At 62.5% G+C, this 57459-nt stretch carries 47 protein-coding genes and 12 pseudogenes (2 of these 59 cut by a window edge); 21 read left to right on the top strand and 38 right to left on the bottom strand.

The features are described 5' to 3' along the window. A protein-coding gene (locus tag N7E02_RS29110; protein ID WP_286581320.1) for a hypothetical protein crosses the window boundary here: on the top strand, nt 1–579 show its 3' portion. It extends 183 nt beyond the left edge of the window; the window shows 579 of its 762 coding nt (coding positions 184–762); its start codon lies beyond the left edge, outside the window; its stop codon occupies nt 577–579. 6 nt (nt 580–585) lie between these two features. Here the strand turns inward: N7E02_RS29110 and N7E02_RS29105 are convergent, their stop codons facing one another. The 4 genes and pseudogenes from N7E02_RS29105 to N7E02_RS29090 all read right to left on the bottom strand — a co-directional run bounded on the left by N7E02_RS29105 (nt 586) and on the right by N7E02_RS29090 (nt 4827). Next, on the bottom strand, nt 586–1479 hold the full coding sequence (locus tag N7E02_RS29105) for a TIGR03571 family LLM class oxidoreductase (RefSeq protein WP_286581319.1): 894 nt from the start codon (nt 1477–1479) through the stop codon (nt 586–588). A 22-nt stretch (nt 1480–1501) separates the two neighbouring features. After that, nucleotides 1502–2646: pseudogene (locus tag N7E02_RS29100) on the bottom strand (alpha-hydroxy acid oxidase). Between the two features lie 131 nt (nt 2647–2777). Next, nucleotides 2778–3744 (bottom strand): annotated as a pseudogene (locus N7E02_RS29095) (quinone oxidoreductase family protein). A gap of 138 nt (nt 3745–3882) precedes the next feature. After that, nucleotides 3883–4827 carry an MYG1 family protein gene (locus tag N7E02_RS29090; protein WP_286581318.1) on the bottom strand — a complete coding sequence of 315 codons (945 nt, stop codon included), beginning with the start codon at nt 4825–4827 and terminating at the stop codon, nt 3883–3885. 347 nt (nt 4828–5174) lie between these two features. On the opposite strand from N7E02_RS29090, the gene N7E02_RS29085 reads away from it, so the two are divergent. After that, complete coding sequence (locus tag N7E02_RS29085) at nt 5175–5354, top strand: type II toxin-antitoxin system Phd/YefM family antitoxin (RefSeq protein WP_353622935.1); 180 nt, start codon at nt 5175–5177, stop codon at nt 5352–5354. Then, the gene (locus N7E02_RS29080; protein WP_286581316.1) at nt 5344–5625 is read left to right on the top strand and encodes a type II toxin-antitoxin system RelE family toxin; all 282 of its coding nucleotides are present in this window, start codon (nt 5344–5346) and stop codon (nt 5623–5625) included. Before N7E02_RS29085 ends, N7E02_RS29080 begins: the two co-directional genes overlap by 11 nt. Here N7E02_RS29080 and guaD read toward each other — a convergent pair. The 5 genes and pseudogenes from guaD to N7E02_RS29055 all read right to left on the bottom strand — a co-directional run bounded on the left by guaD (nt 5622) and on the right by N7E02_RS29055 (nt 11286). After that, a pseudogene (gene guaD, locus N7E02_RS29075) lies at nt 5622–6943 on the bottom strand (guanine deaminase). The gene N7E02_RS29080 and the pseudogene guaD sit on opposite strands and share 4 nt — an antisense overlap. Before the next feature lie 37 nt (nt 6944–6980). Next, nucleotides 6981–8209 (bottom strand): annotated as a pseudogene (gene puuD, locus N7E02_RS29070) (urate hydroxylase PuuD). Nucleotides 8210–8390: 181 nt separating this feature from the next. Beyond that, nucleotides 8391–9149 carry an SDR family NAD(P)-dependent oxidoreductase gene (locus N7E02_RS29065; protein WP_286581315.1) on the bottom strand — a complete coding sequence of 253 codons (759 nt, stop codon included), beginning with the start codon at nt 9147–9149 and terminating at the stop codon, nt 8391–8393. A 160-nt stretch (nt 9150–9309) separates the two neighbouring features. Further along, nucleotides 9310–10209, bottom strand: coding sequence for a helix-turn-helix domain-containing protein (locus tag N7E02_RS29060; RefSeq protein ID WP_286581314.1), 900 nt, complete (start codon nt 10207–10209; stop codon nt 9310–9312). An 84-nt stretch (nt 10210–10293) separates the two neighbouring features. After that, the gene (locus tag N7E02_RS29055) at nt 10294–11286 is read right to left on the bottom strand and encodes a glycine betaine ABC transporter substrate-binding protein (RefSeq protein ID WP_286581313.1); all 993 of its coding nucleotides are present in this window, start codon (nt 11284–11286) and stop codon (nt 10294–10296) included. A gap of 463 nt (nt 11287–11749) precedes the next feature. On the opposite strand from N7E02_RS29055, the gene N7E02_RS29050 reads away from it, so the two are divergent. Then, a complete protein-coding gene (locus N7E02_RS29050; RefSeq protein WP_286584090.1) occupies nt 11750–12082 on the top strand; it encodes a hypothetical protein in 333 nt (110 codons plus the stop codon). 19 nt (nt 12083–12101) lie between these two features. On the opposite strand, the gene N7E02_RS29045 is transcribed toward N7E02_RS29050, so the two are convergent. Next, entirely contained in the window at nt 12102–12998 is an 897-nt protein-coding gene (locus tag N7E02_RS29045) for a LysR substrate-binding domain-containing protein (RefSeq protein ID WP_286581312.1), read from the bottom strand. 142 nt (nt 12999–13140) lie between these two features. On the opposite strand from N7E02_RS29045, the gene N7E02_RS29040 reads away from it, so the two are divergent. Further along, nucleotides 13141–13374 (top strand): hypothetical protein, encoded by a 234-nt coding sequence (locus N7E02_RS29040; RefSeq protein WP_286581311.1) that lies wholly within the window; start codon nt 13141–13143, stop codon nt 13372–13374. A gap of 7 nt (nt 13375–13381) precedes the next feature. Here N7E02_RS29040 and N7E02_RS29035 read toward each other — a convergent pair. Then, nucleotides 13382–14324 (bottom strand): annotated as a pseudogene (locus tag N7E02_RS29035) (LysR substrate-binding domain-containing protein). A 178-nt stretch (nt 14325–14502) separates the two neighbouring features. Here N7E02_RS29035 and N7E02_RS29030 point away from each other — a divergent pair. After that, entirely contained in the window at nt 14503–14754 is a 252-nt protein-coding gene (locus N7E02_RS29030; protein WP_286581310.1) for a hypothetical protein, read from the top strand. Here the strand turns inward: N7E02_RS29030 and xdhC are convergent. The 8 genes and pseudogenes from xdhC to N7E02_RS28990 all read right to left on the bottom strand — a co-directional run bounded on the left by xdhC (nt 14728) and on the right by N7E02_RS28990 (nt 23854). After that, entirely contained in the window at nt 14728–15576 is an 849-nt protein-coding gene (gene xdhC / locus N7E02_RS29025; RefSeq protein ID WP_286581309.1) for a xanthine dehydrogenase accessory protein XdhC, read from the bottom strand. The two genes, N7E02_RS29030 and xdhC, sit on opposite strands and share 27 nt — an antisense overlap. Before the next feature lie 167 nt (nt 15577–15743). Beyond that, entirely contained in the window at nt 15744–16448 is a 705-nt protein-coding gene (locus N7E02_RS29020) for a DUF899 family protein (protein ID WP_286581308.1), read from the bottom strand. Nucleotides 16449–16511: 63 nt separating this feature from the next. Next, nucleotides 16512–17012 (bottom strand): GNAT family N-acetyltransferase, encoded by a 501-nt coding sequence (locus N7E02_RS29015; RefSeq protein WP_374730752.1) that lies wholly within the window; start codon nt 17010–17012, stop codon nt 16512–16514. A 126-nt stretch (nt 17013–17138) separates the two neighbouring features. Further along, the gene (locus tag N7E02_RS29010) at nt 17139–17573 is read right to left on the bottom strand and encodes a DUF2721 domain-containing protein (protein WP_286581306.1); all 435 of its coding nucleotides are present in this window, start codon (nt 17571–17573) and stop codon (nt 17139–17141) included. Nucleotides 17574–17828: 255 nt separating this feature from the next. Continuing rightward, nucleotides 17829–20165, bottom strand: a complete 2337-nt coding sequence (gene xdhB, locus N7E02_RS29005) for a xanthine dehydrogenase molybdopterin binding subunit (protein ID WP_286581305.1) — start codon at nt 20163–20165, stop codon at nt 17829–17831. 227 nt (nt 20166–20392) lie between these two features. Beyond that, entirely contained in the window at nt 20393–21880 is a 1488-nt protein-coding gene (gene xdhA, locus N7E02_RS29000; protein ID WP_286581304.1) for a xanthine dehydrogenase small subunit, read from the bottom strand. A gap of 74 nt (nt 21881–21954) precedes the next feature. After that, a pseudogene (locus tag N7E02_RS28995) lies at nt 21955–22730 on the bottom strand (3-hydroxybutyrate dehydrogenase). Nucleotides 22731–22879: 149 nt separating this feature from the next. Further along, a complete protein-coding gene (locus tag N7E02_RS28990) occupies nt 22880–23854 on the bottom strand; it encodes a diguanylate cyclase (protein ID WP_286581303.1) in 975 nt (324 codons plus the stop codon). A 541-nt stretch (nt 23855–24395) separates the two neighbouring features. On the opposite strand from N7E02_RS28990, the gene glpK reads away from it, so the two are divergent. Together glpK and N7E02_RS28980 are read left to right on the top strand one after the other, a co-directional pair. Next, nucleotides 24396–25883, top strand: a complete 1488-nt coding sequence (gene glpK / locus N7E02_RS28985; RefSeq protein WP_286581302.1) for a glycerol kinase GlpK — start codon at nt 24396–24398, stop codon at nt 25881–25883. Between the two features lie 137 nt (nt 25884–26020). Continuing rightward, nucleotides 26021–27277, top strand: coding sequence for a D-alanyl-D-alanine carboxypeptidase family protein (locus N7E02_RS28980; RefSeq protein WP_286581301.1), 1257 nt, complete (start codon nt 26021–26023; stop codon nt 27275–27277). Nucleotides 27278–27286: 9 nt separating this feature from the next. Here N7E02_RS28980 and N7E02_RS28975 read toward each other — a convergent pair whose 3' ends face one another. The 4 genes and pseudogenes from N7E02_RS28975 to N7E02_RS28960 form a co-directional block, all read right to left on the bottom strand. Beyond that, nucleotides 27287–27943 (bottom strand): SH3 domain-containing protein, encoded by a 657-nt coding sequence (locus N7E02_RS28975; protein ID WP_286581300.1) that lies wholly within the window; start codon nt 27941–27943, stop codon nt 27287–27289. Beyond that, nucleotides 27934–28428: an invasion associated locus B family protein gene (locus tag N7E02_RS28970; RefSeq protein WP_286581299.1), complete on the bottom strand. Its 495-nt coding sequence runs from the start codon at nt 28426–28428 to the stop codon at nt 27934–27936. The genes N7E02_RS28975 and N7E02_RS28970 overlap by 10 nt, the downstream gene beginning before the upstream one ends. A gap of 241 nt (nt 28429–28669) precedes the next feature. Then, a complete protein-coding gene (locus tag N7E02_RS28965) occupies nt 28670–29122 on the bottom strand; it encodes a GFA family protein (protein ID WP_286581298.1) in 453 nt (150 codons plus the stop codon). Between the two features lie 51 nt (nt 29123–29173). Then, nucleotides 29174–29882, bottom strand: a pseudogene (locus tag N7E02_RS28960) (glutathione S-transferase N-terminal domain-containing protein). 134 nt (nt 29883–30016) lie between these two features. Between N7E02_RS28960 and N7E02_RS28955 the strand changes: the two are divergent. Continuing rightward, nucleotides 30017–30442, top strand: a complete 426-nt coding sequence (locus N7E02_RS28955) for a YciI family protein (RefSeq protein ID WP_286581297.1) — start codon at nt 30017–30019, stop codon at nt 30440–30442. Continuing rightward, a complete protein-coding gene (locus tag N7E02_RS28950; protein WP_286581296.1) occupies nt 30439–31698 on the top strand; it encodes an RNA polymerase sigma factor in 1260 nt (419 codons plus the stop codon). Before N7E02_RS28955 ends, N7E02_RS28950 begins: the two co-directional genes overlap by 4 nt. Before the next feature lie 20 nt (nt 31699–31718). On the opposite strand, the gene N7E02_RS28945 is transcribed toward N7E02_RS28950, so the two are convergent. From N7E02_RS28945 to mqo, 8 genes and pseudogenes are all read right to left on the bottom strand, one after another. Next, a complete protein-coding gene (locus tag N7E02_RS28945) occupies nt 31719–32660 on the bottom strand; it encodes a TadE/TadG family type IV pilus assembly protein (protein WP_286581295.1) in 942 nt (313 codons plus the stop codon). 651 nt (nt 32661–33311) lie between these two features. After that, the gene (locus tag N7E02_RS28940) at nt 33312–33695 is read right to left on the bottom strand and encodes a response regulator (protein WP_286581294.1); all 384 of its coding nucleotides are present in this window, start codon (nt 33693–33695) and stop codon (nt 33312–33314) included. Nucleotides 33696–33698: 3 nt separating this feature from the next. Further along, nucleotides 33699–34232, bottom strand: a complete 534-nt coding sequence (locus N7E02_RS28935) for a sensor histidine kinase (RefSeq protein WP_286581293.1) — start codon at nt 34230–34232, stop codon at nt 33699–33701. A 14-nt stretch (nt 34233–34246) separates the two neighbouring features. Further along, on the bottom strand, nt 34247–34609 hold the full coding sequence (locus N7E02_RS29980; RefSeq protein ID WP_353622934.1) for a GAF domain-containing protein: 363 nt from the start codon (nt 34607–34609) through the stop codon (nt 34247–34249). Nucleotides 34610–34818: 209 nt separating this feature from the next. Beyond that, nucleotides 34819–35550: pseudogene (locus N7E02_RS29975) on the bottom strand (GAF domain-containing protein); the annotation flags it as partial. Beyond that, nucleotides 35547–35699: a hypothetical protein gene (locus tag N7E02_RS28925; RefSeq protein ID WP_286581291.1), complete on the bottom strand. Its 153-nt coding sequence runs from the start codon at nt 35697–35699 to the stop codon at nt 35547–35549. The gene N7E02_RS28925 and the pseudogene N7E02_RS29975, both read right to left, overlap by 4 nt. Nucleotides 35700–35921: 222 nt before the next feature. Beyond that, nucleotides 35922–36623 (bottom strand): cytochrome P450, encoded by a 702-nt coding sequence (locus N7E02_RS28920; protein WP_286581290.1) that lies wholly within the window; start codon nt 36621–36623, stop codon nt 35922–35924. Nucleotides 36624–37304: 681 nt separating this feature from the next. Next, nucleotides 37305–38972, bottom strand: a complete 1668-nt coding sequence (gene mqo / locus N7E02_RS28915; protein WP_286584088.1) for a malate dehydrogenase (quinone) — start codon at nt 38970–38972, stop codon at nt 37305–37307. A gap of 266 nt (nt 38973–39238) precedes the next feature. Between mqo and N7E02_RS28910 the strand changes: the two genes are divergently transcribed. From N7E02_RS28910 to N7E02_RS28895, 4 genes are all read left to right on the top strand, one after another. After that, on the top strand, nt 39239–40264 hold the full coding sequence (locus N7E02_RS28910) for an ABC transporter substrate-binding protein (RefSeq protein WP_286581289.1): 1026 nt from the start codon (nt 39239–39241) through the stop codon (nt 40262–40264). Continuing rightward, the gene (locus N7E02_RS28905) at nt 40261–41313 is read left to right on the top strand and encodes a FecCD family ABC transporter permease (protein WP_286581288.1); all 1053 of its coding nucleotides are present in this window, start codon (nt 40261–40263) and stop codon (nt 41311–41313) included. The genes N7E02_RS28910 and N7E02_RS28905 overlap by 4 nt, the downstream gene beginning before the upstream one ends. Continuing rightward, a complete protein-coding gene (locus tag N7E02_RS28900) occupies nt 41310–42071 on the top strand; it encodes an ABC transporter ATP-binding protein (RefSeq protein ID WP_286581287.1) in 762 nt (253 codons plus the stop codon). Before N7E02_RS28905 ends, N7E02_RS28900 begins: the two co-directional genes overlap by 4 nt. Nucleotides 42072–42180: 109 nt before the next feature. After that, a complete protein-coding gene (locus N7E02_RS28895) occupies nt 42181–42645 on the top strand; it encodes an SRPBCC family protein (RefSeq protein WP_286581286.1) in 465 nt (154 codons plus the stop codon). Nucleotides 42646–42722: 77 nt separating this feature from the next. Here N7E02_RS28895 and N7E02_RS28890 read toward each other — a convergent pair whose 3' ends face one another. After that, nucleotides 42723–44174, bottom strand: coding sequence for a cation:proton antiporter (locus N7E02_RS28890; protein ID WP_286581285.1), 1452 nt, complete (start codon nt 44172–44174; stop codon nt 42723–42725). 194 nt (nt 44175–44368) lie between these two features. Further along, nucleotides 44369–45577: a GGDEF domain-containing protein gene (locus tag N7E02_RS28885; RefSeq protein WP_286581283.1), complete on the bottom strand. Its 1209-nt coding sequence runs from the start codon at nt 45575–45577 to the stop codon at nt 44369–44371. Between the two features lie 212 nt (nt 45578–45789). On the opposite strand from N7E02_RS28885, the pseudogene N7E02_RS28880 reads away from it, so the two are divergent. Together N7E02_RS28880 and map are read left to right on the top strand one after the other, a co-directional pair. Next, nucleotides 45790–46852, top strand: a pseudogene (locus N7E02_RS28880) (LLM class flavin-dependent oxidoreductase). 80 nt (nt 46853–46932) lie between these two features. Then, a complete protein-coding gene (gene map / locus N7E02_RS28875) occupies nt 46933–47688 on the top strand; it encodes a type I methionyl aminopeptidase (protein ID WP_286581282.1) in 756 nt (251 codons plus the stop codon). 36 nt (nt 47689–47724) lie between these two features. Here the strand turns inward: map and N7E02_RS28870 are convergent, their stop codons facing one another. Beyond that, on the bottom strand, nt 47725–47943 hold the full coding sequence (locus N7E02_RS28870) for a hypothetical protein (RefSeq protein WP_286581268.1): 219 nt from the start codon (nt 47941–47943) through the stop codon (nt 47725–47727). A 218-nt stretch (nt 47944–48161) separates the two neighbouring features. On the opposite strand from N7E02_RS28870, the pseudogene N7E02_RS28865 reads away from it, so the two are divergent. Both N7E02_RS28865 and sbmA read left to right on the top strand, forming a co-directional pair. Beyond that, nucleotides 48162–49339 (top strand): annotated as a pseudogene (locus N7E02_RS28865) (YbfB/YjiJ family MFS transporter). A gap of 146 nt (nt 49340–49485) precedes the next feature. Further along, nucleotides 49486–50763, top strand: coding sequence for a peptide antibiotic transporter SbmA (sbmA, locus tag N7E02_RS28860; RefSeq protein ID WP_286581267.1), 1278 nt, complete (start codon nt 49486–49488; stop codon nt 50761–50763). Nucleotides 50764–51199: 436 nt separating this feature from the next. On the opposite strand, the gene N7E02_RS28855 is transcribed toward sbmA, so the two are convergent. Both N7E02_RS28855 and N7E02_RS28850 read right to left on the bottom strand, forming a co-directional pair. Next, nucleotides 51200–51424 carry a VanZ family protein gene (locus tag N7E02_RS28855; protein WP_353622862.1) on the bottom strand — a complete coding sequence of 75 codons (225 nt, stop codon included), beginning with the start codon at nt 51422–51424 and terminating at the stop codon, nt 51200–51202. Nucleotides 51425–51643: 219 nt separating this feature from the next. Further along, nucleotides 51644–52683 (bottom strand): annotated as a pseudogene (locus N7E02_RS28850) (polysaccharide deacetylase family protein). Between the two features lie 255 nt (nt 52684–52938). Between N7E02_RS28850 and N7E02_RS28845 the strand changes: the two are divergent. Together N7E02_RS28845 and der are read left to right on the top strand one after the other, a co-directional pair. After that, on the top strand, nt 52939–53625 hold the full coding sequence (locus tag N7E02_RS28845) for a tetratricopeptide repeat protein (protein ID WP_286581265.1): 687 nt from the start codon (nt 52939–52941) through the stop codon (nt 53623–53625). Nucleotides 53626–53669: 44 nt separating this feature from the next. Further along, nucleotides 53670–55094 (top strand): ribosome biogenesis GTPase Der, encoded by a 1425-nt coding sequence (gene der, locus N7E02_RS28840; protein WP_286581264.1) that lies wholly within the window; start codon nt 53670–53672, stop codon nt 55092–55094. A gap of 118 nt (nt 55095–55212) precedes the next feature. Here the strand turns inward: der and N7E02_RS28835 are convergent, their stop codons facing one another. Further along, nucleotides 55213–55926 (bottom strand): class I SAM-dependent methyltransferase, encoded by a 714-nt coding sequence (locus tag N7E02_RS28835; RefSeq protein WP_286581263.1) that lies wholly within the window; start codon nt 55924–55926, stop codon nt 55213–55215. Between the two features lie 492 nt (nt 55927–56418). Beyond that, nucleotides 56419–56861: pseudogene (locus tag N7E02_RS28830) on the bottom strand (MarR family winged helix-turn-helix transcriptional regulator). 218 nt (nt 56862–57079) lie between these two features. Between N7E02_RS28830 and N7E02_RS28825 the strand changes: the two are divergent. Then, on the top strand, nt 57080–57459 hold the beginning of the coding sequence (locus N7E02_RS28825; RefSeq protein ID WP_286581261.1) for an alpha/beta hydrolase. 637 nt of this gene lie beyond the right edge of the window; the window shows 380 of its 1017 coding nt (coding positions 1–380); the start codon lies at nt 57080–57082; its stop codon lies off the right edge, out of view.

The raw sequence follows: 57459 nt of genomic DNA, 5'->3' as shown, positions 1-57459 counted from the left end.
GTGCGCACGGCGACGCGGGAAGAGGCGCGCGAGAAGCCAGCGCCGTCCCACCCGCATTCGTCGACGGCATCACGCAATACCGGCCCTATACCACCGCGTCCCGTCGGTGCGCCCGACCGTACGCAGACGGCGGCGATCATTCCGCCGGCACCGGTCGGCAAGCCCGGGCTGGACGTCGCCCGTTCGGAGCCTGCCGCAGGCAGCGGCGACAGGCTCGCCGGTTCCTACGAGGCGAAATTCTTTCTCTGCGGCACTGCCAAGCAGGACGACTGCGTCGTCTCGGCAGATCGCTTCGTCTTCCATGGCGAGAAGATCCGGCTCGTGGGCGTCGAGGTGCCGGATATCAAGAAGCCCCGTTGCGAGGCAGAACGCATCAAGGCCAGCGACGCGAAACTTCGCGTGCGCGCCTTCCTCGATTCCGGCCCGTTCGATCTGGTGTCATGGCAGGGCGATGACGCGGAAGTCGAGGGCCACAAGCTGCGCGACGTCACTCGCAACGGTCGCTCACTGGCCGACGTTCTGGTCAATGAGGGACTGGCCAAGCGCCCCGGCCAGGGCAGGGGCGGGTGGTGTGGCTGAGGCGTCTTAGCCTGAAGCCAGCCGAGGCAGTACATCGCGAGCAATGATGTCGAGATCGGACAGTGCCTTGTGGCGATCGACCGCAAGATCGAGCGCCACGTGATGCACACCGAGATCTCGCATGTCCGTCAACGCCCGGTATAGCCCGTCCGGGCCGGTGCGATATCCGAGATTGATCTCCTCGATGCTATCGCTGGTCGTGTCTACAAGTTCGAGTGCCATGGCCTGACCGAGTCCACGAAACTCGGTGGTCGAGCGAGCGACGGCATTGTGCCACAAGGCAATGCGATCCTTCTGCGCGGCAAGCGGACGGTGATAGGTCATCCAGGCCGCGGCGTTGCGGGCGATCCATTCCAGAGACTGCGAGGACGATCCAACCGCCACGAGAGGCAGTTGCCGTCCGCTGCGCGGCCTGATTTCGAAATCGGTCCCGCCATTCACCTGTCCGCCCAGGGCAGATGCCAGCTCCACCCAATGGCCGCGAAACAGTTCACGCCGCTCTTCGACATTGCGACCGAAGGCGGCAAATTCCGAGGGGCGGTCTCCCGAGCCGAGACCAAGCAGGAAACGCCCGGACGACAGCGCGTCCATCGAGAGCGCCGCCTTGGCGATATGCAGCGGATGGCGCAGAGGCAACACGATGGCACCCGTCGCCAGGGTGATCGAGCGGGTGGAGGCCGAAAGCGCGCCGAGCAGCACCCAGGGATCGGAATGACCGACGGGATCGGGATAGGAGGCGCTGTTCAGTGGTACGTCGCGAACCCAGAGCGCCGAGAAGCCGAGCGCGTCGGCGCGCGCCGCCAGTTCCAGCTGCAGGCCGAAATCGATGTCCCGTCCACCGTCCCGCGACTGGATGGGCAGGACGATCCCGACCGTCAGCTTTCCGGCTTGAAACAGCATCCGACCCGTAATCCGTATGCCGTCAGAACTGCGCGCTGGCGATGATGTTGCGGCCGCAATCCTGAATGTCCCGCTTGCCGCAAAGTGCCATGGTGATGTCCATCTCCTTGCGGATGATCTCGAGCGCCAATGTCACGCCCGGTTTGCCCAGCGCGCCGAGGCCGTAGAGGAAGGGGCGGCCGATATAGGTGCCCTTGGCGCCGAGCGCCACGGCTTTCAGCACGTCCTGGCCTGAGCGGATCCCGCCGTCGAAATGGACCTCGATCCGGTCGCCCACCGCATCGACAATCTTCGGCAGCATCGAGATCGAGGAGGGGCGCCGTCCAGCTGTCGGCCGCCATGATTGGAGACGATGATCGCGTCGGCGCCGGTATCGGCCGCGGCGCGGGCGTCTTCCTCGTCCAGTATGCCCTTGATGATCAGCTTGCCGCCCCACAGATCCTTGATCCAGCGGATGTCGTCCCATGAAAGCCGTGGGTCGAACTGTTCGGCCGTCCACGCCGACAGCGACGAGAGGTCGGACACATTAGTGGCGTGGCCGACGATATTGCCGAAGCCACGACGCTTGGTCTGCAGCATTTCCAGGCACCATTGCGGCTTGGTGGCAAGCTGCATGGCGGTGTTCAGCGTCCATTTCGGTGGAGCGGAAAGGCCGTTGCGCAGATCCTTGTGGCGCTGACCGAGAATCTGCAGGTCGGCGGTCACGACCAGCGCCGAGCAATTGGCCGCCTTGGCGCGGTCGATCAGCCGCTCGATGAAGCCGCGGTCCTTGAGCACGTAGAGCTGGAACCAGAAAGGTTTCGTGGTCACCGAGCGCACGTCCTCGATCGAGCAGATACTCATGGTCGATAGGGTGAAGGGGACGCCGAATTCCTCTGCCGCCTTGGCGGCCAGCATCTCGCCATCGGCATGCTGCATACCGGTCATGCCGGTCGGCGCAAGGGCCACCGGCATCGCGGCTGTCTCACCCACCATCGTCGTTGCGAGCGAACGGTTCGTCATGTCGACCAGCACACGCTGGCGCAGCTTCACCTTGGCGAAATCCTCTTCGTTGGCCCTGTAGGTGCCTTCGGTCCAGGCGCCGCTGTCTGCATAGTCGAAGAACATTCTTGGCACGCGACGACGGGCAAGCGTCTTCAGATCTGCAATGGTATATGGCTTCGACATGCGGTCATCTTCCTCCAAAAATGAAGTTAGACGACTAGCACATCAGAGCGCATCTGCCAGCGGAATGTTTGCCGTTCAATTTAACCGGCCGAAGACCGATCGGTTCATTGCCATCGGCTGCTTGGGGCAGGTCAAGGGACGAGAATGAGGCTGCCGGCTGCGTTGCCGCTTTCAAGCAGGGTATGCGCGGCGGCCGCATCGGTCAGGGAGAACTCCCCCGCGATCGTTGAGGAAATGCCGCGTTGCATTGCCTTGATCGCCTGTTCGGCGGCCTCGCGATAATTCGCCTCGTCTGCAGAATAGGCCATGATGGTCGGCAGTGTCAGCGACTTGCCGGGGCGCAGTATTTCGATCGGAACGGGCGGTATCGGTCCGGCCGCCTGACCGATCGAGGCGATGGTTCCAAACGGGCGGACGCAGGCGATCGTGCGGGCCAGCATATCTCCTCCGATGCCATCATAGGCCACGTCCACACCTTTGCCGGAGGTCAGAGCCTTCACTTCCGCAACAACGTCCGCGTCCCGCCCGACGATGAGATGGTCTGCGCCATAGCTTTTGGCGAGATCCGCCTTGGCAGGCGAGCCAACGGTCCCGATGACGTCGGCACCGATCTGTTTTGCCCATTTCACGAGGATGGCACCCAATCCTCCCGCTGCCGCATGTACCAGTATCAGGCTTTTGGCCTTCACAGCGTAGGTCTTGTGCAGCAGCATATATGTGGTCATGCCCTTCAGAAGCGATGATGCCGCGACTTCGAAGGAGACATCGTCAGGAAGAAGGACGGCCTTCTGCGCCGGTAGGATACGAACTGAGGCATAGGCGCCGAGGGACGCGGCATAGGCGACGCGATCTCCCACCTTAAGCCCATGTACCCCGTCGCCCACCGCCTCGACGAAGCCCGCCGCCTCGACACCGATTACGGCCGGATAGGAGGAGGGCATATGTTCCGGTCCGGTGGTAGAGATCGACGTAGTTTACACCGATGGCCGATTGGCGCAGAAGAATTTCACCGGAGCCGGGCTGCAGTTTCGGCAGGTCGCGACATATCAGCTTTTCCGTGCCGCCGGACGATGAGAGACTTATTTCGATATCCGCCATCATTTGCCTCCGGTAAAACCAGCTTTGTCCCGCATAGCTGCGGCTAGCCTGAATTCCTAGGCTAGCATCACGTTGCTGGCAGTGTTTGGTTGAACGCTTGTAATAGATTCGGCAACGGCCTCTTGCGAGGTCGATGGGTCATTCCGTTTCCAGCACCTGTATTTGCGCACCCGTCGCTTCGGCAACAGCGATATCGGCCATGGCAAGGGCCGCCTCGCGGCTCTTAGCGGCGGCGATGAAGCGGGCGTTGTGGCAGAAGCTCGCGCCCTTGACGCCGCTTGCCGCTTCCAGATCGCCGTTGGTCAGGCCTGCCCAGGCGGCCGGCAGGTCGGCGCGCGCCTCGAAGCCCTCGTCGCTGCGGCGGATGGTGGTCAGGCACCAGTCCTTGTCGCCGCGCGGGTGGACGACGAACAACAGATGATCGGCGCCGGCTTTCACGATCGCCGGGCGGAAGGGCATGCCCATCGGCAGTTCCAGAACGTGGCCGCTGCCGGCCTTTTCGATGGCCTTGAGCACCAGAGCTTCGGCGCGAAGCTTTGCCGCCTGGCCGGCGATCCGCGCCTCAACGAAGCTGCGGGCAATGCCGAGCGCGGTGTGGAAGCAGCGCGTTTCAGCCTCGGGATCGGTTTCGTCGAAGACCGGCTTCAGGGTTTCCAGCAGCGCCGGAAGGGTGAGACCTGCGAGCGGGCCGGAGGGGCTGAGTGCGCCATTGTCGGTAAGGTCGATCGGCAGCACGAAGCTTGCGTCGAAGGAAGCGTGCAGCTGTTCAATGTGCTCTGCCGGGACGTTCGATGCCGCAAGATAGTCGCGGCCGAAATGCTTCCAGATCAGCCCGAACGAGCTGTAGGGCTGGCCGTCGTCGCGCAGCGGTGCGCCGCGTTGGTGATGGTCGAAAATGCCCGCTTCGGCATCATAGGCGCCACCCACATCATAGATGACGCGATCGGGGCCGGGCGTGATCCACTCGGGCGCGCGGCTGCGCACCAGTTTGGCGTTCGGGAAAAGCCGCGTCAGGATGACGCTCGACAGAAGCTCGTCGGCATGAAAGCCACCGGAATGGGTGACGAGGTAATCTGGGGTCATGCCGAGGCGCGCCTTCGTTCGTGTTCGGGTCGGTTGTGGGATCACGTGATAGCCATTCGCGCGCGCCTTCTCAATATGGCAACGCCGGAAAGCCTTGGCTTGCTTAATATCGGCGTGGTGCCCAGGAATGTATGTATGAGTAAGTTCTTAGGCTCGGCGTTCACGTCGTCCGGCAGCTGGCATCAGGATGTGAAGCAGGTCGGCGAGGCCGTGCTATGCACCATCAGAAAATCCGTGATATAAATAGTGCTGAATTCAGACCTGTTTTAGGATCTATCTATGATGCAAAGAGTTGAGGCAGCGATCGCGGTGAGCGTGTCTGACCTGAAAAAAATCCGAGCGCAGTCATCGAAGGAGCAAGCGGCTCTCCTATCGCGATTTTAAACCACAACAAGGTCATGGCCTACATGGTACCGGCCGACACTTACGAGGCCATGATCGACGCTCTCGACGACCATGCACTGGTTGAAATCATCAAGGCTCGTGCCGACGAGAAGGGCGTGCCGGTCGATATCGATGAGCTATAGGCTCGAATTCCTGCCATCGGCCCGCAAGGAATGGGACAAGCTCGGCGCCACATTGCGCGAGCAGTTCAGGAAGAAGCTGGCGGAACGGCTCCTAAACCCCCGCGTCCCGCCGGATGCACTGCGCGGCATGGCCGATCACTACAAGATTAAGTTGCGTACCGCAGGTTACCGACTCGTTTATCGCGTCGAGGATGAGAGGGTAACGGTCGTGGTCATCGCCGTTGGAAAGCGGGAGCGTTCCGAGGTCTACGAGATTGCCAGGAATCGCTAGATAAGAGAGGCCTGAAGGTCGCTTTTCATCGCCACGCCCGCGACATAGGTCTCCACCACCGCGCGATCATCGCCCATGGTCTGCATCAGGAACAGCTCTTCGGGCAGCGTCTTTACCGTCTCCATCCTGAGCTTCATCGCCGGTGTCGGCGCGGCGCCGAGCACCACGAGATCGGCCATCGAGCCCTCGTCGAGCGTGCCGATCTCTTCCTCCATCGACAGCGCCTCGGCATTGCCTCTGGTCATCAGGTAGAAGCTTTCGAGCGGGTTCAGGCGCTCGCCCAGCAATTGCTGGATCTTGTAGGCCTCGTCCATCGTCTTCAGCATCGAATAGCTCGATCCGCCGCCGATATCGGTGGCGACGGAGACGCGCACCGGCTTCTCCTTCGCATCAGCGCCTTCAACGGAAACAGGCCGGAGCCGAGGAAGAGGTTGGAGGTCGGGCAGTGGACGGCGATCGAGCCGGCTTCCGCCAGCGCATCCGTTTCGCGTTCGGAAAGATGGATCGCGTGACCGAGCAGGGTCTTCTTTCCGAGCAGCCCGTAGCGGGCATAGATGTCGGTATAGTCGGTCGCTTCGGGATAGAGCTCGCAGGTGTAGCGGATCTCGTCGTGGTTTTCCGACAGATGGGTCTGGATGAACAGATCCGGAAATTCCTGCGCCAGCGCCTGGGCCGCCTTCATCTGCTGCGGCGTCGAGGTGATGGCGAAGCGCGGCGTGATGGCGACGTGGTTGCGTCCCTTGCCGTGCCATTGTTCGATCACCGCGCGGGTCTCGTCATAGCCCATTTCCGGCGTGTCGAGCAGGCCCTGAGGGGCATTGCGGTCCATCATCACCTTGCCGCCTACCATGCACATGTTGCGCTTCATGGCTTCTGCAAAGAAGGCGTCGGCGGAGGTCTTGTGGACGGAGCAATAGGCGACGGCGGTCGTCGTGCCGTGACGCAGGAACTCGTCGTAGAAATGGGTGGCGATGCGTGCCGCGTGATCGCTTTCGACAAAGCGGCATTCCTCGGGGAACGTATAGGTGTTCAGCCATTCCAGCAGGTTCGCGGCATAGGAGGCGATCACCTGCATCTGCGGGAAATGCACATGGGTGTCGATAAAGCCGGGCAGGATGAGGTGCGGGCGATGGTCGATCTCCGCAACGTCTTCAGGCGCATCTGCCTTCACGGCAGCGTAGTCACCAACCGCGGCGATGCGGCCGTCGTCACCGACCAGCAGGCCGCCGTCATGTTCGTAAAGATAGCTGTCGCTGTCGGTCAGCGACTGCGGCGCCCGTTTGAAGGAGAGAAGGCGTCCGCGGATGAGTGTGGTCATTGCAAATCCTGTTTCGGCAGATCGTGTTTCTGCATGCCTATTTCGAAGCGACCGCGCTTTCATACCACGCGGTCAGCAACTTCCGTTCCTCTGGCGAGATGTCGGTGACATTGCCCGGCGGCATGGCATGGCTTCGTCCGGCCTGGATGTAGATCTCCCGGGCGTGAGAGGCAATCTCCGCGTCGGTCTCCAGCTTCACCGATTTCGGCGTGAAGGTGATGCCTTCCCAGACCGGCTCGGCGGCATGGCACATCGAACAGCGAGCCTGCACGACGTCGCGGGCGGCGATGAAATGGGTGTCGGAAGCAAACTTCTGCTGGACCGGCGTCATCGCGGTCTCCGTCTCCCCGGTCAGCACTTTCGGCACAGTGGACAGCCACATGATCAGGATGAAGAGGATCACCGCCACCAGCCATGTCCAGGTCGGCTTTCCTTCCTGGCATGGGTCGTGTTGAACCAGTGCCGGATCGTCACGCCCATCAGAAAGACGAGTGCTGCGATCACCCAGTTGAACTGAGTGGCAAATGCCAGCGGGTAGTGGTTCGACAGCATGAAGAAGATGACGGGCAGCGTCAGGTAGTTGTTGTGCAGCGAACGCTGCTTGGCGATCTTTCCGTATTTGGCGTCCGGCGTGCGCCCGGCGATCAGATCGGCGACGACGACCTTCTGGTTGGGGATGATGATCATGAAGACGTTGGCCGACATGATCGTTGCCGTGAAAGCGCCGAGATGCAGGAAGGCGGCGCGGCCGGTAAAGACCTGCGTATAGCCCCAGGCCATCGCGACGAGCACGATATAGAGGAGGATCATCAGGCCCCAGGTATTGTCGCCGAGCGGCGACTTGCAGAGCTGGTCATAGACGATCCAGCCGACGCCGAGCGACGCCAGCGACAGACAGATCGCTTGCCAAGGCTGAAGGTCCATCACGCTGCGGTCGATGAGGAAGAGGTCGGCACCGCCGTAATAGACGATACAGAGCATCAGGAAGCCGGAGAGCCAGGTGAAATAGCTCTCGTATTTGAACCAGGTCAGGTGCTCGGGCATCTGCGCCGGCGCGACCAGATATTTTTGGATGTGATAGAAGCCGCCGCCATGGACCTGCCACTCCTCGCCATGGGCGCCCACCGGCAGATGCGGCCGCTTCACCAGTCCGAGATCGAGCGCGATGAAATAAAAGGACGAGCCGATCCAGGCGATCGCGGTAATGACGTGGAACCAGCGGGCCGCAAAACTCAGCCATTCCCAGGCGATGGCATATTCATACATTCGTCTTCCCCGCTTCCTCTGCCGACTCGACACTGTGGGCAAAAAAAGCGGTGGAGGGAAGGGAGGGATCGGCGACGGAGGCGGAAAATCCGGATCTGCCAGGAGAGCGCCGGCGCCTTGCGCTTCGTGCGCAGCAACAGCGGGAGTGCCCGGCCGTCTGCCGGCCGGGCCTTCCGGTGGTTCAGGCGATCTGGACGCTGAACCCGCCATCGACCATGAAGATCGAGCCGATCACGAAGCTTGCCCGGTCCGACGCCAGGAACGCGACAGCCTCGGCAATTTCGCGCGGTTCTGCGGAGCGGCCGATCGGCGCCGACTTGCCGTGTTCTGTCAGGAATTCGCGGCCGTCGTCGCGGAACGTGTCGAGCAGGTTGGTCACGACATCGCCGGCGCCGACGGCATTGACGCGGATGCCGTGCGGCGCGACTTCGAGCGCCAGAGCGCGGGTCAACTGCGCCACCGCGCCCTTTGATGCGGCATAGGGCGCAATGCCCGGAAAGGCGAAGAACGAGGCATAGGAGGCGATGTTGACGATCGCGCCCTTGCCGTTCGGGATCATCGCCTTGGCTGCCTCGCGGGAGAAGAGGAAATAGCCGGTGGCGTTGATCGCCATCACCTTTTCCCATTCCTCGCGCGTCGTATCGACGACATTGCGGTAGTTGATGTAGCCGGCATTGTTGACGAGGATGTCGAGCGTGCCGAAACGGTCGAGTGCCGTGGTGACGGCCTGCTCTGCGCTGCCGTCGGCAGTCACGTCCGCCGTCAGCGGCACCAAACTGTCGGACGCCATGCCATAGACCGCGTCATTCTTGTCGACGGCGATGACCTTGGCGCCGCGCTCAACGAAGAGCTCGGCGATGCCACGGCCGATGCCGCTGGCCGCACCGGTTACGATTGCGACCTTGCCCTTGATTTCGTTCACCATTTCATTGTCAGCCATGATGGCCTCCTTGGAAAAGCAATCAGGATTGTGCTCCTGCTTCCAGGCCGCTGACTGCCGCCTGAAAGATGAGTGGTGATTACGAAATTGGGGCGTAGGCTTCGCGCGGCGGCTTGCGGATAGTAGCGCGATCTTGCGGCGAACCGCGTTCGGGCAGGTGTCAGCTGCGGTATTCGCGCGGCGTGACGCCGATCTGGCGCTTGAAGACGCGGGCAAAATGGCTCGGGCTCGCATAGCCGAGGTCGAGTGCGATCGAGACGATGTTCAGCTCGGTTTCCCTGAGCAGGCGGCGGGCCTTGGCGATCTTCATCTGGATGAAATATTCCGAGGGTGACGAGCCGGTCGACTGCTTGAACATGCGCGAGAAATGGTAGGGGCTGAGACCAGCCTCGCCTGCGAGGCTTTCCAGACTGAAGGGTTTGTCGAGCCCGGCCTCCATTACCTGCGTCACCCGCTGCAGCTTGAACGCCGGCAGTGCGCCGCGGCGCAGGGCCAGTGATTGTTCGATATCGCCGTAGTGCCTGACGATGTGAATGGCGAGGGATTGCGCCAGGCCATCGAGATACATCTCGCTCTTGTAGGCACTCCCTGCGACCTCGGTGCGGATCATCTCCATCAGGCGCGATATCGTTTCGTCCCGCACGCCGGAGACATCCCGCAGGTGATATTCCCCTTCGGCCTGCCTGCCCCAGACTTCCGCCACGGCGCGCTGGTAGATGCCGAGCCCGAGATAGAGATGCATGACGACGAAGGGCTCGCCGGACACTGTCTGCCAGCGCATTTCATAGGGTGTCGGGCTATGGGTGAGATAGAAGCTGCCGGCCGATACGTCGCTGGCGATCCAGTCGCCGCCAAATTCCCGCTCCTCGATGTGCACCGCACCGGAGACGATCCAGACGAGAAGCGGCTCGGCGACCGCCGGAACCAGAAGCGAGCTTTCCGATGCCTCATGCGAAAGGATCTGGACCGATATGCTGCCCCATGCGGAGGCCGCATTGCGGGTCAACAGCGTGCCGTTGATGTGGCGCCGCAATCCTTCGGGCGATGAGAGCAGGTACATCAGGCGTTGCCGTAGTTGATTGGATACGCGCAGGAGATGTTGCGCGTATCGCCAAGTTCAAGGGTCTTTGCCCATGCGCTCGTCTCAGAGCGCCGCCTCGACCTTTTCTGCGACCTCGGGGCTCACCCACTGGGTCCAGACGTCCGGCATGGTTTCGAGGAAATGCCGTGCCGCATCCTCATAGGTGCCCTGGTTGTCGATCTGCCAGGCCAGCACGCTGTTGACCGTGGTATTGGCCCATTTGCGCTTCTTCATGTAGTCCAACGCCACGCCTGCCTCGTCAGCAAAACGCTTGGTCACGACGCTGTAGACTTCCGAGACCGGATAGGAATTGACCTTCGGTTCGGCGCAATCGATGACCGAGGTGCAGGCATCCCATTCGGCCTTGTCATGGGGCACGCCGAAGGAGAGGCGCACCATCTCGTATTTGCCTAGGATGGCGGTCGGCGACCAGTAATAGCCGAGCCAGCCGGTCTTCTTCTCGAAGGCGGAGGCAATCGTCCCATCGAGCGCGGCACCGGAGCCGGTCTCGACGATCTCGAAACCTTTCTTCTCGCCATCCAGCGCACGGAATAGATTGCCGAGCGAGGCCTGGCACTGCCAGCCGGGGGCAATTGTAGATCGCGCCCTTGGACGGATCGTCGGAGGAGGGAAGAGGTCGGGGCGTTCCAGCGCCTGCTGCACGGTCTTGATCTCCGGATGGGCGTCGGCGAGGAATTTCGGGATCCACCAGCCATCCTGGCCGCCTTCCGACAGGATTTCGGCGGCGATCACCAGCCGGCCTTCGCCGACGGCCTTGTCCAGCGGCGTGCGCACCGCGTTGATCCACAGTTCCGGCGCGATGTCCGGTTGGCCCTTCTCGTTCATCGAGGTGAAGGTCGGCAGCGTATCGCCGGTGACCATCTCGACCGAACAGCCATAGCCTTCCTCGAGGATGATCTTGTCGACATTGGCCGCGACGCCAGCGGAGGCCCAGTTCATCTCGGCGATCGATACAGAGCCGCAATCGGCCCGGGCGCCGCCGGCGAAGGCGCTGAGCTCGGCTGTGAGGATCGCTGAGGCAAGGAGCTTTTTCATCATGGGTCTCCGATGAAGGACGCGCATTGAAATGACGGGGCCTAGTGCCACAGATCCGCTGCCACGGCATGTCGGTTTTGTGAAATCGGTACTTACCCACAGGAGATGGAACGGCTCGGTTTGATCCAATCGCGCTTGCTCAAGCCTCGCCTCCCGGTTGGGGCGGTCCGACCATGGCGGAGCTTCCGAATAAATTGTTCCCGACATGGAACCTGAAATCGCCCCGGGGAGTTCACCGTGCCGCAGCTTCAATATGATTGATTGCTAAAATATATTTGGTGCATCGCAATATTTCGGGCTTAGCCGGCTAAGGCGACTCGCGTATTGTAGGACTTGCAAATTCAACCGGCGGTGCCGGAGTATTGCGTCTGGCACGCCGCCGGTGATGGCATCCATCAACGGAGAACAGGCTGATGCCCAAACACAGGTGTTCTATTCTGACCGGTGCGATGATTGCGTTTGTATCCGGCGTAACTGGCATGGGAGGGGGCTTTCGGCCAACGCCCACGAAGCCCATAGCCCGACCGGAATAAAGTGGAAATATGACGGCTATTGCTGCAATGGCGACGCCCATAGTGGTGATTGCCAGATGATCTCGACGCGGAATGTCCGCGTTACCAATCAGGGCTATGAAATTTTGCTCGGGCCCGGCGATCATCGGATGATCACCAAGCCTCACCATTTCACCATGCCGCAAAGCGAGGCGCGCCGGTCGAAGGACGAGGAATATCACCTCTGCCTCTATCCGACCGAGGACACGCTGCGCTGCTTCTATGCGCCCGACATGAGCTATTGAGCGGCAGCGAGGCCGGGTATTAATCCTGGAAGGTCGGCATCTTCTTGCGCATAAAGTCGCGGAAGGCGCGGATCTTGTTCGAATTCCGGCGTGCTTCCGGATAGGCGAACCAATAGTCGCTGCCGTCGGTCGCACGTAGGTCGAAGGGCTGGATCAGACGGCCGAGCGCCACGTCGTCGGTATAGAATTCCGGCTTCAGGATCGCCACGCCCTGGCCGGCGATCGCGGCCGCCGCTTCAAAGGACTGCGCACCGAAACGGCTTATCGGCCGGCCTTCGAGATCGGCTTCCGGCAGGCCGGCCGCCGCAAACCAGAGCGGCCACCAGATGTCGCCGGGGTCTATGATGCGGAGTTTGAGGATATCGGCCGGCTCGCGAACGCCGCCGATTGTTTCGGCCAATGCCGGGCTCAGCATCGGCGTGAAATCGCTCTTCATCAGAAAATGGGCCTTCAGCCCCGGCCATTGTCCGCTGCCGCTGCGGATTGCGACATCCGCTTCGATGCGGGTGAAATCCACCATCTCCTGCGAGGTTTCCAGCCGCACCGCAATGCCCGGGTTTTCCAGTTGGAACGTGCCGAGATGTGCGGCAAGCCAGCGTGAGGCGAAGGTTGCGGTCGTGTGGATGATCAGCGTGCTGTCGGACTGGCTCTTCGTCCCCGCCAGGGCCTCGTCCATGATGCCGAAAGCCTCTGCGATCTTGGGGGCCAGCCTCGCGCCGGCGTCGGTCAGCGTCACCTGCCGCGGGCGGCGCAGGAAAAGCGGCTCCCCCAGCACGTCTTCCAGAAGCTTGATCTGATAGCTGACCGCCGTCTGGGTCATGCCGAGTTCTTCGCCGGCCTTGGTGAAGCTCATCCGTCGGGCTGCGGCATCGAAGGCACGCATCGCATTCAGCGGAACCTGTCTCGACATTTTCATGGATAAGCTCTCTTGATCCATACAGACGGATGTTTCGTTGGAAACGAAGCATAAACGAGCGCATCCTCCAATCATAGAGATCAATTGAATCGATGCTGGTCCGTTGAAATAACGGCCAGCGGTGGAAAGAGGAGATGCGGCCATGACCCATGGTATGCGCACGGGCCTTCTGCGCCTGAAAATCGGGAGTGAACATCTGTCTGCAATGCTCTTCGGCTTCGGTTACGGACACAACGCCGTGGATGCCGAGGACCTGAACGAGCACGATCTGCGCGACCTCGGCATGCTCGACGGACGCGTATCGCCGAGCACGGTGGAGCGCGTCGCACGGCCGGATGCCTGGGAGATCATCGGCCAGCCGCGCCCCTGGCTATGAGGACTTCTCAGGCCGGCGTGCCGAGATCGACATGGGCAATGGCGCCCGTGTCTCCTTCGGAAAGGTCGGCGGTAATGGCATCCTCGATCCAGCGCCTGAACGCGACCACTTTTCGCGCATTGCGCCGGGCTGGTGGGTAGGCCAGCAAATAGGTCTTGCCGTCACCGACCGATAGGTCGAAGGGCTGGACGAGGCGGCCGGCGGCAAGATCGTCGCGGAAGAAGAACGGGCTCAGCATTGCCACGCCATGGCCGGAGACTGCCGCCCGTGCCTCCAGATCCTGAGCGCCCAGCGCATTGAGGCTGGTCGGCCTGATCGATGCCGGATCGATCCTGGCCTCTTCGAACCAGTCGAGCCATGTCCCGTCTATTTCCGAAATCCAGGGCAGCCTGAGCAGATCGGAGGGGCACGGACGCCGCCGATGCTGGTGGCCAGATCGGGCGAAATCATCGGCGAATAGCGAAGCCGCATGAGGGGATGGCTGACCATCCCTTCCGGCGGCTCGGCCGAGATGCGGATGACGACATCAAGCGTCCCGCCCGGCTGATCCGCCGCATCAATGAGACGGACAAGGCGAACGGTGATGTCGGGATAGGCGGCCCTGAACGTACCGAGGCGCGGCGACAGCCAGTGGGAGGCGAATGTCGGCGGAGACCGGATTTCCAGCGTTTGCCCATCGCCTTCCGGGCGTCGCTCACCGCATCGGAGAGGAGCGCGAAGGCGTCCGACACTTTCGGCAGCAGCCGCGCACCTGTTTCCGTCAGCTGCAGCGCGCGCGGTCTGCGGATGAAGACGGCGTCGCCGAGAAATTCTTCCAGCAGCTTGATCTGGTAGCTGACGGCGGTCTGCGTCATGCCGAGTTCCTTGGCTGCGCGGGTGAAATTCTCAAGGCGAGCAACCGCCTCGAAAACCCTCAGAGCATTGAGCGGGAAGCGGCGCGACAGTTTCACCATAACCTCTCTTTATCGGTGTCGGTTGTAATTGAATTGGAGTTCGCCTGCAATCTGCGGGATGCCTTCTTCACCGACATTGAGGTCCGACAGCGTTTCGTGCACGCCAGGTCTGTGTCTCGGGTTGGGCTTGCAAGCGACGCTATCGACAGTCTCAACACTTGATTTGGAGCAGGTCATGCTTTCCGAAGACACATATCGCTTGCCCATTCTGTCCGCCGCAGGTCGTGCAGCTCGTCAGCGGTTGGCGGGTTTCGGCTGGGCATTGTCGAATTTTCTCCGCCATCTCCTATCCGGCGGACATGCGCGGGCGACGGAATTGCCGGACGATCTGCGGGCCGACGTCGGCTTCGAGGCGCCGCCGCATGAGCGCTCGGATGATTTTTGGGAATACAGGCGCAACTCAGTGGGTCGCGATCTGCCGTTCTGATGTCGGTTTCGGTTGCATCGGCGGAAGCCTGTGCAGCAGTTCGGCGGCAATGAGGGCGGCGATCACGGCCGGGCGCTTGTCCCGGACGACGGAGCCGCCGACCGGCAGAACGAGGCGACCCATCATCGCCTCTGCGTCGCCGTCCTCACCCGCCTGTCGCTTTAGCCAATGGGCAAAGGTTACCCGCTTGGTGGCCGAGCCGATCATGCCGACATAGCCGAGATCGTGCCGCGACAGGGCCCGTTCGGCGATGAGGAAATCCAGGGCGTGATCATGGGTCAGGATGATCGCTGCACCGCCGGAAGGAATCTCTGCGATGCAGCCCTCCGGCATGGCGGTCAGCCGACGAGCGACTTCCCCGGGGAGATCTTCCAGCGCCTCGGCGCGGGTCTCGACCACCGTGACGGCGAAGGGCAGGGGCGTGAGCGCTCTTGCCAAGGCCAGCCCCACATGCCCGGATCCGAACAGGAAGACCGGGCGCCGGGCGTCCTCTTCCTTCCGCATCCTATCTCCGAGCGCCGCAGCGATCTGGCCGGTAACTTCGCTGAAGGACAGACGCGTTCGCCCGCCGCAGCACTGGCCGATCTCGGGACCGAGCGGGATCGTCATCACGGCTTCGCCGCCGCCGGCGAGCATCGCCCGGGCATTGTCGATCGCCATATATTCGAACTGCCCGCCGCCGATCGTCCCCCAGATAGCCCGATCCGCCACCAGCATGAACGTGCCGGCCTCACGTGGCGTCGAGCCCCTGGCCTCGACGAGTTCGACGAGGATCGTGCGCGGGTGCAGGGCCAGAAAGGTTGCGAAGGGAAGATCGGGCATGGCGATGACGAGACGTGAACCCCTTGGATTGCCTTTAGCCTACGCCATCTTGCCCCCGATATCCATCGGAGGTTGCCATGGCCGATCCCATGTCCCGAGCGACCGCCTCTCGCCGGTATCGATGGCTGCATCCCGCTGGGCTATCTGTTCTGAGCCTTAGTCAAAGCTCAATAGCTCAGCTTTGGATACCAGTTGTCGCCGCGGCCTTCCGGGGTCAGATCCAGTACTGACCACAGCGAGGCGATGTCAGGAGCCGTGCGCGGGTCCTGGCCGGGATCGGCGGCCGCTGCCGGCATTTCTCCCGCCCAGAACAGCCGCACCCTGTCGCCGTCGCGCCGATAGACGGTCAGCGCCGGGTTCTCTGACCCATCGTCGTTGAGAAGCCCGAGATCCTGCGCGTAAGTGTCATCGACGGTCTGCAGAAAATCGAGATCGGACCAGCCGCGCTCGGCGGCGAAGCCCTTCTGCCGCTCGACCGGGCTGCGGCCGAGGATTTTCAGCGCCACGCGTTGCTTGATGTCGGCGGCATTGCCGTTCACCGAGCCCAGCCAGTTGGTGCACATGGGGCAGGGGCGTTCCCGCTCCGGCCCGTACATCCAGAAATAGGTGACGAGTGTATCGTGATCGCCGAACAGATCGATCAGCGCCAGATCCCTCCCGGTGCCGTCCTGGAAGCGGTAATCCTTGTCGATCACCGGGCCGGGCGGCAGTGCCATGCGCTGTTCAGTGAGCTTGGTCATTTGCCGGCGGAACTCGATCTCCGCCTTCAGCAATTTTTCTCGGGCGCGGCTATATTCCGGGCTCTCGCCGGGAAACGGCATGTGCCGCAGCTTTGCCAGTTCGGCTGCGGGCTTGAGGCTGGCGAAATCCATGGTCTCCTCCCTGGTTTCCAGCTTTTCTACGTCGCATCGATAACGTCAGATGCGCCGTGAAGTTCACTCCGTCGCGGCGAATGCCGGCGAGAAGGTGACGACGCCATGCGGGGGCGGGCCGGAAAAGACGACGCGCTGGACGTAGATTTCCGGCACGCCCTCATAGGAGAGGCGGCCGTCGTTCTCGAAGCCCGATCCGGCATAGACGGCAGGATCGCCGATCAGCGCGCAGCCCATGGCGCCCTCGGCTTTCAACCGGTGCAGCCCCTCGCGGATCATGGCGCGGCCGATCCCCTGCTTCTGCCGGTCGGCGCGCACCGAGATCGGGCCGAGGCCGAACCAGTCGCTGTGATGGCCGTCGATCGCGACCGGAGAGAAGGCGACATGGCCGACGATCTCGCCATCCTGCTCCGCCACCAGCGACAGGGTGAGGTCGCCACCGGCCCTCAGCGCCCTTACGATCGCACCCTCATTGCCCTGGCTATAGGGCGTCGGTGCAAACGCCGCCTGGGTCAGGTCATGAATGACGCCCTCGTCACCGGGACGTTCCGGACGGATCGTGATGGTCATGTGCCTACCTCCTCCTCGTTGGCCGCAGCGCCCATTATACTCCGTTTCGGCCTCTCTCCCTAACCTTCTCCCCAGACAGGACAGGCGAATTGCACGTGAAGGAAAGGCCTTTGCCAAACGCTATGGGCGCCGTTTCATCTGAACAAGCATGCTTCTGCCCGCGATCATCAGCTCCATGAGGAATGCGATCAGCGAAAGCATCAGGCACACGATGGCACCGCCGAAGAACCACGGCAGGTTCTCCGGTCGGAGGCGGATCGCAAGGGAGCCGCCGAGAAGATTGAGGATCGCAGCGCAGGTGGACAGGCCTGCAAGGACGCCCAGGACAACGGCAACTTCCAGGATAAGGGTCCGGCATCTCAGGTAGTTCAGCCATCTCCTTCCGTCTTCGCCGGTCAATTCCCTCTCCCCGACTTCATTGAGGCGGTCCGCCACCCTGCCAAGCCGCAAACTGTAGATGCTGACGAAAGCCGCCGTACCGGCAAGAAGAAAAACGGGTGCCAGCGACGTCTGGATGATCTCGGCGTATTCGTTGATGATCAGCGGCGCGTCCATGGACCCTCCACGAATAAATGTCCTCGACGCTGGCTCAGGACGCGGCATCCAGCCCAAGGAAGGCTTGCGCAGGTTCTGGCTTGCGAAGCGAACTCTTACGGTCAGGTTATCCCGCCCGCCCGGTGCCAGCAAGTCCGGGGCACCGGCGAGGTACGGCTAGCCCGAGCGGACGGTATATCCGACAAAAGGACAGAGCGTTGATCCGGGCGAACAATTGTGACGCGAGACCCGGAGAAGGGAGGAGAACCGTGGGCCTCACATCGCCTTCAACCGCTCCACCGCCATCAGCACCCTCTCAGGCGTCGCGGGCGCGTCCAACCTTGGGCAGACCGCATAGTCGGCGACGCTTGCCACCGCCATGGAGATCGCTTCCAGCACCGAGATCGCCAGCATGAAAGGCGGTTCGCCGACGGCCTTGGAGCGGCCGATGGTCGGTTCGGCATTTTCCGACCATTCGGCGAGCTTCACGTTGAAGACCTTCGGCCGGTCGGAGGCAAGCGGGATCTTGTAGGTGGAGGGCGCATGGGTGCGAAGCCGCCCCTTGTCGTCCCACCACAATTCCTCCGTCGTCAGCCAGCCCATGCCCTGCACGAAGGCGCCCTCGATCTGGCCGATGTCGAGCACCGGGTTCAGCGAGCGGCCGACGTCATGCAGGATATCAGTGCGGTCGATCATGTATTCGCCGGTCAACGTGTCGATCGAGACTTCCGAGACCGCCGCTCCATAGGCGAAATAATAGAAGGGATGGCCGCGGCCGGCGGCGCGGTCCCAGTGGATCTTCGGCGTCTTGTAGAAGCCGGCGGCGGACAATTGCACGCGGTCGAAATAGGCGGCCTTGACGAAGGTATCGAAGGGCACCGTCTCGCCGCCGATCTTCACCCGGTTGGGCAGGAATTCGATCTTGTCGCGGGTGACCTTCCATTGCCTTACGGCAAAATCGATCAGCCGTTCCTTGATCTGGCGGCAGGCATCATAGGCTGCCATGCCGTTCAGGTCCGAGCCGGAGGAGGCGGCGGTGGCCGACGTGTTCGGCACCTTGCCGGTCGTCGTTGCGGTGATCTTCACCCGGTCGATATCGACCTGAAAGGCATCGGCCACGACCTGCGCCACCTTGGTGTAGAGGCCCTGGCCCATCTCGGTGCCGCCATGGTTCAGGTGGATCGAGCCGTCATTGTAGACATGCACCAGCGCGCCCGCCTGGTTATAGGCGGTGAGCGTGAAGGAGATGCCGAATTTGACCGGCGTCAGGGCAATACCCTTGCGGATCACCGGACTGTTCTCGTTGAATTCGAGGATCGCCTGCCGGCGCGCCTGATAATCCGACGAGACTTCCAGCTCGTCGACGATGCGGGCGATGATGTTGTCGTGGATGTCCTGGTGATAGGGCGTTACCGTGCGGCCCGATCCGCGCTGGCCGTAGAAATTGAGCTTGCGGATTTCGAGCGGGTCCTTGCCGACGGCATAGGCGATATCCTCGATCATCCGCTCGGCGCCCAGCATCCCCTGCGGACCGCCAAAGCCGCGGAAGGCGGTGTTGGAGACGGTGTGGGTCTTCAGCGGCTGCGATTTGAGGCGCACATGTGGGTAATAATAGCTCGAATCCGCATGGAACAGCGCCCGGTCGGTGACCGGCCCGGAGAGATCGGCGGAAAAGCCGCAGCGCGCCGCATAGGTCGTATCGACCGCATGGATCAGCCCGTCCTCGTCGAAGGCGACGTCGTAATCGACGCGGAAATCATGGCGCTTGCCGGTGGCGACCATGTCCTCGTCGCGGTCCGGCCGGAATTTTACCGCCCGTTTCAGCTTCTTCGCTGCGACGGCGGCCAGCGCCGCGAACTGGTTGCCCTGGGTCTCCTTGCCGCCGAAGCCGCCGCCCATGCGCCGCGTCTTCACCTCGACCGCATGGTTGGAACAGCCGAGAACATGGGCAACCATGTGCTGCACCTCGCTCGGATGCTGGGTGGAGGACCAGACGGTGACATCCTCATCCTCGCCGGGAATGGCCATCGCGATATGGCCTTCGAGATAGAAATGCTCCTGGCCCCCGATATTCATGGAAGCCTGGATGCGCAGAGGCGGCTTTTCGATCTCCGTCTCCGGCTCTCCGCGTCTAAGCGTCATTGGCTCTGTGACCAGAGGCGCGCCGTTCTCGCGAGCGCCGTCGATATCGGTCCAGTGGGGCAGGTCGCGGTATTCGATCTTTGCCAGCTTCGCCGCCCGGCGCGCCTGATCGCGGGTCTCGGCAAAGACGGCAAAGATCGGCTGGCCGTGGAATTCGACCCTGGTTTCAGCCAGCAGCGGCTCGTCATGCTTGCCGGTCGAGGCAACATCGTTTTCGCCGGGAATATCGTCGGCCGTCATCACCCAGACGACGCCGGGGGCGGAGCGCACCGCGTCGAGATCGATCGAGACGATCTCGGCATGGGCCCGGTCGGACAGGCCAAGCCCGCCATGCAGCGTGCCTGCGGGTTCCGGAATATCGTCGATATATTCGGCACTTCCGGTGACATGCTTATGCGCTGAATCATGTTTCAGCGAGGCATGCATCGGAGCGTCGATCGAGGGCTTGAGCTCGAAGGTGGTCTTGTCCATCAGATAGAGCCTCCGAGGCTTGCCACTTGGTGATCTCCCCTTGTGGGGGAGATGCCCGGCAGGGCAGAGGGGGTAAATCCAGGCACCCTTCGCTCGCGGAGTTTGTCGCGCCACCCCCTCTGTCACTTCGTGACATCTCCCCCACAAGGGGGAGATCACCGGGAGTATGCCGCACCGTCCGCGTGTAACTTGAAGGATCAGTTGGAGCATATGGTCCGCAACCATCCTCACGCCTCCTCCATCTCGTCGAACCGCCGCAGCTCCGTCGGAGCCCCCGCCGTCTCCAGGAAAAATCGCGTCAGCAGGTTCTTCGCCGTCAGGCTGCGATACTCGCTGGTCGCGCGCCAGTCGGTCAGCGGCTGGTAGTCGTCGTCGAAAGCGTCGCGGACGGCGGCGATCACGCTCCAGGTCCATGGGCGGCCGGTCAACGCTTCCTCTACGGACTTCGCCCGTTTTGGCGTCGCCGCCATGCCGCCGAAGGCGATGCGGATCGTCTCGACCAGACCGTCCTCGTCCAGCGCGAGGTAGAAGGCGCCGCAGAGGGCGGAAATATCCTCGTCGCGGCGCTTGGAGATCTTGTAGACGGCAAAATGGCTGTCGTCGGCCGGGCGCGGCACAAAGACCTTTTCGACGAATTCGCCGGGAATCCGATCCTGCTTGCCATAGGCGATGAAATAGTCTTCGAGCGGCATTGTGCGACGGCCGGAATGGGAGCGCAGCGTCAGTTCGGCGCCCAGCGCAATCAGCGGCGGCGGCATGTCGCCGATCGGGGAGCCGTTGGCGATATTGCCGCCTATCGTGCCCATGTTGCGCACCTGCTGGCCGCCGATGCGGTCGATCAGGCCGCCGAAAGCCGGTATGACCGCCTCAAGCACGCCATGGGCCTCGGCATAGCTGACGCCGGCGCCGATGGTGATGCCTCTATCCTCGATGACCATCGATTGCAGCTCGGTCAGGTGGCTGATGAAGATCACCGGGTCGAGGCGGCGCAATTGCTTCGTCACCCACAGGCCGACATCGGTGGCGCCGGCGACGATGGTGGCGGTCGGCTCCTGCGACAGGATTTCCGCAAAGGCGTGGATCGAAGCCGGCACGATCGAGCGCGTCACGCCGGCTTCGTCTAGCTTCTCCACCACGATCGTGTCGGTAAACGTCTTCATCGAGAGCAGCTTGCCGGTGATCTCCATCCGGTCGCGCTCCAGCGGGTCGAAGAGCGAGCTGGGGCGGCTTGTCGCTACCTTCTCGGCGGCTTTGACGATCGGTTCATAGCCCGTGCATCGACAGAGATTGCCCTGCAGCGCGCTTTCGATTTCCGCCCGGCTCGGGTTTTCGTTGGAGAGCCACAGGCCATATAGCGACATCACGAAGCCCGGCGTGCAGAAGCCGCATTGGGAGCCGTGACAGTCGACCATCGCCTGCTGGACCGGATGCAGCGTGCCATCCTCGCCGGCCAGATGTTCGACGGTGACGACATGGGTGCCGTGCAGGGAGCCGGTGAGGCGAATGCAGGCATTGACGCTCTCGTAGCGCAGGCCCTGTTCGGTCAGTCGTCCGACCAGCACGGTGCAGGCGCCGCAATCGCCTTCCGCGCATCCTTCCTTCGTCCCCGTCAGCCGGCGCCTCAGGCGCAGATAATCCAGAAGCGTGTCCGTCGGGGCAAAATCGCCGAGTGTCACGTCTTCGCCGTTGAGAATGAAGCGGATGGCTGAACTCATCTGTCTCCTTCGTCTGCAGGCCCCGATCTGTTTCCGGGCGCCATGCTTGCTGGGATTGTGCGCGATTCCTGATACTACTGCGCCGTCCAGCCGCCGTCGATGGAGATATGCGTGCCGGTCATGCTCTTTGCCGCGTCGCTCGCCAGATAAAGCGCCGCGGATGCGACCTCGTCTATGCCGACGAATTCCTTGGTCGCCTGCAGGCGCAGCATGACCTCGTCCTTCACCTCAGCCTCGGTGATGCCCTTTTCGCGCGCCTGGTCGGGGATCTGCTTCTCGACGAGAGGCGTCAGCACGAAGCCGGGGCAGATGGCGTTGACGGTGATATTGTCCTGCGCCAGTTCCAGCGCCGCCGTCTTGGTCAGTCCCATGATGCCGTGCTTGGCGGCGACATAGGCCGACTTGAAGGGGAGGCGACGAGGCCGTGGGCGGAGGCGACATTGATGATGCGGCCCTTGCCGGATGCCTTCATCAGCGGAATGGCGTGGCGCATCGTGTGGAATGCCGACGACAGGAGGATGGCGATCAGCTGGTCCCACTTTTCCGGCGGAAATTCCTCGATGCGGGCAACATGCTGGATGCCGGCATTGTTGACCAGCACATCGACGGTGCCGAAATTCTTCTCGGCCGTCGCGATCAGGTCCTCGATCTCGGCAGGCTTGGTCATGTCGGCCGGATGGTAGAGGATCGAGCCGTCACCCGACGCGTCGAGGCCTGCGCGGATCGCCTCGATCTCCTGTGCATCTCCGAAGCCGTTGATGATGACGTTGTCGCCGTCGGCCGCGAAGGCCTTTGCGATGCCGAGCCCGATGCCGCTGGTGGAGCCGGTGACGACGACGGATCTTTTCATGCGATCTCTCCCTGAACGCGGTTTCTCCTCCACCGCTTTCCGGAAGCTATGCGCAAAACCCCGATGCTGGCAACGGCCGATCATCGGGGCGGCTTGAATGTCGTTTCTTGGGGTAGCTCAGCGCCGCGATGAAATTAGCGGCGCCGACATCAATGTTCCTGGGTTGCAGACTGCTGCGTCTGCTGGGGCCCTTCATTGTCAGCATCTTCCACCGGGGTCAGGCCGGCAGCCGCGGCGGCCAACTCGGTCGTCGTCTCCGGGGCCGCGCGGCGGACACAGTTGCGGCCGTCTCGCTTGGCTTCGTAAAGCGCGGTGTCTGCCCGCTGCAGAAGAATAGAGAGCCTCGTCTCGGCACCGGCTTCGCAGATGCCGAAGCTCGCGGTCATCCGGCCGCGACGCAGCGGCGGCACGACGGTGGCGGCGAGCGTGGCGCGCAGGCGTTCGCTGATCACTTCTGCATCGTCGATCGAGGTCTGCGGCAGGATGATACAGAATTCCTCGCCGCCGATGCGGGCCGCAAGGTCATAGCGGCGCAGCGACGTCTTGACGATCTCGGCGACGGCGATCAGCACGCGGTCGCCGGTCTCATGGCCATGGCTGTCGTTGATCGCCTTGAAGCGGTCGAGGTCGAAGACCACGACGGAGAGCGGCTGGCACTGGCGTTCGGCACGCGACATTTCCTCGCCCAAGCGCTCGGCCAGCCAGCGGCGGTTTCCAAGCCCGGTCAGGGGATCGGTCATGGCCTGGTGACGAAGCTTCGCCATGAGGTTTTCGGTCTCCGCGACCATGGAGGTGACGCTTGTCGCCAGAAGGCCGATTTCGTCACGGCTGTCGAGCTGCATGCGAACCGGCGTGCCGTCCTCCTGATAGGTCCTCACCGCCTGGGCAAGCAGGCGCAGGGGGCGGATCAGCCACCAGAGCGTCATCAGGCAAATGGCCGTACCGGCAAGCGTCGCGGCAAGCAGAAGGATGAGCACAGGCTCAGGTTGTGTAGCGAAGCCGCTCGCCAGGTAGATGATGAACACCAGAAGCGGCACGTGCACGGACAGAAAGCAGATCGCGAAGACCTTGATGGTCAGTGAGGACTGCACCGCCTGGGCGAGCCTCGAAGTCATCGGAATCATTCCGAATTTTCTCCTATCGACATATGATGCAGCGCTAACGCTAGAAAGCCGCCGCCGAAGAACGCGTTAATCAAGTTATTCAAATGTGATCTTTTATAGGCCTGAAATACACGGCTAGCCATACCCTCGGTTGCCTGAGCGTCCTCCTTTCGTCGGGATCAATCAGCTTGATGTAATTTAGATTTAGTTTTTATGGTCTGCCGGACAGGCATTTGGCGAGTGCCAGATCTCGCACTGAGCTGTCAGATAAGGCTGTCGCTACTTCCTGTTCATCGTTTATCAACCATGATGCATCGTCCGCATATTCTTGCGTTTTCCAATCAGGTTTCTGTGGATCAGCTGGAGATTATGCTTATTTTCTGGTGTGTTAGAAAATTCGCATATTGCCGCGTTGTTGGTTCGACGACGGAGCACAGCAAATTCTCGTACCGATCGGCCCCGCACCATGACGGAGCAAGCCACCCGCTCACGCACCCGTTGACCCTCTTCGCGGCAAATGCTCAAAACCTTGAGCGACACGCTGAATGGTGAGGAGGACAGCATGGCGGGTTATATTCTGGCGATCGACCAGGGCACGACATCGACACGCGCGATCGTGTTCGACGGCAAGATGCAGATCGCCGGCGTCGGGCAGAAGGAATTCAAGCAGATCTTTCCGAAATCGGGCTGGGTGGAGCACGATCCGGAAGAGATCTGGGAGAGCGTGCTCTGGACCATCAAGCGGGCGCTGTCCGAGGCAAAGGTCGAGGCCAAGTCGATTGCCGCGATTGGCATCACCAACCAGCGCGAAACCGCGATCGTTTGGGACCGGGAGACCGGCAAGCCGATCTACAATGCGATCGTCTGGCAGGACCGCCGCACCGCGCAGCAATGCGAAAAGCTTAAGAAACAGGGGCTGGAGAAGCTCTTCACCCACCGCACCGGCCTGCTGCTCGATCCCTATTTTTCCGGCACGAAGATTTCCTGGCTGCTGTCCAACGTGAAGGGCGCCCGCAAGCAGGCCGCCTCCGGCCGTCTCTGCTTCGGCACGGTCGATACCTATCTGATCTGGCGTCTGACGGGCGGCAAAAGCTTCGTCACCGATGCCACCAACGCCTCGCGCACGCTGATCTATGACATCGCCCGCAACCGCTGGGACGAGGAGCTTCTCGACATCCTGCGCATACCGTCGGCCATGCTGCCGGAGGTGAAGGATTGCGCCGACGATTTCGGTGTTACCGACAAGGCTATCTTCGGAGCGGAAATCCCGATCCTCGGCGTCGCGGGCGACCAGCAGGCGGCGACGATCGGTCAGGCCTGCTTCGAACCGGGCATGGTCAAATCCACCTATGGCACCGGTTGCTTCGCCGTGCTCAATACCGGCAAGGATCTCGTCCGCTCGAAGAACCGGCTGCTCTCGACCATCGCCTATCGCCTCAACGGCAAGACGACCTACGCGCTGGAAGGCTCTATCTTCATCGCCGGTGCCGCTGTGCAATGGCTGCGGGACGGACTGGGCGTGATCGACAACGCCAGGCAGAGCGGCGAGCTTGCCGCCGAGGCCGATCCGAACCAGGACGTCTATCTGGTGCCGGCCTTTACCGGTCTCGGTGCACCCTATTGGGATGCGGAGGCGCGCGGCGCGATCTACGGCCTGACACGGGCGACGGGACCTGCGGAATTCTCCCGAGCGACGCTCGAATCGGTCTGCTACCAGACCGGTGATCTGCTGGATGCCATGACCAAGGACTGGCGCGGCCATGACGGGCGCCGGGTGCTGAGGGTCGATGGCGGCATGGTCGCCTCGGACTGGACGATGCAGCGGCTGGCCGACCTTCTCGATGCGCCTGTGGATCGCCCGCATATTCTCGAGACAACGGCGCTCGGCGCTGCCTGGCTTGCCGGTTCCAAGGCCGGTGTCTGGCCCGGCCGGGAGGAATTTGCCAAGGCCTGGGCCCGCGAAAAGCGCTTCGAACCGGAGATGAAGCCCAAGCTGCGCAAGCAGAAAATCGCCGGCTGGAAGGATGCGGTAAAGCGGACACTCGCCTGATATTTAACGGTGCGGCCAAGACTTCAGTCTAACCCTAAGGTTTGACCAGGGGCACGGGCATGAGGTATTGCGGGATGTATCGATACAGGCGACGGCGCGATTGCCTATCCTGTCCCGCGGTTTCGAGAGGGGAGCTCATGCTTTCAATCCGACGGATCATGGCGTTTGCGTCGCTTGCGTTCGCCTTGCTGTTGACGAGCCGCGGCGCCGAGGCGGGCTATGCGCATTACATCTACGATGCTTCGAGCGGCAAGGTTCTGGCGTCGGAGAATGCCGAGACGCTCAATCATCCCGCATCGCTGACCAAGATGATGACGCTCTACCTCACCTTCGAGGCGTTGAAGGCGAGGAAGATCCGCTGGGACGACGAGATCGTCATGACGCCCAACGCGGCGTCGAAAATCCCCTTCAAGCTCGGCGTGAAGGCCGGCCAGACGATCACCGTGCGCGAAGCGGTCTATGCCATGGCGATCCGCTCGGCCAATGATGCCGCCGCCGCGATGGGCGACCATCTGGGCGGCTCGGAAGAGCGTTTCGGCGCGATCATGACGGCCAGAGCGCGCCAGCTCGGCATGCGCAACACGGTCTTCCGCAACGCGTCCGGCCTGCCGGACGAGGCACAGGTCACCACGGCGCGCGACATGGCGGTGCTGGCGATCGCGCTGATCCGCGACTATCCCAAGGAATACCAGATCTTCTCGCAGCGCTCGTTTACCTTCCGCGGGCGCACGATCAAGGGTCACAACAACCTCATGTACCGCTATCCCGGCATGGACGGGATCAAGACCGGCTTCGTCAACGCGTCCGGCTATAACCTTGCCAGTGCCGTGACCATCAACGGTCGTCGGCTGATCGGCGTGGTGCTCGGCGGCAAGACTGCGCGCCTGCGCGACGCGCGGATGGAGGAACTTCTCGACCAGACAGTTCCGGGGGCAAGCGCTCTTCCGGGTGTCGCCGTTGCCACGACGCGCGACCAGAAGCGCTCGGGCGGGGGCACTGCCGTCGCCTCGGCTTTACCTGTTCCAAGCGAGCGCCGCGAGATCACGGTTGGCGTGCCGGCAAAGGCCGCGGCCAGCGTCACGCCTTATGCCAGCGTTCCCCAGGTCGCACCGCTGGCGGAGATCGCCAGCGCGGATACGCAGGCTGGTGGTGCTGAGCTTTGGCGCATCCAGATTTCCGCAGCCGGCAGCCGCTCCAGCGCCTCGGCGGCGCTCGAAAAGGCAATGCCGCTGCTTTCCGATTTCGGCCAGCTCGCGCCGAGCGTCGAGGGTTCCTATTCCGGCCGCCAGGAAGTGTTTCGCGCCCGGCTCGTCGGCTTCGCCGGTCGGGAAGAGGCGACACGCGCCTGCTCCGTGCTGAAAGAGCGCTCGATCGACTGCTTCGTGGTGCGCTAAGGTCCGCTTTTACTCCACCCGCTCATGCGGATAGGCGCCCCATAGATCGGCCTGGGCCACATAACCGGCAAGGCTTCTGGTCTGCAGCGAGACATCGCACCACGATCCGTCGCAATGCCTGAGGTTCAGACGCACCTTCGGGGCAAGTTCGGCGATGATGCCGGCGGTTTTCGTCGGTGCGTTGCGCAATGGCACAGGCTTGTCGTGCCACGGGCCGATGACGGCGGTGCGGCTGCCGGAAAGAAGCGGGGCGAACATCCAGCCTGTCGTGCCGTCCTGGTCACGTACCTGACGCCAATTGCCGTATTCCTCGGTGATTTCCAGCGGCAGTCCACGGGCCGAGTAGACCCAAACCGTCGGATAATCGGTCGAGGGACCGATCCGCATATGGGCGCTGCGCGCCTTGAGCGAGACGAAGCGGGGCAGGGGCCAGCCTGTGACCCGGCCTTTACGGAAGCCCGAGCCGAAGGCGGCCGTCGCCGCCGGGCTTGCCGTTGCCGCCGGAGACTGCATGTCGGCAGCCTCCAGGCGGGCAAAGACTGTCAGTCCCAGCGCAGCGGCCAGGGTCAGGGCGGTGAACCGCCGAACGTTTCTGCTCAGCATAGGATCAGCGGGCTCCCCGCCGATCATGACGCCCGAACGCCGCCCGGCGCCGTTCAGCGGCATTTCTGGACTTCCTGCAGGGCCGCGGTGACGCCGCTCAGCGAGTAGGAGTAGCTGGTATTGGTGCCGCGGCCGGAAGTGGCCTTCACCGTCATGCTGCTGCCGCCGCGCATGGCGTTGACCAGCGCGGGCTCGCGGCCTTGGTCGCGCACCCAGGCGGTGTTGTCGCGCGGTGCCAGATCGAATTTCGCATCGCCGACGGCGACCTCGACATCCGATCCCGACCTTAGAGCGTAACCCATGATGGCCTGCGGCATGAAGGCCTGGCCCTGCGGCGAGATCAGGAAGAAGTTGTCGCCGTGATTGACGCTTGCCGGCGCGGACGTGGTCGGTACCGAGAGGGCATAGCAGCTCTTCTGCCCATTGTTGGTGTAGGAATAGACACCCCAGGCCTCGAACTGCTTGATGCGGGTCGGCTGGGCGGCGGTGGCGGCGGATGCCGCGATTACGGTGAGGGCGAGTGCAAGAGCTGCAGATTTGGTGCGCATGTTATCTCCACAAAACGACAACAGGCCCGGGAGATGGGCCTTACAGATGAGTGCCGCCATTCAAGGCGGGCACGGTTAGCGAGAGGTTAATTCGTGTGGCATTTCGATGATTTGCGCGGTCACAAAGGGGTGAGGGCGACGTGACGTCGCACCTCTATCCAGTTGAGGGAAAAGACATTATTCCGCTTTTCCACATAACGGCGAAATGCGCGCAAATATGTGTTGATGCGGGACGCGCCGGTCAGGCCCGCGCATATTCCTTCATCAGCCCCTCATAGGCATCAAGCGGCGGGAATTCGGGAAAGCCATGCCTCGCGCCGGTTTCGGCCCAGGGAAATTTCGCCGAGGTGTAGGTCTCGATAAAGGGTGAAAACCATGTGGCGTCATCGAGCATGGTCGGGCGGATATTGACGAACCAGTCCATGCCGACGGCCCTGGTGAACAGCCAGCTCTTGCAGCGCGGGCAATGATAATGGTGGGCATCCTCGCCATGGGCGCCGCCGATCACCGGTTCGCCGCTCGTCACCTCGAAACCGTTCGAGGGGATTGCCGCCGAGCAGGAGAATGCGCTAGCGGTCATCCTCTGGCAACCCTTGCAATGGCAGGCCATGGTGATCATTGGCACGGCGCTGATCTTAAGGCGCACCTCTCCGCAGCGGCAGGATCCTTCGAGCGGAAATTTAGGCATCGGCATGTCTGTCTCCTCGGGTTTTACGCCGAGGAGATAGGGTTCCTGCCGCAGATGTCAGGCGGAGCGCTTGGGAATTTCCAGCCCGCGCTGGACGGCCGGGCGGGCGAGGCCGCGTTCCAGCCATTTCGGCACGCTCTTCAGTTCGTCATAGGCGATGAGATCGCCCGCGCCGTAGAAGCCAATCAGGTTGCGCACCCAGCCAAGCATGGAAATGTCGGCGATCGTGTATTCGTCGCCCATGATCCAGTCGCGGCCTTCGAGGCGGGTTTCGAGCACACGGATCAGGCGGGCACTCTCCTTGGCGTAACGGTCGCGCGGGCGCTTGTCCTCAAAATCCTTGCCGGCGAATTTGTGGAAGAAGCCGAGCTGGCCGAACATCGGTCCGATGCCGCCCATCTGGAACATCACCCATTGGATCGTCTCGTATCGCGCGGCCGGATCTGCAGGCAGCAGCTTGCCGGTCTTCTCGGCGAGGTAGATCAGGATCGCGCCGCTCTCGAACAACGCCAGCGGCTTGCCGCCCGGACCGTTCGGGTCGAGGATCGCCAGGAATCTTGCCGTTCGGGTTGAGCGCCAGATATTCCGGCCCCCAGGTCTCGTCGGCGCCGATATTGATGAAATGCGGCTCGTATGGGAGGCCGGTCTCTTCCAGCATGATCGAGGCCTTCACCCCGTTCGGGGTGGGGGCGGAATAGAGCTGCACGATATCCGGGTTCGCTGCCGGCCATTTGGTGGTGATCGGAAAGGCGGAGAGATCAGTCATGGGGTTCCCTGTGGCTGAGTGTTTGTTGTCCTGAACCTAGTTCGGCCTCGCTCGATCGGAAAGAGACGATTTCCTGATGCACATTGTCGGTTCTGCCGCTACTTCTTCGTCTTCCATTGGAGAAGGAGAGAGTGATGCTTTATGCGATCCTGTGTTATGCCCATGAGGAAACCGTCTTCGCCTGGTCCAAGGAGGAGGAAGCCGCCGTCATGGCGAGGCTTTACGCGGTGCAGGAGCCGCTGGCGAAGGCCGGCAAGCTCGGCCCGACCGGTCGGCTGATGCCGACGACGGCGGCCACCACGGTGCGCAAGGGTAAGACCCAGGCGGGCGGCAAGGACGAGGCCCTGGTGCTCGACGGCCCGTTTGCCGAGACCAAGGAAGTGCTGCTCGGCTTCTACACGGCGGAATTCGACGGGCTCGACGAGGCGGTTGCCTTCGCCAAGGACCTTTCGGCCGTCAATCCGGGCTCCAGTTCTTACGAGATACGCCCCTTCTACGTCTTCCATCCCGGCGAGGCGGGACGAGGGGAGATCAAGGCGAATGAAGGCGGCTCGTCATGACAGACCTCGCCTGGATCGAACTGGCTCTGACAGCGGCACGACCGCAGGCGCTCGGCGCGCTTTTGCGCTATTTCCGCGATCTCGATACGGCCGAGGAGGCGTTTCAGGAGGCCTGCCTGCGGGCCATCCGCACATGGCCCGACAAGGGGCCGCCGCGTGATCCCGCCGCCTGGCTGATCTTTGTCGGCCGCAATAGCGGCGTCGACCAGATCCGCAAGCGGGGAAAGAACGATCCGCTGCCGGAAGAGGCTGTCTTTTCCGATCTCTCCGATGCCGAGGAGGACATCGCCGACCGGCTGGACAATGCGCATTACCGCGACGACATCCTGCGGCTGATGTTCATCTGCTGCCATCCCGACCTGCCGAATACGCAGCAGATCGCGCTGGCGCTCCGGATCATATCCGGGCTTTCCGTCCAACAGATCGCCCGCGCCTTCCTCGTCTCCGAAAGCGCGATGGAGCAGCGGATCACCCGGGCCAAGGCGCGGGTCGCCAAGGCGCAGACGGGCGAGGGCGCCGTCGCCTTCGAGGCGCCTGACGTGCATGAACGCGCCGAGCGGCTGAAGACGGTCGCGGCGATGGTCTATCTGCTGTTCAACGAGGGTTATTCGGCCGGCATCGCCAATCCCGACAGCGCCGCCTTCTGCGACGAGGCGATCCGCCTGTCGCGGCTGCTCCTGCGCATCTTTCCGGCCGAATCGGAGATCATGGGGCTCTGTGCGCTGATGCTCTTGCAGCATTCCCGTGCCGGCGCACGCTTCGATGCGGCGGGCGAAATCGTGCTGCTGGAAGAACAGGACCGCGCCCGCTGGGATCGCAGGCTGATCGATGAGGCTCTCGCCATGCTCGACAAGGCGATCCGTCACCGCAAGCCCGGGCCCTATCAGGTGCAGGCGGCGATCTCGGCGCTGCATGCCCGCGCAGTTGAGGCGAAAGATACCGACTGGGGCGAGATCACGCTGCTTTACGAATTGCTGGAGCGGCTTTCGCCGTCACCGGTCGTGACGCTCAACCGGGCGGTGGCGGTGTCGAAGCTCAGTGGCGCAGATGCGGCGCTCGACCTGATCGGGCCGTTGGCCGACAAGCTCGACGGCTATTTCTACTTCCATGGCGTGCGGGGTGGTCTGTTGCTGCAGGCCGAGCGGCGGGCGGAAGCGCGGGTCGCCTTCGACCGGGCGATCGCGCTCGCCAATTCCCCGGCCGAATGCGCCCATATCCGCCGGCAGATCGACCGGCTGGGCGAGGCGGCGGGTTAGCGCCACACCTGTTGTCGAGCCTACTGTGTTAGCCGCACATATTCGCCGTTCGGAGCGCAAACCGCTTCAGCGGTATAGAAGAAGTCCTGGCGGTCGAAGCCGCCGCCGTCTTCCCATGCGTGGCTTGCGGTCTGGCCGCATTCGAAAATGTTGCTCAATGGGCTTTCCACGCCTTTTGGGAGCTGTTTTCCGTCGACAAAAAGGTAGTGACTGGTCTCGGGATTGTCCGTCCGCAGTGTTAGATTGTAGGTCTTGTACTGATTGCCGTTATCCTGCTTGCAATTGACCTTGGCGCCGTCCAATTCCAGCTTGGTGCCGATCGGGCAGCTGTCGTACTTGATCTCCATCTTGAGGATGAGCTTGGAATATTTTCCGAGATCGAAGGTGGATGACGGTGAGATTGTCCTTGTCCCCTGACCGCCGTTGTTGCGTGTCGTGGGCTGATAGACAACTGTGCCGATAACTTCCTCGACGGTGCTTTTCGGCCTTATGACCAGGATGGACACCTTCTTGTAGTACCAGCCCTGCGCGCCCGTGGGGGTGAAGGTGACCGATTTCGGCATCATAGGTGCGATTGCCGAAGCGGCGACGCCGACCGGCGTGGTGCTGACGCCGACCATGCCCATGAAGGTATTGGGCGAAGTGCCGGAAACCGATACCTGCACCGTCTGGCCACTCATCGCGATATTGTAGGTCGCGTCTTTCGGGAGATCTGCCGAATAGCCCTTGAGGAATTTCTCTGCCGCTGCCTTGGCCGCATTGGCATTGGTGCCGTCGTAGATGCGCGCACCGGCAAGTGCTGCGCTGTCCGATATGCCCTGAACGTTTGTCTTTGCAATAGAGGCAGTCGACAGGTCGATTACCGATCCGCCGGCAATGATCAGCGGAAAGGCGAGAAGCGCCGTCATCATGCCGAAATTGCCGCCGCGATCCTCCAGAAAACGTTTCGTAAGCCTGTTCATGTGCCCCCACAGAATTTCACTCGTTGTGAGAGCATATCTATCTGAGAGGCCTGAATTATTGCCCAAGAAGTGAGGTGGATTTCACCTAACTTGCATTGCTGCAAATTTACTGAATTTCTAAAGTAGTGAGGTGCAGAGCAGTGCCCTTAACCTTTGAATTGACCGCGGCGCGAGGCCGGTCCGGCGCAAGACGCCGGCATCAGGCTGGCCAGGTATGTCTTCGAGACGATGCAGCCTCTACGTGAAATTGGCAGAAGCTCGCGTTCCTGACCGGGCCCTGCATGTTTCGCGCAAGCGGAGCGCATCGTACCCGGCACGATCATCCTGTTCGACGAATACTTCAACTATCCGGGTTGGGAACTGCACGAATACAAGGCTCTCCAGGAGCTCGCTTCGACAACAGGCCTGCAGTACCAGTATATCGGATTGAATACGAACCATCAGCAGGTCGCGATCCGCGTCATCGGCATGTTCAACCGCTGAAGGTAGAGGGCGCCTTCGGGCGCGCCGCGTTTCTGCGGGAATGACAGTTCGGCCCGGATTGCGATCATCCGGGCCGGAGCTGCGCAGATGGGGCTATCTCCAGAGAGCAGAAGTACCCGTACCACGTCAAAGCGTCGATTTTTCAGAAGGGCGTACCTGCTGGGCGATTTAACCTGCCGAGACCATGCGGGTCATTTCGGCAGTCACCCTTTCCGTGTCGTAGGGCTTCGAGAAGAAAACGCTGCGGTCGGGCAGGACGTTTTCGGTCATGCGCATGTGGCCGGACGTCACGATGATCTCTATCGGCGGCCACCGGTCGCGAATGGCGGCGGCGAGCTTCAATCCGTCCATGCTGCCCGGCATGTCGACATCGGTGAAGACGACGCGGATATCGGAACGGCTTTCGAGAATGGTGACGGCTTCGTCGGCGCTCCAGGCTTCCACCACGTCAAAACCGGCATCGAGGACGAGGTCGACCGCCATCATCCGCTGCAGCGGCTCGTCTTCCACGACGAGTACCACGGGTTTTGCGATTGGCGTTGATTGTCCCATACGTCAGTTGGCCTGTTGCAGTTGCTGGAGCGATGCCGACATCTCCACGGAGAAACCCGGCGCTTCATAACGAGCCACAACGCCGCCTGTTCCAATCAATCCCATCTGAATGAGCTTGGAGCCGAAGCCTTTCCGCTGGGGCTGCGTCGGGATGGGGCCGCCGGATTCATTCCATGAGAGGGTCATTCGCGGTTCGCCGCCAGCCTCGGCCACCGACCAGCGCACGCTGACGATGCCTTCGGGCACCGACAGCGCTCCGTATTTCATCGCGTTGGTGCCGAGCTCGTGCATCAGCAGCCCCGTCGACAGTGCACCGCGAGGCCCTAGCATCACGTCAGGGCCCTCGATCAGGAGGCGGCCGGGCATGGCGAGCGTTTCATCCAGGCTTTCGACGATGGCACGCATGGATGCGCCGCCATGTTCGTTGATCAGGATGTCATGGGCCTTGCTCAGCGCAAACAGGCGTTTCTCGAAGTTTTCCACGTGGTTCCGTTCGGTCACCGGCCGCAGGGTCTGCGTGGCAACCGCCTGGATCATGGCGAAAGTGTTCTTCAGGCGATGGCCGATTTCCTGTTAAGGGTCCTCTGCTCGCTTTCAGCCTGGAGCCTGGCCATCGCCGCCTGCACTCGGTCGCCGAAGCTGCGGACGAAGGAGAGTTCCTCCTTGCTCCAAGGATAGGGGTGATCGTGATGGACGAAGGCCAGAAGGTTGAAGCGGCCGTGATCGAGGATCGGCAGATTGACGAACACGCGAATTCCGAGGGCAAGCAGCGCCTCGGCATTTTGTGCGGTGCGCGGATCGCTTGCGACGTCCGGGATGACCACCGGACTGCCGAGCTTGAGATCCTCGATGTATGATCCATAGTCGCGAAAATTGTAGACGCCCGCGAGCGGGGCACGCCCGGCCGGTGCCATTCCGCGTGGATCGTGACTGTCTCGTTCGTCGTATCGACGATACCGAAGCCGGCATGGGTCGCGTCGAAAGCTTTTCCCATCAGATCGGCGGCGACAAGCGCCATGTCCGACGTGTCGTCCAGATCGCGCAGACGATCGCCGAGGTCGAGAAGCGCTTCCGTTCTCAGCGCCGCGCGCTTCAGGTCGGTGATGTCCTGTGCCGTGCCGAGCATCTTGATCGGGCGGCCCTCATCATTGCGTTCGAAAACCGCGTGGCGGCTGATCCAGCGGATGCCCTGGGTCGCCGTCTTTATCCGGTATTCGACATTCGTCTCCGCCGAACCATCGGCGCGGCTTTCATCCGTCGACTGGATTCCCCGGTCGGAAGGCAGGAGAAGCGCCTCGAACGTGCTCGCCGGATAGGTCGGCTGGACGGCTACATCGAAGAGCCGGCAGAACTCCGCCGACACGGTTGCCACGCCGGTTTCGATATCGATGTCGAACGTGCCGATGCGGCCGGCCTCCTGTGCCGCAATCGTCTTGTTGACGTGGGAGCGGATCGTCGCCGACATGTTCTTCTGCCGGCGGAAGAGGACGTCCTTGCGGTTGGACATCCGCCGGTGTTCCAGGAGCGCGATGACCTGGCGGGAAAGAGCGGCCAGCATCTTCTGCTGCGACAGCGTCAGGCCGTCAGGACGCGGCTTGGTATCGATGACGCAAAGCGTGCCGATCGTGACGCCGTCCGGGCCGACCAGTGGGGCGCCGGCATAAAAGCGGATATGGGGCGGCTCGGTCACCAGCGTGTTCGTGGAGGTTCTGGGATCGAGCGTCAGGTCGGGAATGATCAAGAGGTTCGGGCTTGCGAGCGAATGGGCGCAGACCGATTGCTCGATCGGCGTCTCGCAGGCCTCGAACCCGACGCGCGCCTTGAACCACTGGCGATCCTTTTCGACGAGGCTCACCAGCGCGACAGGGTTTCACACGCTTCCGAAGCCACGAGGACGATATCGTCGAATTCGGGCTCCGGCGGCGTGTTCAGGATGTCGTAGTCCTCGAGAAGCTCGAGGCGGCGACTTTCGTCGATATCGTCGCGATCGGTCGGCGTAGGCAAGGTCGGTCTCGGACAATCCTGTTTGCGCTGTGTCGCAGGCCGGGCCTCCGCACTTCTCGATATTTGATTTAGCAGAAATGCAGCGGGCGACAATGGTACGGTAGCGTACAAAGCCCGGTGCCGCGAGATGTGGGACGAACGGTCAACCTCCCGGGCAGAACACGCGAGAACCGGGCGCCGTCGAGCACCCGGTTCCGGTCTCTCAAAGCCTTAGGGAGGAGCCTAAGAGAACCTGACGGGCATGTTGCCGATGTGGCGAATGCCGGAATGGCCGTTCACGGTGGGGTAGTCGCCGTCGATGGCGAGTTTCGGTGCCCGCTCAAGCAGCACCTTCAATGCCTCCTCCAGCTCGATCTTCGCCAATGCCTCGCCAAGGCAGCGATGCGCGCCGCCGCCGAACACCTGGTGCCATTTTGCCGGCGCACGGCGGATATCGAACCGCTCCGGTTCTTCGTAGAGTTCCGGATCCCGCATGCCGGATGCAAGCATCAGGCCGACAATGCTGAAACGCGGCAGAAGGTAGCCGTCGAAGACGAGGTCGTTGGTGGTGATCCGCGGGGCGGACCCGACGGCCGGCTCAAAGCGCATCGCCTCAGCCACGGCACCGGGTATGTATTCGGGTTCGTCGAGCAGCAATTGCCATTGTTCAGGATGCTGGAGCAGCAGCGAGGTCTGGATGACGATGGCGGAACGGGTCGTGTCGCTGCCGCCGATGATGAGCGTGACCAGCTGCATCAGGGTTTCGAGCGCCGTGAGCTCGTTCGCCTCGTCGGCTGCGATGATGTAGTTGCTGATGAAGTCGTCACCCGGCTCGCGGCGTCGTCTGTCGAGCTGTTCCTGCGCATAGGCCATGAGTTTGGAGGCTGCCTCTTCGATCTGAGGCAACTCCTGCTGCGTCCAGGAGCCGGACAGGATCCTGGCCACGACATAGACCAGCGTGGTGAAGTGCGGGATATCGGCCGAGGGAGCCCGAGCACGGCGGCAATGGTCATTGCAGGGATGAGCGAGGCGAAGTCATCGCGCAGATCGAAGGCCCCGCGAGTTTCGTTCATGTCGAATACGGCATTGACGCTATCGCGGATCCTGGGCCTCAACTCGGCGATCAGCCGATAGGAGAATGTCCGGGCGGCCGGTGCTCTTCGCGAGCGGTGCGCCTGGCCGTTCGATGTCAGCATGCCGTTGGCAAAGAAATCCCAGACGGGCCCGGAGGTAACCCCACGGCTGGCGATATATTCGGTTTCCAGCTGACGCGCCTTGCTCTCGTCGTAGAGTGTCGCCATGTCCTTGGCGCGCAGCATGAGGTAGACGCCGTCCGGCCGCCGGATGAATGGCACTTGCGGCCGGTAGGTCCGGTAAATGTCGTGCGACCTGGTATCGAGTTCCTCGAACGAAATTTCCGGAACGTCGAGCCTTACCTCGGTGAATTGCTGATTGTACATGTTGTGCCTCCTGGTTGGGGGCGATCAGAGATGTACCGTCTGACAGGTTTCTTTCATCCGCGTTTCTTCGGGTTGCAAATGTCACGCGCGGACCGTGCGACCGGCTGAAACCAAAACGGCCCCGCGAGAGCGGGGCCGTTGGTGTCTTTCATGGATCCGGTTCGGCTCAGAGAGCCATGTCCGGAACCTTCTTGATTTCGCCCGCGGCAGGCGTTGCCGCGCCCGGCTGGTCATAGGCGGCGGCATCAATCTGCGGAGCCTTGATGGCAAGCTGCAGGCGTTCCTCGGTCGCGGCCCATTCCTTGGCCAGCAGTTCCGGGTTCTCGTTGAGCTTGGTTCCGTAGCTCGGCACGATCTGGTGGATCTTGTCCTGCCATTCCGGCGTCTTGAGCTTCTCGGCGAAAACCTTCTTCAGGACGTCGAGCATGATGGGGGCAGCCGTCGAGGCACCCGGGGAGGCACCGAGCAGGGCGGCGATGGTGCCGTCTTCGGAGGCGACGATCTCGGTGCCGAGCTTCAGCATGCCGCCCTTTTCCGGATCGTTCTTGATGATCTGGACGCGCTGGCCGGCCTGCCAGAAACGCCAGTCCTCGGCCTTGGCATTCGGGAAGTAGGTCTTCAGCGCGTTCAGACGGTCCTCATCGGACATCATCAGCTGGCCGGCGAGATACTGCACGAGCGAGAACTCGGCGGTACCGACCTGGGCCATCGGCCAGATGTTGTCGAGCGTGACGGAGGCCGGCAGGTCGAACAGCGACCCTTCCTTGAGGAACTTCGTCGAGAAGGTGGCGAAGGGTCCGAACAGGATGTGGCGCTTGCCGTCGAAGACGCGGGTGTCGAGATGCGGCACCGACATCGGCGGAGCGCCGGTCTCGGCCTGGCCATAGGCCTTGGCGAGATGCTGGTTGACGATTTCCGGGTTGTCGCAGACGAGGAAGGAGCCGCCGACCGGGAAGCCGGCATAGGCGTCGCCTTCCGGAATGCCGGACATCTGCAGGAGCGGCAGCGCGCCGCCGCCGGCGCCGAGGAAGACGAACTTGGCCTTCAGCGTCGTGGACGAACCATTCTTGCTGTCGTCGAAGGAGACGCTCCAGGTGCCGTCGTCATTGCGCTCGATGGCGGTGACTTCCGAATTGGTGCGCAGCGTGAAGGTCTGCTTGCCCTTGAGGCTCGTGACGTACTGGCGGGTGATCTCGCCGAAGTTGACGTCGGTGCCGAGCGGGCTCCAGGTGACGGCCAGCTTCTGGTTCGGATCGCGGCCTTCCATCATCAATGGAACCCACTTGGCAATCTGAGCGTGATCGTTGGAGAATTCCATGCCGGCGAACAACGGGCTCGCCTTCAGCGCCTCGAAGCGCTTGGCCAGGAACTCGGTGTTCTGGTCGCCCCAGACGAAGCTCATGTGCGGGGTGGAGTTGATGAAGGAACGCGGCTCCGTCAGGACGCCGACATCGATCTGGTGGGCGAGGAACTGGCGGGTGATCTGGAACCACTCGTTGATCTCGATTGCCTTGGTGATGTTGACGTTGCCGTTCGAATCCATCGGCGAATAGTTGAGCTCGGCGAGTGCCGAGTGGCCGGTGCCGGCATTGTTCCAGCCGTTCGAGCTTTCCATCGCCACGTCGTCGAGGCGTTCGATCATCTCGATCGACCAGTTCGGTTCCAGTTCCGACAGGAGAACGCCGAGGGTAGCGCTCATGATGCCGCCGCCGATGAGCAGGACGTCGATCGTCTTTTCGGAGGAGGTCTGGGCCCAGGCCGGGAGCGAGGTTACGCCGACTGCGGCCGCACCACCGGCTGCAGAGCCGAGAAGCTGGCGGCGGCTGAGGCTCATCGAGCCAGCTGCGTTGGTGGAAGCGGAATTCTTATTGGTCTTGGAAGGCAACGGCCACCTCGATTGTTGGTTTGCGTTCCTCCCGCGGCGGTCCTTAAGCGAAAGATGTTTTAGCTGCAAGAGGCCGTTGCGGCATTTTGCCGGTATGACGTCGTGACGCATTCGTGGCATGCGACGAAATATGAGGAAAACAATCTTGTTTTGCTTCCGGGGCGTGGCTATAGGGCGCGGGCGCAGTCTCGCGCCAACAATCAGGAAACACTCTCGTGACTGTCTTGAAGTCCCTCCTTGCCGCCACCGGCCTCTGCGTTACCCTCGGTTTCTTTGCTGCAAATCCGGCCCAGGCCGCGACCCAGTATCCGCTGACGATCGCCAATTGCGGTGCGTCCGTCACCTTCCGACAAGCGCCGGAGCGTGCCGTGGGCCTCGGCCAGAACAGCGCGGAAATCCTGCTTCTGCTCGGTCTTGAGGACAAGATGGTCGGCACGGCCTTCTGGCCGAGCAAGGTGCTGCCGCAGCTTGAGGCGGCCAATGCCAAGGTGAAGCTTCTCACCGTCGAATTCCCGACCTTCGAAAGCATTCTGGCGCAGAACCCGGATTTCGTCGCCGCAGCCTTGCCGAGCCTGATCGGCCCGACCAGCAAGGTCGCCAAGCGCGAGGATTTCGACAAGGTCGGCGTGCCGTCCTACATCTCGCCCAGCACCTGCCTGTCGACCGAGAAGGTGAAGAACGAATATGGCAGCCGCGACCAGCTGTGGAGCATGGACCTGCTCTACAAGGAGATCGCCGAGCTTTCGCAGATCTTCGACGTCGCCGATCGCGGTGATGCGCTGATCGCCGATTTCAAGAAGCGCGAGGCGGCGTTGCGCGCCAGCGTTTCCGCCGATGGCAAGAAGCTCTCCTACGTCTTCTGGTTCTCCAGCCCGTCGCCGACGGCCGACGCCTATCTCGGCGGCAAGAACGGCGCTTCCGGCTTCATCGCCGACGTGCTCGGCGGAAAGAATGCGATCGATGCGGAAGCCGAATGGCCAACGCTCGGCTGGGAAGGCATCATTGCCGCCAACCCTGACGTCATCGTCGTTGCCAATCTCGACCGCAACCGCTGGGAACTCGACAAGCCGGAAGCCAAGATCAAGTTCCTGACCACCGATCCGGCCGTCAGCCAGATCACGGCCGTCAAGAACAAGGCGATGATCGTGATGGACGGACAGGCGATGAACCCGACCGTCCGCACCATCTACGGTGCCGAACAGGTGGCCGAACAGCTCAAGGCACTCGGTCTCTTGAAGTGAGCGAAGCGGCGCGCCCAGTCTGGTCGCGTGGCCAGCAGTTCGCCGCCTTTACGGCACTGCTTCTGGCCTCGCTCGCCGCCATCGCGCTGGTTGTGGGCGTGAGCGTGGGGATCGGCGACCTGCCGATCCCGCTTGCGACGACCTATGCGGCGATCACCAACCGGCTAGGCTGGACGGCGATCGAGCTCAACCGCATCCATGAGACGGTGATCTGGGATTATCGTCTCAGCCGCGCTCTGGTCGCCGCCTTCTGCGGCGCGGGCCTGGCGCTGTCCGGTGCCATCATGCAGTCGCTGCTGCGCAATCCTCTGGCCGAACCGTATGTGCTCGGCATTTCCGCCGGTGCCTCGACCGGAGCGGTGGCGATCGTCATTCTCGGCATCGGTGCCGGCACCGTGTCGCTTTCGGCCGGCGCCTTTGCCGGGGCGTTTGCGGCCTTCTTCTTCGTGGCGCTGCTCTCCAACGGCACGCGCGGAGGGGCGGACCGCACCATTCTTGCCGGCGTTGCCGCCTCGCAGCTCTTCAATGCCGCGACCTCCTATATCGTCACCACGTCGGGCAATGCGCAGCAGGCGCGCGACGTGATGTTCTGGCTGCTCGGCAGTTTCGGCGGCGTGCGCTGGCCGGAATTCATGCTGGTCTCGGTCGTCGTCGGCGCCAGCCTCGTCGCCTGTCTCTTCTATGCGCGGGTGCTCGATGCCTTTGCCTTCGGAGACGAGGCGGCGGCCTCGCTCGGCGTCAATGTCGGCCGGGCGCGGATCGCGCTCTTTGCGCTGACGGCCGTGATGACGGCGACGATCGTCTCGATGGTCGGCACGATCGGTTTCGTCGGCCTCGTCGTGCCGCATGCGGCGCGTTTCGTCGTCGGGCCGCTGCATATCCGGCTGCTGCCGGCCTGCGCCATCGTCGGCGCGATCTTCATGGTTCTGGCCGACATCGCCTCGCGGGCGCTGATCCCGCAGCAGGTCCTGCCGATCGGCGTCGTGACCGCGCTTGTCGGCGTGCCGTTCTTCTCCGTTATCCTCTACCGTTTCCAGAGGGCGTCATGAGCATCAAGGCCGACAATCTCATCTGGAAGATCGGTCGCAAGACCATTCTGGACGGCGTCTCCTTCGAGGCTCAGCCGGGGCAGATGCTTGGGCTGCTCGGACCGAACGGGTCCGGCAAGACCTCGCTGCTCAGACTTCTCGCCGGGTTGAAGAAGCCGCATTCCGGCCGCGTGACGTTGGATGGAATGGATATCCGGAGCATCGGCCGTCGCACGATTGCCCAGCGCGTCGCCTTCGTCGAACAGCATGCGACGACCAATTCCAACCTTCGGGTCATCGATGTGGTGAAGCTCGGGCGATTTCCGCATCGCTCGATGTTTTCCGGCTGGTCGCAGGCGGATGACGATGCGGTGGCGGAAGCACTCGACCGCGCCGGCATGACGGAGAAGCGCAACGACCGTTGGCAGAGCCTGTCGGGCGGCGAGAAGCAGCGGGCGCATATCGCCCGTGCGCTGGCGCAATCGCCGAAGGAGCTGATCCTCGACGAACCGACCAATCATCTCGACATCCAGCACCAGATCGGCCTGATGCGGCTCGTTTCCGGCCTGCCGGTCACCAGCATCATCGCGCTGCACGACCTCAATCACGCGGCGATGTTCTGCGACCGGCTGATCGTGATGCAGAAGGGCAGGATCGTCGCCTCCGGCACGCCGGAAGAGATCGTCACGCAGGAACTGCTGCGCGACGTGTTTTCGGTCGATGCCCGGGTCGATACCTCTCCGCATCACGCGCGGCCGCATATTCACTATCTGCGGTAATTCGAGCGGCCGGCCAACAAAATTTGCCGGCCGTGTCGGTTTCCGGCCTCGTCCGTCGTCCTAGGTTCAACATCCGATGCGATGCTGATGAAACACAAGGAGACAGGGCATGACCGACACCATCTATAAGCTGCAACTCGTCCGCGAATTCGATGTGCCGGCGGAAAAGCTCTACAAGGTCTGGACGACGCCGGAGCGGTTCGGCGAGTGGTTCTGCCCGCTGCCTTGGAAGGTGACGGAGGCGCGTTCCGACCTTCGCCCGGGCGGCGAGAGCTTTGTCCTGATGGAAGGACCGAACGGCGAGAAGATCCCCAATCCGGGCGTCTATCTGGAAGTCGTGCCGGGCCGCAAACTCGTCTTTACCGACGCCTATACGGCGGGCTGGGTTCCATCGGCAAAGCCGTTCATGACCGGTATTCTGGAATTCGAGGATCTCGGCGGCGGGCGCTCTCGCTACACGGCGACTGCGGTCCATTGGAATGAAGAGGACATGAAGGCGCATCAGGAAATGGGCTTCGAGGAAGGCTGGGGCATTGTTGCCAACCAGATGGCCGAAGTCGCGAAGACGATGTGAAATGTAGAGTCCGAACAGAGGGTTGGTCCGACGCGTTGATGAAGTGATTCATTGCGGCCGGGCCAATTTCTACTCCCTCAGGTCTCCTCGATGCGGCGATCCTCTTCCGGCAGGACGGAGAGTTCGCGCCAGTCGATCTCCTCGAGGAAGAAATTGTATTCGTCGACGGTCAGCCGGTTGTCCTCGCGCAACTCCTCCAGCGCCTCGCGCTGGGCGTTGATCGCTTCGAGCGCCAAGCGGCGGTAGTTCGACAGGGCGGCGGCTCCCTCGTCATGCAGGTTGCCGTGCTTTTCCAGCTTGAAATTGTTGCGCAGCAGCTCGGCTTCCGGCCCGTCCTCATGCTCCAGCTTCATGAAGCCGGCTCTGGCGATATGGGCGCGGATCTTCGTCAGTTCGCGAAGGCCTTCCTCGCGGCGGTCGAGGCCGAGCGAGCGGATCAGCGGCACCAGTGTCAGCCCTTGGGCGACGAGCGTGGCAAGCACGACGGCGAAGGCGGCCAGCACCACCATATCGCGCTCAGGGAAATCGGGAGGCAGGGCGAAGGCGGTGGCGAGCGTGACGAGACCGCGCATGCCACACCAGCCGGCAAGCGTCGCCTGCTTGATCGTCGCCGGCTCCGGGCGACCGGCGCGGTGGGCGTAATAGGCATGGATGCGGTTGAAGCCGAGGCAGACGGCGAGCCGTACGACGATCACCGTGACGACGACGAGAAGCGCGAAGGTGACCGCCTCGCCGAGATGGCCCGGCTGCATGTCGGTGAGGATGGCACGGGCCTGCATGCCCATCAGCAGGAAGGCCATGACGTTTAACACGAAAACGGCGGCGCTCCAGACGGCATAGGACTGGACCCGCATGCGCGCCGATGACCGGGATTCCGTCATCTGGGCAAGCGTCATGCCGCAACAGACGACGGCGAGTACGGCCGACAAGTGGAGGCGGGTGGCGATGATCCAGAGCAGGAAGGTCTGGGCGAACTGCATGACATTGCCGCCAAGCGTGCCGCTGACGGATTGGGTCAGGCGACGGATCATCCGCGCGGCGAGGATGCCGAAGATGATGCCGCCCGGGACGGCGAGCGCCAGATGCAGCCCGACCTCGGCATCGAGATGTCCGGCCGATTGCACGGCAAGCGCGGCATCGAAGATGAGTAGTGCCGCGGCGTCGTTGAACAGGCTTTCGCCGCGCAGGATCGTATCGGTCTCGCGCGGGATGGACATGGTCGACAGCATGGCGGTTGCGGCTGCCGCATCCGGTGGGGCGACGATCGCGCCAAGCACGACGGCGGCGGCGATGGGTAGGCCGGCAAAGGCCCAGCCGACCCAGGCGACGATTGCCGCGGTAACGGCAACGCCGCCGATCGCGAAGACGAGCAGAGGCAGCCAGAAGCGCTTGGCGATGCCGACCGGAAAGTCGAAGGCGGCATCGAGCAGGGCGGGGGCGATGAAGAGCGCAAGAGCTGTGGCGGGATCGAGATTGATGACCGGTGTACCCGGAATGAGCGCCGTTGCAGCGCCTGCAAGCGCCAGCATGGACGGGTAGGGGCGCGCAGCCGCCGCGACACCTGCAGAAGGATTATCGCGACGAGCATGAGGACGAGGAGGCTTTCGAAGAAACTCATGCTTGCCCTCTCTCTGAATGTTCAAGGGCGACAATGTAGCGCGTGGCCGGTTGCCGGCCAGCATTATCCTTGCGGAATGGCAGGTTATCCCGTCAATGCCGAGCCCTATGCCCGCTCTGCAGCAACCGGTTGGCTTCCGGACAGTGTCGCGACGCGGTTTCGGCCGGTGTTCTTTGCCGTGTAGAGCGCGCCGTCTGCTTCGGTCATCAGGTCCGTATTGCTCTTCTGCCGGTCATCGTCGCGATAGGCCAGTCCGATGCTGGCGGTGACCAGCCGGCGGATCCTTTGCGGATGGTTGGCGGCAAGCGACTGGATGTTGGCGCGGATGAGTTCGGCGACGTCGAGGGCGCGCTGGCGGCTGAGATCGGTCAGCACAACGACGAATTCCTCGCCGCCGAGGCGGGCGACGAGATCAATCGACGGCTGGACGCTGCGGCGCAGCGCATCGGCGACAAGCACGAGGCAGATGTCGCCATCGCCGTGGCCGTGGTTGTCGTTGTAGGATTTGAAATGGTCGACATCGATGATCAGCACGGCGCAGCGGCCGGAGGTGCGGCGCAGGAACTCCATCAGCCGCCGGCGGTTGGCGAGGCCGGTCAGGGGGTCGGTCATGGTCTGCGCCGTGAGCTCACGGTTCTCCTCCTCGAGGAAGGAGCCGCGCGCGGCGAGCGCATCGGTCAGATGCCGGTTTTCCTGCAACAGCTTGAACGCCAGCGTCATTTGCTCGCCCATGCTGTGGGACATGATGGCGAGCGCCATGCTGAGCGTCGCGGAGGCGAAGCCAAGCAGGGCCCCGTATTCGACGTCGCTCACTGCGAGCGCCACGGCAAAGGAGAGGAAGACGGGCACCTGGAAGAGGTTGAAGGCGGACGGGTAGATAATCGCCGGAATGGTGACGGTGACGCCGCCCATGGCGATGCAGCAGATCACCAGCGTCTGGTGGTCGTTGCCGTTCAGGAGCAGCCAGCCGCCGCCGACGCCCCAGGTCGCGCCGGAACAAAAATGCACGAGGCGGACGAAACGCGACCATGCCGCCGGAGACCAGTGATAGGGCGACCAGGAGAGACGTTGCCAGCGCTTGGAGGCGTTTTCCGGCCTCAACGTCGTGGTGCCGATATGGACGAAGGCGACGAGGCAGGTGAGGGAGAACCAGAGAATCAGGGCCGACCGGAGCTCCGGCGACCAGTAGGTGAAGACGACGAGGGCAGCGCCGAAAATGCTCATGACGGATTGCGGGGCGCCCTTGTAGAGCGCCTCCATCTGCATGGCGAGCAGGCTCGATTGCCTGTCGCTGTCCTGCGCCAGTTCACTCACGGCATTCCCTCGAAGATGGGCATTTCCCCGAATAGGGGTATTCCCCCGAAGCAGTGCGGACCGTAGGTGGAGATTGCTAAGAATTGATGTTCACCGCCGGGTCATATGTGGGGCTACATATCGATCTGATCGAACAAACCGTTCGAGCGTTTCCGGTTTGCGCGTGTCGCAGCCGATCTCTATCTGAAGAGCAGCTAAAACGGGATTTTGAGATGGAACTCGGGCTTCATACATTCGGCGACGTGGACGCCGCCGCTCTCGACAAGGGTGCCGAAGGTGCGCGCCGGCTGAAGAACCTGCTGGAGGAGATCGAGCTTGCCGATCAGGTCGGGCTCGACGTCTTCGGGCTCGGTGAACATCACCGGCCGGACTATGTCATTTCCTCGCCCGCAACGGTGCTTGCGGCCGCCGCGGCGCGGACGAAGCGGATCAGGCTGACCAGCGCCGTCACGGTGCTGAGCTCGGACGATCCGGTGAGGGTGTTCCAGGAGTTCGCGACGCTGGATCTGATTTCCGGCGGGCGAGCGGAGATCATGGCCGGGCGTGGCTCGTTCATCGAGATCCTTCCCGCTGTTCGGCTACGACCTCGGCGATTACGACGATCTCTTCACCGAAAAGCTCGAGCTGCTGCTGGCGATCCGCGACCAGGAGGTCGTGACCTGGCAGGGCCAGATGCGGCCGGCGATCAACGGGCGCGGCGTCTATCCGCGGCCGCTGCAGGATCCGCTGCCGGTGTGGATCGCTGTCGGCGGCACGCCGCAATCGGTGGCGCGCGCCGGTGCGCTCGGCCTGCCGCTGGCGATTGCGATCATCGGCGGCGAATATTCGCGGTTCAAGCCTTTTGCCGATCTCTATCGCCAGTCGGGCGAGCGCGCCGGTGTGGATCCGGCGAAGTTGAAGACGAGCATCAACGTGCACGGCTTCATTGCCGACAGCACCGAAGCCGCCGCCGACCAGTTCTATGGGCCGCAGGCGGAGGTGATGAACCGGATTGGCCGCGAGCGAGGCTGGGGACCGACCAGTCGGGCCCATTTCGACCAAGCCCGCGGGCCGCTCGGCAATCTCTTCGTCGGCGAGCCGGAACTGGTGGCCGAGAAGATCATTGCCGCCCATGGCGTGTTCAAGATGGACAGGTTCCTGCTGCAGATGGCCATCGGTCCCATGCCGCACGATCAGATCATGCGCGGTATCGAGCTTTACGGCACGAAGGTGGCGCCGATCGTCAGAAAGGAATTGACCGGATCGACCGAGCGCGCCACATCGCAGGCGGAATGAACCGGAAGAGGGCATGTCGCGCCAAACTGTGCAGCGGTTAGGCGGCAACGACATGCCTGTGACGAAGAAAGTGATACGGAATGGTAATCTCCAGTGAAGACGAACTCGACAAGCTGAAGGCGATCGGCAGGCTCTGCGCCCAGGCGATGGAAACGATGGCGAAGTCGCTGGAGCCGGGGATCACCACCAAGGAACTGGACGATATCGGCCGCAAGCTGCTCGAGGATAACGGCGCTCAGTCGGCGCCGGAGACCTGCTACCAGTTTCTCGCCGCGACCTGTATCAGCGTCAACGAGGAAGTGGCGCACGGCATTCCGGGCGGTCGCGTCATTGCGGCCGGCGATCTCGTCAATATCGACGTGTCGGCGGTGAAGGACGGGTTCTTCGGCGATTGCGGCTCGTCCTATGCTGTGCCCCCGGTGAAGCGCGAGATCGAGAAGCTCTGCCGCGACGGGCGGAGGGCCTTGTGGACCGGGCTGCAGCAGGTGAAGGCCGGCCGGCCGATCGCCGGCATCGGCAATGCCATCGGCGCATTCGCCAAGAAGAACCGCTATTCGCTGATCACCAATCTATCGAGCCACGGCATCGGGCTGACGCTGCATGACGAGCCGAAGGAAATTCCGACCTGGCCGGATCCGCAGGAAAGCCGGATGATGGAAGAGGGACTGGTCTTCACCATCGAGCCCTTCCTGTCACTCGGTGCCGAATGGGCGGAGGACGGCGACAATGGCGACCCGTGGACGCTCTACAGCGATCCGCGCGCACCGACCGTGCAATACGAGCACACGATCGTCGCGACCCGCAACGGGCCGCTGATCCTGACGTTAGCGAATTGATCGGGGAAAGGGCCGCGCAATGCGGCCCGACTGCTTTCAGATCACGCGATTATTGGCGCGATCGGCCACTTCCACGGCGTGATAGAAGGCGTCGGCGCGCTCTTCGCGAAGATGCTCGACCACCTGGCGGGCATGCACGCGCGCAGCACTCTGCATGAGCTGCGCGAAGGAGGCATAGCCGATCGCATCCGCCTTGCGCACCTGCGCGATCAGCGGATCTATCAGGACATCGGATACGGTCAGGTCACGGTTCATGCTTGCGCCTCCCGCTCTTTCTTCGTCGTTGAATGATGTGGTGAACTCTTTACTGCGCAAAACATGCCGGTCATTCGTGTCAACAACAAGACAAATGATTCCCGCACTGCATCAATTCGATGATGCGGGTGCGTTACCGGCCGGAATATTCAAATTATTCCCGGAGCTATGAAAATTGCTGATTTGTGCGGCGCAAAAGCCGCTGCCATAAGCGGATCATGGACATGACCCCACGCACCGATCTTCGCCTCGTCGGCCTTGCTGGCGCCATTGCCATGGCTGCCGCCATGGGTTTTGGCCGCTTCTTCTACACGCCGGTCCTGCCGGGCATGATCGCGGGCATTCCGATCTCGTCGGCTGATGCCGGCTATATCGCCGCCGGCAATTTCGCGGGCTATCTGGCAGGCGCGGTCCTGGCCGGTTATGGCTGGGCGGCGGGTCGCGAAAGATTGATCGCGATCACCGCGCTGACCGCAAGCGCGCTGCTGCTTGCCGCGATGGGCCTGACGACCTCGGTCGCGGCCTTCATCGTCATCCGGTTTCTTGCCGGTCTTGCGAGCGCGCTCGCCATGGTTCTGACGTCGTCCATCGTCCTGCCCTTCGCGCGCCAGGGCGGGACCAAGGGGCATGTGGTCAATTTCCTGCATTTCGGCGGTGTCGGCATGGGGATCGCGCTCTCCTCGGCGCTGGCGCTGATCGTCAACACGTCGGCGGGTGATGCCGCGCATGGCTGGCGGATCAACTGGCTGGCAGGCGCTGCGATCGCGCTTGTCGCGGTGCTGGCCGTTCATCTGCTTTTGCCGCGACCGCAGGCGAATGCCGTTCGCAGGGCCGAACCGAAGCTGCAATGGCGCCTGCCGCTCGTCATGCTGACGGCCTCCTACGGTCTGTTCGGTTTCGGTTACGTCATCACGGCGACCTTCCTTGTGACGATGGCGCGGCAGGGCGATGCCGGGCCGATCGTCGAATTCCTCGCATGGTTCGTCACCGGCTGCGCAGCGGCGGTGTCGCTCGTCGCCTGGCACCCGGTCGCGATCCGCTTCGGGCTGGCGAAAGCCTACACGGCTTCCTCGTCGTGCTGGCACTCGGCGTTGTCGGGTCGGTGCTGTTGCCCTCGACGACCGGCGTGTTGTTCGGCGGGCTGCTGCTCGGCGCGACCTTCATGGTCATCACCGCCTACGGGCTGCAGCTCGGCGGCACGCTGGCGCCGGAAAGCCCGCGCCGGGCGCTCGCCTCGATGACGGCCGCCTTCGGCGTCGGCCAGATCATCGGGCCGCTGGTCGCCGGCTGGGCGGCGGAAGTGAGCGGCAGCTTCACCCTGCCGACGCTGATCGCAACGGCCGTTCTCGTCGTCTGCGTGGCTCTCGCCATCGGCGTCGCGCGGCGCACCGCCTGACTGAAGTCCTGACCGGCTCTTGAAGACAATAGCGGTTACAAATGTGTAACAAAGCGGTGCGGCCATTGCCGCATCCACGGAACTGCCATAGTTTCCGGCGCTAACATACCACCTCCCAGACTCGAACTCAGGAAAGCGTCCGCTCCGTGTTCCATTCTTTCTTCCCCCGACCGAAACTGTTCTTTTTATCTGCCGTCGTCTTTGCTTTTGTTGCAGTCCTTGCGTGGTATTTCATCGTTGCGGGTATCGGCGATCGCGCAGGCTTCGGCATGCCTGAAGGCGCGTCGGAGCCTTACGACCTCACCTACTTCCTGATGCCGTCGAACCTCTTCTTCTACGCCTACTTCGCCATCTGCCTTCTGCTGTTCGGCGCGGCATGGTCGTTCATCGACAAGCATAATCCATGGATCGGCTGGTCGGTATGGGGCTCGTTGCTGATCATCGCTGTCACCTATTTCGGCGTGCAGGTCTCCGTCGTGATCAACAATTGGCGGCGCCCGTTCGGCGACACGCTGATGAACGCGCTGCAGGGGAAGCCCGGCACGACGGCCTGGGATTTCTACAGCCTGCAGATCGTGTTCGCGCAGATCGTCTTCCTGTCGATGTTCATCTCGATCCTCACCGACTTCTTCACCAGCCACTACATCTTCCGCTGGCGTACGGCGATGAACAATTTCTACATGTCCAAGTGGGAAAAGCTGCGCCACATCGAAGGCGCCTCGCAGCGTGTGCAGGAAGACACGATGCGCTTTTCGGCGACGCTGGAAGGCCTCGGCATCACGCTGATCAACTCGGTGATGACGCTGATCGTGTTCCTGCCGATCCTGTTCGGCCTGTCGAGCTATGTTTCCGAGCTGCCGATCATCGGCGAAGTGCCGCATGCGCTGTTCTGGCTGGCAATCTTCTGGTCGGTGTTCGGCACCGTGCTGCTGGCCGTTGCCGGTATCAAACTGCCGGGCCTGCATTTCCGCAACCAGCGCGTCGAGGCCGCCTACCGCAAGGAACTCGTCTATGGCGAAGACCATGCCGACCGCGCCCAGCCGCCGACGGTCAGGGAGCTCTATGGCAATGTGCGGAAGAACTATTTCCGCATGTACTGGCACTATCTCTATTTCAACGTCGCTCGCTACTTCTACCTGCAGGCCGACGCCGTCTTCCTGACCCTGATGCTGGTTCCGACCATCGTTGCCGGCAAGATCACCTTCGGTATCTACCAGCAGATCGCGACCGCTTTCGGCCAGGTCTCCAACTCGTTCCAGTATCTGGTCAATTCCTGGACCACGATCATCGAGCTTCTGTCCATCCATAAACGTCTGAAGGCGTTCGAAGCGGCGATCGACGATGAGCCGCTGCCGGAGATCGACCAGAACTATCTCAAGCGTGAGGCGCAGGGTGGCGAGATGGCAGCGAACAAGCCGACCTGATTTCTCGCTTTCGAAAAAGAAAAGCACGTTTGGCCGCGCCGGATTTTTGATCCGGCGCGGTTTTGCGTTTCGGGTCCTTGCGCGGGCCTAAAGGTCGAAGAAAGGCCGGTGCTCGGAACCCCTGGGAGAAGGGCAGGCGGTATTTGGTTGCATTGGGTGGTTCAGGTTTTGCCTGCCCCGACCGCCTGTTCTGGCCTTGTGGGACTTGTCATTTCCCACGCGGCCGCGACATGCAGCCATCACCGGAACCGAGCGCGAACCCGAGGAGGTCTGCCGGTTCTAGAACCCGGTTTCCCATCCGATGACCCGTCGATTATCTGCGAGGCCGCGAAGGGCGGGGATGAAAATGGGCAAAGAAAAGCGCAAGTCCTTGATAAGACTTGCGCGAAATTTGGATTGGCGGGCATAGCGTCCACCTTTTGACGACAAGACGGCTTCAGGCCATGGCTGGCTGTCGGAAGCGGATGATGGTGCGGTTTACGGCCAGGCCCAGGAGGCAGCCGAAGGCTGCGCCGGCGGCCTTGACCGTGGCGTCGTCGAGATGGGCGTGGCGGGTCGGCGAAAGATACTGCAGCAGTTCGATGCCGCCGGCGCCAAGGATGAGCAGGATGGCGCAGGCGAGCCAGCGGCGCGGATAGGCCATGACGAAGAGCAGCGCCATGACGGCGAAGGCGCCGGCGCGGTCGATATCGACCGAGGCGAAGTCATGAGGGCGCAGGCGGATCGGCGAAACCGTGGCGAAGACGATGGCGGCAAGCGCGAGCCAGGGAGGAGCTTGAGAAGGCGGGTCGTCATGGAAGTGTCATATCCTGGCTGGAGGTAGGCTGTAATATCGGTCGGCGGATGCGCTTGAACGGATGGGCGAAAGGTTTGGCGCCGGTCAGCCGGCGGAATTCTTGCTTTCGGCGGAGGAATGCACTTTGGCTCGTCGATCGTCGAGCATCCTGATCGCCTCACTATAGGTGACGCAGGCGACGTCGGCGCGGTTGCAGACATCCGAGGCGAGACGTTCCATCGCCCGCCAATAGGCGCCGGCATTCATCTCGACGAAGTGCAGGCCGATCTGCAGCGGGATGCGCTCGCCGTTATACTGCTTGTCGAAGGCGGCGCGGAAGGCGGAATAGGCGCGCTCCTCGAATTCCGCCGAGCGGGACGGATTGTCGACGCCGGCCGAGTGGCGGATGGAGAGATTGTAGTCCATGGCGATGATCGGGCGCTGGGACGGACCTTCCGGAATGAGCGGCAGGCCGAAGCGGATGAGGTCGCCCTTCTTCTCCGGCAGCATCGGTCCCTTGGTGACGAGGCTCGCGTCATAGGTGAAGCCGGCCTTGTTTTCCGCTGAGACAAGACCGTCGCTGGTGGAGAAATAGGGGCGCGGAAACCTCTGATGTCGTTGTCGATGAAGTCGCGCCAGCCTTTCGGCTCGGCGTCGCCGGCGCCGATCGCGGTCCAGGCATTGGTCATGACATCGTGAAAGCTCGTGAACTCGGCCGTCCAGTCTGATGCCGACCAGTCCTTGCCGTCGAAATGACCGCAGGTATGGCTCGATATGTCATGGCCCTCGGCATGGGCGTTCCAGATATGGCCCAGCCTTTCCTGCGCTTCCGGTCTGTCCTGGGCAAAGCCGATATTGGAACGACCGGCCTTCTTGCCCGGGCCCTCATACCTGGCCCTGTCGGCGCGTGGGATGACCAGCGAGCAGGAGAGGAAATAGGTGAAGTGGGCGTTGTTCTTCCGCGCAAAATCGCGGCTGCGCTGCCAGAGTGCGTTGGAGCCCGCGCCATCGAAGGAGATCATCACCAGCTGCTTCGGCCTGGCCGTATCCGCCACCGGCGCATCCTGTGCAGATGCGGAAACGGAAAGGCAGAAGGTGGTAAGAAGGGCGATGACGGAGGTCGAGAGCGAGGCGGCAAGACGCATTACGGGTTCCTGATTCTCTAAAACAGGGTCGCTCTTGGGCGTCGAATGAGGCGAAGCTTGGGAGAGGGTGGATAAAGCCTGAATTGGCGATCATGCCGAAGACGCGTTAACAAGCTTGTCATGAAATGTTCGGGGGCCTTACATCCTCGACAAAATAAGCTAGAAGGCGCGTTCAGCACGATTGGCCGCAGGATTGTTCGCCAGATCGGACCGGGTTCTATCCAGCATTGGCTCCAGCGGGGGCCGGAGACTTCGATGGCGCATAACGACGACAGTTTTTTCCGTGAAGTGAACGAAGAGCTTCGCTCAGACCAGCTCCACAACGCATGGAAGCGTTACGGCAAGATCGCCATTGGCGTTGCCGTGCTGATCGTCGTCGGCACAGCCGCATGGCGCGGTTACGAGTATTGGGAAAACCACGGCTCCTCGCAGTCCGGCGACCGGTTCATCGCGGCGCTGACGCTTGCCTCGGAAGGCAAGAACGACGAGGCGCTGTCGGCACTCGGCGCGATCGAGAAGGACGGCACGGGTTCCTATCCGGTTCTCGCCAAGCTTCGCGCCGCATCCGTTCAGCAGGCCAAGGGTGATGTGGCGCCGGCCGTCGAGGCCTACAAGCAGGTTGGCGGCGACCAATCCGTGCCGGAGCCGATCCGCGATCTCGCCAAGCTGCGCGCGGCCTGGATCCTGATCGATACCGGTACCTACGAACAGGTGGCCGCGGAAGCTCAGGCGATGGCGATCCCGGGCAATGTGCTGGCGAACTCGGCGCGCGAAGCACTCGGCCTTGCCGCCTACAAGGCCGGCAACATGCAGCAGGCCAAGGAATGGTTCCAGCAGATCGCCAATGATGCGGGCGCACCGCGCAACGTGGCGAACCGCGCGCAGATCATGCTCGACAACATCGCCGCTTCCGGCAAGGCGCCCGATCCCGCTCAGGGATAAGGCCCCATGAATTGAGGCCCCGGAACGGGGTTTGAGGAAACAGGATGAGCTTCACCGTCGCCATTGTCGGACGCCCGAATGTCGGCAAGTCCACGCTTTTCAACCGTCTGGTCGGAAAGAAGCTGGCGCTTGTCGACGACACGCCGGGTGTCACGCGCGACCGTCGCCCGGGCGATGCCAAACTCGTCGACCTGCGCTTCACCATCATCGATACCGCCGGTCTCGAAGAGGTGGGGCCGGATACGCTCGAGGGCCGGATGCGCGCCCAGACCGAGATGGCGATCGAGGAAGCCGACCTGACGCTCTTCGTCGTCGATGCCAAATACGGGCTGACGCCGCTCGACAAGACGTTCGGCGAGCTGCTGCGCCGCAGCGGAAAGCCGGTGGTGCTCGTCGCCAACAAGTCGGAAGCCAAGGGCTCGGACGGCGGGTTCTACGACGCCTATACGCTCGGCCTCGGCGAGCCTGTTCCGATCTCGGCCGAACATGGCCAGGGGATGATCGATCTGCGTGACGCGATCGTCGAGGCGATCGGCGAGGACGTGGCCTTCCCCGAGACCGAAGACGACGAGGCGGAGACGGATGTCGACGTCCGCGACAGCGTTCTCGGTGACGAGGCGGATGACGAGCCGGAATATGACGAGACCAAGCCGCTGCGTGTCGCCATCATCGGCCGACCGAATGCCGGCAAGTCGACACTGATCAACCGTTTTCTCGGTGAGGATCGCCTGCTGACCGGTCCGGAAGCCGGCATCACCCGCGACTCGATCTCGGTCGACTGGGAATGGCGGGGCCGGACCATCAAGATGTTCGACACGGCCGGTATGCGCCGCAAGGCACGCGTGACCGAAAAGCTGGAAAAGCTCTCGGTTGCGGATTCGCTCAGGTCAATCCGCTTTGCCGAGACGGTCGTCATCGTGTTCGACGCGACGATCCCGTTCGAGAAGCAGGACCTGCAGCTTGCCGACCTGGTGCTGCGCGAGGGCCGTGCCGCGGTTCTGGCCTTCAACAAGTGGGACCTCGTTGAAGACCCGCAGGCGGTGCTTGCGGAGCTGCGCGAAAAGACCGAGCGGCTGCTGCCGCAGGCGCGCGGCCTGCGCGCCGTGCCGATTTCCGGCCAGACGGGCTATGGGCTCGACAAGCTGATGCAGGAGATCATTGCGACCGACAAGGTTTGGAACAAGCGCATCTCTACGGCCCGCCTCAACAAGTGGCTGGAAGGCACGCAGATCCAGCATCCGCCACCGGCGGTTTCCGGCCGTCGCCTGAAGCTGAAATACATGACCCAGGTGAAGGCGCGTCCGCCGGCATTCATGGTATCCTGCACGCGCCCCGACGCGCTGCCGGAAAGCTATATCCGCTACATGATCAATGGCTTGCGCAACGATTTTCAGATGCCCGGCGTGCCGATCCGCATCCATTTCAAGGCAGGCGATAACCCGTTCGAAAACCGCAAGAAGAAGCGCTGACTTCAGCGCTTCTTCGAGAATCACGATCAGTGCTTGCGGCCACGAACGGCCCAGGCCCTTGCGTTGAGGGCGATGGTTCCATCGGCCGAAGTGGGCAGGTCCGCCCGCAGCCTTTCCTTCAGTCTCTCCCGCTCGGCCTCCCCAGGCTGGCGCAATAGCCGGGTGCCGGACCGGCGCCGAGGGTGAAGGGGCGCCAGAAGTCGTCGAAATCCCGGAAGGTGGTCGCGATCTCGATCTGCGTGACTTCGGGCTTTGCCAGGCCCGCTGCAGTGGCCAGTTCTAACAGGCCGTCGTTTGTGCAGAAGGGGAAGCGGGTTCCCTCGCCAAGCTCGCGGGCGGCAGGATCGAGCGCGATCGCGGCCGACCAGAAGGCCCGCATGAATTCCATGCCGCCGCCGGGATAATCCCAGACATAGAAGCCGACCACGCCTTTCGGACGGGCGACGCGCAGCATTTCCTGCAGGGCCAGCATGCGGTCCGGCACGAAATTCAGGACGAGGCCGGAGACGACGATATCCCGCGTGTCGGCCATCATCGACAGGGCCTGGGCATCGCCGGGGCGGAACTCCACGCGCCGGTCCAGAATGTCGGACCGGGCCTTCTGCAGAAAGCCCTCGGAGGGGTCGATCGCGATCACCGAGCGCGGTTCGGCATGGGCGAGGATGGCCTGGGTCAATGCGCCGGTGCCGCAGCCGACCTCCAGCCAGTCGAGATCGCTTGCAGGTTCCAGCCAGTCGAGAAAGCGGGGTGCGACGCGCCTGCTCCAGCGGCCGATATAATTCTCGTAGCTGTCGCCCGAGCGCCAGACGTCATGACGGGATGCCTGTGTCACGGTCGCCATCCATGCTTGCGTCGCCGATATTTGCGCGGAATCTAAGATACTCCGCGCGGGCCTGTATGGAAATGGGGCAGGGACTGGATACAGCCGCTGGTGAGTCTCATCCTTTAGCTGGCTTGCAATTCCAGCTGATCCGTGTTGCACTGCCACTCTGGCTTGTACGGTTGGAGGACTCGCAGGCCGGACTGCGGCGCCACGGGGCGCCGTTGTTTTGGGAGATCGCGCATCGTGCCTGGCGAAATCAGTTGCGATTTTCGAGGCGGTGCGCCCATTTGGGAGGATAATTCATGATTGTAGCAGGTCTCGTCGCAGCAGTCTGTCTGGGTGCCAGCGGTGTCGCCTATTTCCGTTGGCGCGACGGGCGGAGCGGCTGACCCGCTCGCAATCTGTCCGACTTGAGGCGCTTCCCGCAAGCGCCTCATAAGTTTCGGTTCTGGCACGAGGCCATCCTGAGCCGGTCTTCGCGTTCCTGCGCTGGAGGCTGGCTCAGGCGGCGTTCGCCTTCTTGTCCAATGCGTCGCGCAGGTCGCTCACTTCCTGGCGCAGGCGTTGCACCTCATCCGACGAACAGCCCGTGGCGGCGACGATGTTGCCGGGGATTTTTGTGCTCGTGCTTTCAGGGCGCGTCCCCGGTCGGTCAGGCGGATGATGACCTGCCGTTCGTCCTGCTTGCTGCGTTCGCGGCTTATATAACCCGCCGTTTCCAGCCGCTTCAGAAGCGGTGTCAGGGTGCTGGATTCGAGGAACAGCTTTTCACCGATACTGCCGACCGTCTGCTCGTCCTCTTCCCAGAGTGTGACGAGTACGAGAAACTGCGGATAGGTGATCTCCAACTCTTCGAGCAGGGGCTTGTAGACGCGGTTCATCGCGTGGTTTGCCGTGTAGAGGGCAAAGCACAGGAACGTGTCGAGCTTCAATTCGTCCTTCATCATCTGCCTCCTTGCCTGGCCCGCCTTGCCTTTTCGACTATGGGCAGGGTGCCGTCTTATTTCCTGAACCTATCAGATTTAGGTCGCGCGATAAATAATCGCCATGCAGGTTTTTGCATGACTGCCATGTCGGATGATCGTTTGTAAACGATCATATCGTGCGCGATATAAATTGCATGGCCAACGAGGCCGACACGATCAGGAAAGGAGACAAGAGAATGTCCAAAATTATCACAACCGTATCCGCCGCAGCGATCGCCGCTGCATCCGCCGTCGCCGCAATCGCCGCCGAACCGGTGCTGGAGCCTAAGACGCAGGCCTTCATTGACTCGCTCGCCGGTGCGCCGCCGATCTACACGCTATCGCCGAAGGATGCCCGCGACGTGCTGGCCGGTGCACAGAAGGGCGATGTGAAAAAGCTCGCCGCGGACGTTCAGGACAAGGTTCTGAATATCGGCCCGACCGGCAAGACCAAGATCCGCGTGACGAAGCCCGCCGGCGCCAAAGGCACGCTGCCCGTCATCATCTACGTCCATGGCGGCGGCTGGGTGCTGGGCGATGCGGACACCCATGATCGTCTTGTTCGCGAAATCGCCAA

The sequence above is a fragment of the Terrirhizobium terrae genome, assembly GCF_030323265.1.
Lineage (GTDB): Bacteria > Pseudomonadota > Alphaproteobacteria > Rhizobiales > Rhizobiaceae > Neorhizobium.
This window is presented reverse-complemented; position numbering and strand designations above follow the sequence as displayed.

Coding starts and splice junctions, on each gene's coding strand:
- N7E02_RS28970 (WP_286581299.1), bottom strand. CDS start 28,428: ATGCGCACCAAATCTGCAGCTCTTGCACTCGCCCTCACCGTAATCGCG.
- N7E02_RS28975 (WP_286581300.1), bottom strand. CDS start 27,943: ATGCCGCTGAACGGCGCCGGGCGGCGTTCGGGCGTCATGATCGGCGGG.
- N7E02_RS28855 (WP_353622862.1), bottom strand. CDS start 51,424: ATGGCGCTGCTCTTCGTCATGGCCTATCCGCGCCGCTGGCTCGCCTGC.
- N7E02_RS29040 (WP_286581311.1), top strand. CDS start 13,141: ATGACCCATGGTATGCGCACGGGCCTTCTGCGCCTGAAAATCGGGAGT.
- N7E02_RS29105 (WP_286581319.1), bottom strand. CDS start 1,479: ATGCTGTTTCAAGCCGGAAAGCTGACGGTCGGGATCGTCCTGCCCATC.
- N7E02_RS28845 (WP_286581265.1), top strand. CDS start 52,939: ATGGCGCATAACGACGACAGTTTTTTCCGTGAAGTGAACGAAGAGCTT.
- der (WP_286581264.1), top strand. CDS start 53,670: ATGAGCTTCACCGTCGCCATTGTCGGACGCCCGAATGTCGGCAAGTCC.
- N7E02_RS28900 (WP_286581287.1), top strand. CDS start 41,310: ATGAGCATCAAGGCCGACAATCTCATCTGGAAGATCGGTCGCAAGACC.
- mqo (WP_286584088.1), bottom strand. CDS start 38,972: ATGAGCCTCAGCCGCCGCCAGCTTCTCGGCTCTGCAGCCGGTGGTGCG.
- N7E02_RS29030 (WP_286581310.1), top strand. CDS start 14,503: ATGCTTTCCGAAGACACATATCGCTTGCCCATTCTGTCCGCCGCAGGT.
- xdhC (WP_286581309.1), bottom strand. CDS start 15,576: ATGCCCGATCTTCCCTTCGCAACCTTTCTGGCCCTGCACCCGCGCACG.
- N7E02_RS29010 (WP_286581306.1), bottom strand. CDS start 17,573: ATGGACGCGCCGCTGATCATCAACGAATACGCCGAGATCATCCAGACG.
- N7E02_RS28990 (WP_286581303.1), bottom strand. CDS start 23,854: ATGATTCCGATGACTTCGAGGCTCGCCCAGGCGGTGCAGTCCTCACTG.
- N7E02_RS28945 (WP_286581295.1), bottom strand. CDS start 32,660: ATGAACAGGCTTACGAAACGTTTTCTGGAGGATCGCGGCGGCAATTTC.
- N7E02_RS28965 (WP_286581298.1), bottom strand. CDS start 29,122: ATGCCGATGCCTAAATTTCCGCTCGAAGGATCCTGCCGCTGCGGAGAG.
- N7E02_RS28870 (WP_286581268.1), bottom strand. CDS start 47,943: ATGAACCGTGACCTGACCGTATCCGATGTCCTGATAGATCCGCTGATC.
- N7E02_RS29080 (WP_286581316.1), top strand. CDS start 5,344: ATGAGCTATAGGCTCGAATTCCTGCCATCGGCCCGCAAGGAATGGGAC.
- N7E02_RS28895 (WP_286581286.1), top strand. CDS start 42,181: ATGACCGACACCATCTATAAGCTGCAACTCGTCCGCGAATTCGATGTG.
- N7E02_RS29020 (WP_286581308.1), bottom strand. CDS start 16,448: ATGGATTTCGCCAGCCTCAAGCCCGCAGCCGAACTGGCAAAGCTGCGG.
- N7E02_RS28980 (WP_286581301.1), top strand. CDS start 26,021: ATGCTTTCAATCCGACGGATCATGGCGTTTGCGTCGCTTGCGTTCGCC.
- N7E02_RS28890 (WP_286581285.1), bottom strand. CDS start 44,174: ATGCTGGCGCTTGCAGGCGCTGCAACGGCGCTCATTCCGGGTACACCG.
- N7E02_RS28955 (WP_286581297.1), top strand. CDS start 30,017: ATGCTTTATGCGATCCTGTGTTATGCCCATGAGGAAACCGTCTTCGCC.
- N7E02_RS28935 (WP_286581293.1), bottom strand. CDS start 34,232: ATGATCCAGGCGGTTGCCACGCAGACCCTGCGGCCGGTGACCGAACGG.
- map (WP_286581282.1), top strand. CDS start 46,933: ATGGTAATCTCCAGTGAAGACGAACTCGACAAGCTGAAGGCGATCGGC.
- N7E02_RS29060 (WP_286581314.1), bottom strand. CDS start 10,209: ATGTACCTGCTCTCATCGCCCGAAGGATTGCGGCGCCACATCAACGGC.
- glpK (WP_286581302.1), top strand. CDS start 24,396: ATGGCGGGTTATATTCTGGCGATCGACCAGGGCACGACATCGACACGC.
- N7E02_RS29045 (WP_286581312.1), bottom strand. CDS start 12,998: ATGAAAATGTCGAGACAGGTTCCGCTGAATGCGATGCGTGCCTTCGAT.
- N7E02_RS29065 (WP_286581315.1), bottom strand. CDS start 9,149: ATGGCTGACAATGAAATGGTGAACGAAATCAAGGGCAAGGTCGCAATC.
- N7E02_RS28950 (WP_286581296.1), top strand. CDS start 30,439: ATGACAGACCTCGCCTGGATCGAACTGGCTCTGACAGCGGCACGACCG.
- xdhA (WP_286581304.1), bottom strand. CDS start 21,880: ATGAGTTCAGCCATCCGCTTCATTCTCAACGGCGAAGACGTGACACTC.
- N7E02_RS29090 (WP_286581318.1), bottom strand. CDS start 4,827: ATGACCCCAGATTACCTCGTCACCCATTCCGGTGGCTTTCATGCCGAC.
- N7E02_RS28940 (WP_286581294.1), bottom strand. CDS start 33,695: ATGGGACAATCAACGCCAATCGCAAAACCCGTGGTACTCGTCGTGGAA.
- N7E02_RS29055 (WP_286581313.1), bottom strand. CDS start 11,286: ATGAAAAAGCTCCTTGCCTCAGCGATCCTCACAGCCGAGCTCAGCGCC.
- N7E02_RS29980 (WP_353622934.1), bottom strand. CDS start 34,609: ATGGCACCGGCCGGGCGTGCCCCGCTCGCGGGCGTCTACAATTTTCGC.
- xdhB (WP_286581305.1), bottom strand. CDS start 20,165: ATGGACAAGACCACCTTCGAGCTCAAGCCCTCGATCGACGCTCCGATG.